General features: G+C 64.7%; 52 protein-coding genes (2 of these 52 cut by a window edge). 32 read left to right on the top strand and 20 right to left on the bottom strand.

Annotated features, from left to right (window positions below):
- The 5 genes from GEV01_RS18045 to GEV01_RS18025 form a co-directional block, all read left to right on the top strand.
- Positions 1-1,462 carry the 3' portion of a TonB-dependent receptor gene (locus tag GEV01_RS18045; protein ID WP_152806849.1) on the top strand. 1,307 nt of this gene lie to the left of the window's left edge, so 1,462 of the gene's 2,769 nt are visible here — the last part of the coding sequence; its start codon lies beyond the left edge, outside the window; its stop codon occupies positions 1,460-1,462.
- A gap of 108 nt (positions 1,463-1,570) precedes the next feature.
- A complete protein-coding gene (locus GEV01_RS18040) occupies positions 1,571-2,893 on the top strand; it encodes a cyanophycinase (RefSeq protein WP_152806847.1) in 1,323 nt (440 codons plus the stop codon).
- 81 nt (positions 2,894-2,974) lie between these two features.
- Entirely contained in the window at positions 2,975-4,216 is a 1,242-nt protein-coding gene (locus GEV01_RS18035; RefSeq protein ID WP_235914434.1) for a cyanophycinase, read from the top strand.
- Positions 4,217-4,885: 669 nt separating this feature from the next.
- Positions 4,886-6,328, top strand: a complete 1,443-nt coding sequence (locus GEV01_RS18030) for an IgA Peptidase M64 (RefSeq protein WP_152806842.1) — start codon at positions 4,886-4,888, stop codon at positions 6,326-6,328.
- Between the two features lie 106 nt (positions 6,329-6,434).
- Positions 6,435-6,917, top strand: a complete 483-nt coding sequence (locus GEV01_RS18025; RefSeq protein WP_152806840.1) for a hypothetical protein — start codon at positions 6,435-6,437, stop codon at positions 6,915-6,917.
- A gap of 57 nt (positions 6,918-6,974) precedes the next feature.
- Here the strand turns inward: GEV01_RS18025 and parC are convergent, their stop codons facing one another.
- The 3 genes from parC to GEV01_RS31155 form a co-directional block, all read right to left on the bottom strand.
- Positions 6,975-9,509 carry a DNA topoisomerase IV subunit A gene (parC, locus tag GEV01_RS18020; protein ID WP_235914408.1) on the bottom strand — a complete coding sequence of 845 codons (2,535 nt, stop codon included), beginning with the start codon at positions 9,507-9,509 and terminating at the stop codon, positions 6,975-6,977.
- A gap of 13 nt (positions 9,510-9,522) precedes the next feature.
- Positions 9,523-11,520: a DNA topoisomerase IV subunit B gene (locus tag GEV01_RS18015; protein ID WP_152806838.1), complete on the bottom strand. Its 1,998-nt coding sequence runs from the start codon at positions 11,518-11,520 to the stop codon at positions 9,523-9,525.
- A gap of 201 nt (positions 11,521-11,721) precedes the next feature.
- Complete coding sequence (locus GEV01_RS31155; protein WP_235914407.1) at positions 11,722-11,883, bottom strand: hypothetical protein; 162 nt, start codon at positions 11,881-11,883, stop codon at positions 11,722-11,724.
- On the opposite strand from GEV01_RS31155, the gene GEV01_RS31150 reads away from it, so the two are divergent.
- From GEV01_RS31150 to GEV01_RS18000, 3 genes are read left to right on the top strand one after another with little or no spacing between them, the layout of a single operon-like run.
- Positions 11,861-12,046, top strand: a complete 186-nt coding sequence (locus tag GEV01_RS31150) for a hypothetical protein (RefSeq protein ID WP_235914406.1) — start codon at positions 11,861-11,863, stop codon at positions 12,044-12,046. The two genes, GEV01_RS31155 and GEV01_RS31150, sit on opposite strands and share 23 nt — an antisense overlap.
- Positions 12,043-12,621 (top strand): AAA family ATPase, encoded by a 579-nt coding sequence (locus GEV01_RS18005; RefSeq protein ID WP_152806834.1) that lies wholly within the window; start codon positions 12,043-12,045, stop codon positions 12,619-12,621. Before GEV01_RS31150 ends, GEV01_RS18005 begins: the two co-directional genes overlap by 4 nt.
- A gap of 32 nt (positions 12,622-12,653) precedes the next feature.
- Positions 12,654-13,415, top strand: coding sequence for a TorF family putative porin (locus tag GEV01_RS18000; protein WP_152806832.1), 762 nt, complete (start codon positions 12,654-12,656; stop codon positions 13,413-13,415).
- Between the two features lie 55 nt (positions 13,416-13,470).
- On the opposite strand, the gene GEV01_RS17995 is transcribed toward GEV01_RS18000, so the two are convergent.
- Entirely contained in the window at positions 13,471-14,046 is a 576-nt protein-coding gene (locus tag GEV01_RS17995; protein WP_152806830.1) for a hypothetical protein, read from the bottom strand.
- Positions 14,047-14,340: 294 nt separating this feature from the next.
- On the opposite strand from GEV01_RS17995, the gene GEV01_RS17990 reads away from it, so the two are divergent.
- Genes GEV01_RS17990 through kdpE form a run of 6 tightly spaced genes read left to right on the top strand, consistent with a single transcriptional unit; the run spans position 14,341 to position 22,492 of the window.
- On the top strand, positions 14,341-14,430 hold the full coding sequence (locus tag GEV01_RS17990) for a potassium-transporting ATPase subunit F (protein ID WP_008452183.1): 90 nt from the start codon (positions 14,341-14,343) through the stop codon (positions 14,428-14,430).
- The gene (gene kdpA / locus GEV01_RS17985; RefSeq protein ID WP_152806828.1) at positions 14,430-16,247 is read left to right on the top strand and encodes a potassium-transporting ATPase subunit KdpA; all 1,818 of its coding nucleotides are present in this window, start codon (positions 14,430-14,432) and stop codon (positions 16,245-16,247) included. The genes GEV01_RS17990 and kdpA overlap by 1 nt, the downstream gene beginning before the upstream one ends.
- Positions 16,248-16,280: 33 nt before the next feature.
- Positions 16,281-18,365 (top strand): potassium-transporting ATPase subunit KdpB, encoded by a 2,085-nt coding sequence (gene kdpB, locus GEV01_RS17980; RefSeq protein WP_152807090.1) that lies wholly within the window; start codon positions 16,281-16,283, stop codon positions 18,363-18,365.
- Between the two features lie 12 nt (positions 18,366-18,377).
- Positions 18,378-18,974 (top strand): potassium-transporting ATPase subunit KdpC, encoded by a 597-nt coding sequence (kdpC, locus tag GEV01_RS17975; RefSeq protein ID WP_152806826.1) that lies wholly within the window; start codon positions 18,378-18,380, stop codon positions 18,972-18,974.
- Between the two features lie 15 nt (positions 18,975-18,989).
- Positions 18,990-21,791 carry a two-component system sensor histidine kinase KdpD gene (kdpD, locus tag GEV01_RS17970; RefSeq protein ID WP_152806824.1) on the top strand — a complete coding sequence of 934 codons (2,802 nt, stop codon included), beginning with the start codon at positions 18,990-18,992 and terminating at the stop codon, positions 21,789-21,791.
- Complete coding sequence (kdpE, locus tag GEV01_RS17965) at positions 21,788-22,492, top strand: two-component system response regulator KdpE (protein WP_152806822.1); 705 nt, start codon at positions 21,788-21,790, stop codon at positions 22,490-22,492. The genes kdpD and kdpE overlap by 4 nt, the downstream gene beginning before the upstream one ends.
- A 13-nt stretch (positions 22,493-22,505) precedes the next feature.
- Here the strand turns inward: kdpE and GEV01_RS17960 are convergent, their stop codons facing one another.
- The 4 genes from GEV01_RS17960 to GEV01_RS17945 all read right to left on the bottom strand — a co-directional run bounded on the left by GEV01_RS17960 (position 22,506) and on the right by GEV01_RS17945 (position 26,231).
- Entirely contained in the window at positions 22,506-23,429 is a 924-nt protein-coding gene (locus GEV01_RS17960; protein WP_152806820.1) for a GNAT family N-acetyltransferase, read from the bottom strand.
- Positions 23,430-23,591: 162 nt separating this feature from the next.
- Positions 23,592-24,761, bottom strand: coding sequence for a vWA domain-containing protein (locus GEV01_RS17955; protein ID WP_152806818.1), 1,170 nt, complete (start codon positions 24,759-24,761; stop codon positions 23,592-23,594).
- A 1-nt stretch (position 24,762) separates the two neighbouring features.
- Positions 24,763-25,377, bottom strand: a complete 615-nt coding sequence (locus GEV01_RS17950; RefSeq protein ID WP_152806816.1) for a GNAT family N-acetyltransferase — start codon at positions 25,375-25,377, stop codon at positions 24,763-24,765.
- Positions 25,377-26,231 carry an AAA family ATPase gene (locus tag GEV01_RS17945; RefSeq protein ID WP_008452164.1) on the bottom strand — a complete coding sequence of 285 codons (855 nt, stop codon included), beginning with the start codon at positions 26,229-26,231 and terminating at the stop codon, positions 25,377-25,379. The genes GEV01_RS17950 and GEV01_RS17945 overlap by 1 nt, the downstream gene beginning before the upstream one ends.
- Before the next feature lie 209 nt (positions 26,232-26,440).
- On the opposite strand from GEV01_RS17945, the gene GEV01_RS17940 reads away from it, so the two are divergent.
- Positions 26,441-26,782 carry a c-type cytochrome gene (locus GEV01_RS17940; protein WP_152806814.1) on the top strand — a complete coding sequence of 114 codons (342 nt, stop codon included), beginning with the start codon at positions 26,441-26,443 and terminating at the stop codon, positions 26,780-26,782.
- Between the two features lie 11 nt (positions 26,783-26,793).
- Positions 26,794-27,135 (top strand): c-type cytochrome, encoded by a 342-nt coding sequence (locus GEV01_RS17935; protein WP_008452159.1) that lies wholly within the window; start codon positions 26,794-26,796, stop codon positions 27,133-27,135.
- A 59-nt stretch (positions 27,136-27,194) separates the two neighbouring features.
- Here the strand turns inward: GEV01_RS17935 and GEV01_RS17930 are convergent, their stop codons facing one another.
- Together GEV01_RS17930 and GEV01_RS17925 are read right to left on the bottom strand one after the other, a co-directional pair.
- Positions 27,195-27,620: a DUF1841 family protein gene (locus tag GEV01_RS17930; RefSeq protein WP_152806812.1), complete on the bottom strand. Its 426-nt coding sequence runs from the start codon at positions 27,618-27,620 to the stop codon at positions 27,195-27,197.
- 56 nt (positions 27,621-27,676) lie between these two features.
- On the bottom strand, positions 27,677-28,312 hold the full coding sequence (locus tag GEV01_RS17925) for an RNA pyrophosphohydrolase (RefSeq protein ID WP_152806810.1): 636 nt from the start codon (positions 28,310-28,312) through the stop codon (positions 27,677-27,679).
- 202 nt (positions 28,313-28,514) lie between these two features.
- Here GEV01_RS17925 and GEV01_RS17920 point away from each other — a divergent pair, with 202 nt between their 5' ends.
- Together GEV01_RS17920 and GEV01_RS17915 are read left to right on the top strand one after the other, a co-directional pair.
- Complete coding sequence (locus GEV01_RS17920) at positions 28,515-30,251, top strand: proline--tRNA ligase (RefSeq protein ID WP_152806808.1); 1,737 nt, start codon at positions 28,515-28,517, stop codon at positions 30,249-30,251.
- A 2-nt stretch (positions 30,252-30,253) separates the two neighbouring features.
- Entirely contained in the window at positions 30,254-30,859 is a 606-nt protein-coding gene (locus GEV01_RS17915; RefSeq protein ID WP_328595554.1) for a lytic transglycosylase domain-containing protein, read from the top strand.
- Between the two features lie 61 nt (positions 30,860-30,920).
- Here GEV01_RS17915 and GEV01_RS17910 read toward each other — a convergent pair whose 3' ends face one another.
- Both GEV01_RS17910 and ffh read right to left on the bottom strand, forming a co-directional pair.
- On the bottom strand, positions 30,921-31,310 hold the full coding sequence (locus tag GEV01_RS17910; RefSeq protein ID WP_152806806.1) for an SWIB/MDM2 domain-containing protein: 390 nt from the start codon (positions 31,308-31,310) through the stop codon (positions 30,921-30,923).
- 202 nt (positions 31,311-31,512) lie between these two features.
- Complete coding sequence (gene ffh / locus GEV01_RS17905; RefSeq protein ID WP_008452144.1) at positions 31,513-32,880, bottom strand: signal recognition particle protein; 1,368 nt, start codon at positions 32,878-32,880, stop codon at positions 31,513-31,515.
- A gap of 82 nt (positions 32,881-32,962) precedes the next feature.
- Here ffh and GEV01_RS17900 point away from each other — a divergent pair, with 82 nt between their 5' ends.
- Positions 32,963-33,706, top strand: coding sequence for a substrate-binding periplasmic protein (locus tag GEV01_RS17900; protein ID WP_152806804.1), 744 nt, complete (start codon positions 32,963-32,965; stop codon positions 33,704-33,706).
- A gap of 30 nt (positions 33,707-33,736) precedes the next feature.
- Here GEV01_RS17900 and GEV01_RS17895 read toward each other — a convergent pair whose 3' ends face one another.
- Positions 33,737-35,932 carry a hypothetical protein gene (locus GEV01_RS17895; protein WP_152806802.1) on the bottom strand — a complete coding sequence of 732 codons (2,196 nt, stop codon included), beginning with the start codon at positions 35,930-35,932 and terminating at the stop codon, positions 33,737-33,739.
- A gap of 178 nt (positions 35,933-36,110) precedes the next feature.
- On the opposite strand from GEV01_RS17895, the gene GEV01_RS17890 reads away from it, so the two are divergent.
- The 12 genes from GEV01_RS17890 (at position 36,111) to GEV01_RS17835 (ending at position 50,163) form a co-directional block, all read left to right on the top strand.
- Positions 36,111-37,127, top strand: coding sequence for a YjgN family protein (locus GEV01_RS17890; RefSeq protein WP_152806800.1), 1,017 nt, complete (start codon positions 36,111-36,113; stop codon positions 37,125-37,127).
- Positions 37,124-38,140, top strand: a complete 1,017-nt coding sequence (locus GEV01_RS17885) for a M48 family metallopeptidase (RefSeq protein WP_152806798.1) — start codon at positions 37,124-37,126, stop codon at positions 38,138-38,140. The genes GEV01_RS17890 and GEV01_RS17885 overlap by 4 nt, the downstream gene beginning before the upstream one ends.
- Before the next feature lie 79 nt (positions 38,141-38,219).
- On the top strand, positions 38,220-39,194 hold the full coding sequence (locus tag GEV01_RS17880) for an ABC transporter substrate-binding protein (protein WP_152806796.1): 975 nt from the start codon (positions 38,220-38,222) through the stop codon (positions 39,192-39,194).
- Positions 39,195-40,016 carry an ABC transporter permease gene (locus GEV01_RS17875; protein WP_152806794.1) on the top strand — a complete coding sequence of 274 codons (822 nt, stop codon included), beginning with the start codon at positions 39,195-39,197 and terminating at the stop codon, positions 40,014-40,016. It begins immediately after the preceding gene.
- Positions 40,016-40,825, top strand: coding sequence for an ABC transporter ATP-binding protein (locus GEV01_RS17870; RefSeq protein WP_175023103.1), 810 nt, complete (start codon positions 40,016-40,018; stop codon positions 40,823-40,825). The genes GEV01_RS17875 and GEV01_RS17870 overlap by 1 nt, the downstream gene beginning before the upstream one ends.
- Before the next feature lie 22 nt (positions 40,826-40,847).
- Positions 40,848-41,654: a cytochrome C assembly family protein gene (locus GEV01_RS17865; protein ID WP_070359803.1), complete on the top strand. Its 807-nt coding sequence runs from the start codon at positions 40,848-40,850 to the stop codon at positions 41,652-41,654.
- Positions 41,651-41,920, top strand: a complete 270-nt coding sequence (locus GEV01_RS17860; RefSeq protein ID WP_152806792.1) for a PP0621 family protein — start codon at positions 41,651-41,653, stop codon at positions 41,918-41,920. Before GEV01_RS17865 ends, GEV01_RS17860 begins: the two co-directional genes overlap by 4 nt.
- An 8-nt stretch (positions 41,921-41,928) precedes the next feature.
- Positions 41,929-43,611, top strand: a complete 1,683-nt coding sequence (locus GEV01_RS17855; protein WP_328595544.1) for a sensor histidine kinase — start codon at positions 41,929-41,931, stop codon at positions 43,609-43,611.
- 12 nt (positions 43,612-43,623) lie between these two features.
- Positions 43,624-45,144: a sigma-54-dependent transcriptional regulator gene (locus GEV01_RS17850; RefSeq protein WP_152806790.1), complete on the top strand. Its 1,521-nt coding sequence runs from the start codon at positions 43,624-43,626 to the stop codon at positions 45,142-45,144.
- Positions 45,141-45,776: a 1,6-anhydro-N-acetylmuramyl-L-alanine amidase AmpD gene (gene ampD, locus GEV01_RS17845; RefSeq protein ID WP_328595543.1), complete on the top strand. Its 636-nt coding sequence runs from the start codon at positions 45,141-45,143 to the stop codon at positions 45,774-45,776. Before GEV01_RS17850 ends, ampD begins: the two co-directional genes overlap by 4 nt.
- Before the next feature lie 268 nt (positions 45,777-46,044).
- The gene (locus tag GEV01_RS17840; RefSeq protein ID WP_008452117.1) at positions 46,045-48,972 is read left to right on the top strand and encodes a ribonucleoside-diphosphate reductase subunit alpha; all 2,928 of its coding nucleotides are present in this window, start codon (positions 46,045-46,047) and stop codon (positions 48,970-48,972) included.
- 75 nt (positions 48,973-49,047) lie between these two features.
- Positions 49,048-50,163 carry a ribonucleotide-diphosphate reductase subunit beta gene (locus GEV01_RS17835; protein WP_152806788.1) on the top strand — a complete coding sequence of 372 codons (1,116 nt, stop codon included), beginning with the start codon at positions 49,048-49,050 and terminating at the stop codon, positions 50,161-50,163.
- A gap of 51 nt (positions 50,164-50,214) precedes the next feature.
- On the opposite strand, the gene GEV01_RS17830 is transcribed toward GEV01_RS17835, so the two are convergent.
- From GEV01_RS17830 to GEV01_RS30775, 4 genes are all read right to left on the bottom strand, one after another.
- Positions 50,215-50,964 carry a type II toxin-antitoxin system HipA family toxin gene (locus GEV01_RS17830; protein ID WP_235914405.1) on the bottom strand — a complete coding sequence of 250 codons (750 nt, stop codon included), beginning with the start codon at positions 50,962-50,964 and terminating at the stop codon, positions 50,215-50,217.
- Positions 50,965-51,047: 83 nt separating this feature from the next.
- On the bottom strand, positions 51,048-51,209 hold the full coding sequence (locus GEV01_RS17825) for a hypothetical protein (RefSeq protein ID WP_175023101.1): 162 nt from the start codon (positions 51,207-51,209) through the stop codon (positions 51,048-51,050).
- A 72-nt stretch (positions 51,210-51,281) separates the two neighbouring features.
- Complete coding sequence (locus GEV01_RS17820; RefSeq protein WP_152806784.1) at positions 51,282-51,548, bottom strand: hypothetical protein; 267 nt, start codon at positions 51,546-51,548, stop codon at positions 51,282-51,284.
- A gap of 768 nt (positions 51,549-52,316) precedes the next feature.
- Positions 52,317-53,279 (bottom strand): hypothetical protein, encoded by a 963-nt coding sequence (locus GEV01_RS30775; RefSeq protein ID WP_175023099.1) that lies wholly within the window; start codon positions 53,277-53,279, stop codon positions 52,317-52,319.
- A gap of 177 nt (positions 53,280-53,456) precedes the next feature.
- On the opposite strand from GEV01_RS30775, the gene GEV01_RS17810 reads away from it, so the two are divergent.
- Positions 53,457-53,987 carry a YggT family protein gene (locus GEV01_RS17810; protein ID WP_286162313.1) on the top strand — a complete coding sequence of 177 codons (531 nt, stop codon included), beginning with the start codon at positions 53,457-53,459 and terminating at the stop codon, positions 53,985-53,987.
- 79 nt (positions 53,988-54,066) lie between these two features.
- Here the strand turns inward: GEV01_RS17810 and GEV01_RS17805 are convergent, their stop codons facing one another.
- The 3 genes in view from GEV01_RS17805 to prmA are tightly spaced (at most 10 nt apart) and all read right to left on the bottom strand, a layout consistent with a single transcriptional unit that may run on beyond the window.
- A complete protein-coding gene (locus GEV01_RS17805) occupies positions 54,067-55,005 on the bottom strand; it encodes a carbohydrate kinase family protein (protein ID WP_152806780.1) in 939 nt (312 codons plus the stop codon).
- A 10-nt stretch (positions 55,006-55,015) separates the two neighbouring features.
- Positions 55,016-56,488, bottom strand: coding sequence for a DUF3426 domain-containing protein (locus tag GEV01_RS17800; protein ID WP_152806778.1), 1,473 nt, complete (start codon positions 56,486-56,488; stop codon positions 55,016-55,018).
- A gap of 8 nt (positions 56,489-56,496) precedes the next feature.
- Positions 56,497-56,504, bottom strand: the 3' end of a protein-coding gene (gene prmA, locus GEV01_RS17795; RefSeq protein ID WP_152806776.1) for a 50S ribosomal protein L11 methyltransferase. 925 nt of this gene lie beyond the right edge of the window; only the last 8 of its 933 coding nucleotides appear in the window; its start codon lies off the right edge, out of view; it ends in the stop codon at positions 56,497-56,499.

Here is a 56,504-nt window from a genome sequence, read left to right as displayed (position 1 = left end):
CAGCGCCAACGGCTTCGACTACGACATCGGCTTGAACCACAGCGTCAACACCATCAAGGACAAGGACACCCACGGCTATCTGCTGTACGACAAGCTGGTGAAGGGCATCTACGATGGCGTGATCAATCCCTTCGGCCCATCCGACGCGGCCGGCCGCGCGCTGCTCGATTCCATCCAGGTCAACGACGACGTGCGCCACGCGCGCGGCGTGATGGATTCGATCGACTTCAAGGTTTCGCACGCGGTGGGCACGCTGGCCGGCGGCGAGGCGGCACTGGCGGTGGGCGGCGAGGTGCGCCACGAGCGCACCGACTTCACGCCGTCGGCGCTGCTGCTGAGCGATAACATCAACAACGACGCGGCCCCAGATGGCGGCCGTCCGACCAGCGACAAGCGCACCGTGCAAGCGGTGTACGGCGAGCTGCTGCTGCCGTTCACCAAGCAGTGGGAAGCGCAGCTGTCGGCGCGCTACGATCACTATCAGGTGGTCGGCGGCGCCGCCAGCCCGAAAGTGGGCATCACCTACACGCCGGTCAAGACCATGCTGTTCCGAGCCTCGGCCGGCCGCGGCTTCCGCGCGCCGTCGATGTCGGACCTGTACCGCCCGACGCTGGTCAGCAGCACCGCCACGCTGCCCGATCCGGCCTACTGCGCCACGGTGGACAACAACTACGCCGACTGCGCCGACGCCTGGGAGACCCGCCGCTATTCGAACGCCAACCTGAAGCCTGAGCACAGCCGCCAGTACTCGGTGGGCATGGTGATCGAGCCGACCAAGCAGGCGTCGATGACGCTGGACTACTGGAACATCAAGCGCACGGACCTGATCAGCGAGATCGGCGACGACATCATCCTGGGCAACCTGGCCAAGTACGGCAACCTGGTGCACCGCCTGGACAACGGCCAGATCGACTACATCGAACTGCACAAGGAAAACCGCGGCGCCCAGCTGGCCTCCGGCCTGGACCTGGTGCTGGACTTCCGCGGCGTGAAGACCTGGGCCGGCAGCTTCGGCGGCCACCTGTCGGGTACTTATGTGCTCAATTCGAAGATCCAGAACGCGGTCGGCGATCCCTACGTGAGCAATCTGGGACGCTTCGTCACCGACGGCGTGGTGCCGCGCTGGCGCCACACCGTCACCTTCGACTGGGACCAGGGGCCGTACTCGGCCAGCCTGTCCAACACGTATTCGGCCGGCTATGAAGACCAGAATTCGGCGATCGACACCAACGGCGGCACGGTGGTGGCGGCCAACCGCGTGAAGGCGTATTCGTTGTGGGACATGTCGGGCGCCTGGCAGGTCAGCAAGGCTTTCAAGCTGCGCGCCGGGGTGCAGAACCTGTTCAACACCGCGCCGCCGTACTCGAATCAGGCCGCATTCTTCATCTCCGGCTATGATCCAACCTACACCGATCCGCGCGGCCGCCGCTTCTACGCCAGCGCCAATTACGCCTTCAAGTAATGTAACGTAATGATGGTTTAAGCCGTATTCAGTAATAGATTGGTATCATCTGCATTATCGACGGCGCCGGGCGAGAGCCCAGGCGCCGGTTTTCATCGGAAGGGCAACATGAAATTAACAGGTTTTACGCTGCGGCGTCTCGTCATGCTATGGCTGCTGGTATTCGTCGGCGGCGGCGTGTGCGCGGCGCAGGTGGCGGTTTCCACGCCGGCCGGCAAGACCCCGCAGGTGCTGGTCAAGTCCAGCAAGCCGGCCAAGGCGGTGCCGCCGCCCAAGCCGGTGCTGGCGCCGCCGGCGGGCAACCTGGTCATCATCGGCGGCGGTCTGCGCGCCGACAACGCCGAAGTCTGGCAGCGCATCGTCATGCTGGCCGGCGGCAAGGGCGCGCGCATCGGCGTGTTCGGCTCGGCCTCGATCAATCCCGAGAAATCGGCCCAGAACACGGTCAACAAGCTCAATCAGTACGGCGCCCAGGCTTTCTTCATTCCGCTGGGCGTGACGCTGCCCAATAGCGACTACCGCAAGGCGGCCGAGGATCCTGAAGTGGTGGCGGCCATCCATTCGGCCACCGGCATCTACTTCACCGGCGGCGACCAGGCGCGCATCACCAAGGCGCTGGTGCGCCCGGACGGCAAGCACACGGCGGCGCTGGACGCGGTGTGGGACGTGTACCGCGACGGCGGCGTGGTGGCCGGCAGCAGCGCCGGCGCGGCCATCATGAGCACCACCATGTTCTACGACGCCAAGCCGACGCTGGACATGCTCAAGCAGGGCGTCAACGACGGCCACGAGATCGCCTCGGGCCTGGGCTTCATCGGCGACGACGTGTTCGTCGACCAGCACCTGCTGGTGCGCGGCCGCTTCGCCCGCATGATCCCGGTGATGCTGAAGAAGGGCTACCAGATCGGCCTGGGCATCGACGAGAACAGTGCGATGGTGGTCAACGCCAAGCGCGACGTGGAGATCATCGGCTACAGCGGCGCGCTGCTGCTGGACCTGTCGGCGGCGATCACGGACCGCGGCATCAAGGGCTTCAACATCAGCAACGCCACCATCAGTTATCTGGACCGGGGCGACAAGTTCAACCTGGTGACGCGCGAGTTCACGCCGTCGGCGGACAAGGCGGACAACAAGCTCGATCCCAACCAGCCCGATACCCGCGAGCCGGTGTTCACCAACGACATCCTGGGGAACAACGCGGTGCTGGACCTGATGGTCAACCTGATCGACAACGCGCAGCAGGAAGCCATCGGCATCGCCTTCGGCAATCCGCGCGACGCCTATCCGGACCTGGGCTTCGAGTTCCGCTTCAGTAAAACGATCAACAGCGTCGGCTACAGTTCGACCGAGGTGGAGGCGTATTCGGTGCTCAAGCTGCGCATGGATATCCGCCCGATACAGCTGCAGCAGCCGCTGTACCGCTACCGCTAGCGGCCACGCGAAATCGGGTATATTGGATGGGATGGTGCCTCGGGCGCCATCCCATTTTTCATTGCGGGAGCGATTATGCGGATGTCAATCTTGAAGCACTGCCTACAGGCGGCGCTGATGCTGGCGGTGCCGCTGGGCGGGGCGCTGGCGGCGCAGGGCGCCTCGCCCGCGCCGGCGTCGGGACCCAAGGGGTCGCTGGTCATCATCGGCGGTAATCTGCGGGCCGACAATGCCGATGTCTGGCAGCGCATCGTGCTGCTGGCGGGCGGGCCGGGGGCGCGGGTGGCGGTGCTGCCGTCGGCCGCCGCCGATCCTGCGCCGGTGGGCGAGGCCATTGTCGCCCGGCTCAATCAGTATGGCGCGGACGCCTTCCTGGTGCCGCTGGCCGTCAAGCTGGCCGACAGCGATTTCCGCAAGGTGGCCGACGATCCGGAGCTGGCGGCGGCGGTGCGCGGCGCCGGCGGCGTGTTCTTCGTCGGTGGCGACCAGGCGCGCATCACGCAGGCGCTGGTGCGCGAGGACGGCAGCCGCAGCGCGGTGCTGGACGCGGTGTGGGATCTGTACCGCAACGGCGGCGTGGTGGCGGGCAGCAGCGCCGGCGCGGCCATCATGAGCAGCACCATGTTCTATGCGCCGAATACGGTGTTCGCCACCCTGCGCGGCGGCGTGACCGAGGGCAGGGAGATCGCGCCGGGACTGGGCTTTATCGGCGACGACGTGTTCGTCGACCAGCACCTGCTGGTGCGCGGCCGCTTCGCGCGCATGATACCGGCCATGCTCAAGAAGGGCTACAAGTTCGGGCTGGGCATCGATGAGAATACGGCGATGGTGGTCGATAGCCGGCGCCGGGTGGAGATCGTCGGCCACAAGGGCGCGCTGCTGATCGACCTGTCGCGTGCGACTACCGATCCTGCCAGCGGCGGCTTCAATGTCTCCAATGCTGTCATCAGCTATCTGGACCGGGGCGACAAGTACGATCTGGGCACGCATACCTTCACGCCGTCGGAGGCCAAGGCGTCCGGCAAGTTGAGGGCGCATGCGGCGGTGCTGCGCGATCCGGTGTTTTCGGCCGATATCCTGGGCAAGAACGCGGTGGTGGAGCTGATGGAGAATTTGATGAACAACCGCCGCAGCGAAGCGATAGGCATCGCCACCAGCGGGCGCAACACGGCGCTGCCGGAGCTGGGCTTCCAGTTCACCTTCAGCAAAACGCGCGACAGCGTCGGCTACGCATCGGCCGCGCCGCAGAGCTATTCGATACTAAACATGCGGCTCGATATCCGCCCGCTCGATATTGGCCAGTCGCTGACGCAGAAAAATTAGGTTCGCCGCCCCGGGAGTTGGGCATTCCTTTTAGCCACAGAGTCTAATTCGGTCGAAACCGCGCCACTTCCGTCTAATGGCGTCTAGAATCGGCGGGGCGGCGAATTCTTTAGACTGAAATCGACTCTGCAAAGCAACCTTGGGACCGAATTAGACTCTCCGCCAAGACGGTTTAGACCAATTCGGATGCATCAACCTCTTTGATTGCGCGCCTTCGCTGTTGTTCGGTAAAGGGGCCCCGGTTGAAGTCCTTTGAAATGGGTCTAAAAGTTAGACGCCGGAACAGGACTATGGTTCGTTTTAGACTTTTCGCCTTTAAAACGGGATCAAATTAGACTTTGCTCCCGGATTCATGGGCCGTTTTAGACTACGCTTGCAAATAGTAGACTGAATTAGCCTCATTCAGCTCCAATTGGACCGAATTAGACTAAGTTGCGCTTTTGAATACCCAAGCCCTTGGGTGGTGTAGCCATGGGATACATCGAAACAATTCGATTGGGATCTTCCTCCTACGCTTGGTTTGGGCAGTGGCTGTAAAAACAGGATAAACAAGTAAAATCCAGCGGGAAAAGGAGGTGTTTGCAGTGCTGGAAGTGCACAGCTCACTCCCATCACCCTGTCCTGCCGGGATTACAATGGCGGTCTTCGTAACTTGATCACAGGATGACCATGAGCCGCCTTTTATCCTTTGCGTTGGCCGCCTTCACGGCCTTCACGGCCGTCGCCGCGCTGCCGGCGTTGGCCGCGCAACCCGCCACCGTCCGTCTCGACTATCTCCACAGCGGCAACGCGCTCAATGAAAGCTATGCGATGGAGCGCGTGGTGATCGAGCCGCTGCCTTGGCCGGGCGATATGCGCGCCACCATCGATAACACCAATCGCGGCAACAACATGGTCGAGGTGGTGGACGCCAAGACCGGCGAGCTGCTGTACTCGCGCGGCTTCTCCACCATCTTCGCCGAATGGCGCAGCACCGACGAGGCGACGCGCGCCAATCGCGGCTTCCAGGAATCGGTGCGCTTTCCCAAGCCGGACCGCCCGGTGCGCGTGCGCATCCTGAAGCGCGACGACCGCAACGCCTTCTCGGTGGCCTGGACCGCCGACATCGATACCGACGCGATGGACGTGGTGCGCAAACAGACGCCTCCTGCGTCGATGGCCGCTGCGCCCAAGCCTATCGCCATCCGCGCCAACGGCCCGTCGCCGGACAAGGTCGACCTTCTGATCCTGGGCGACGGCTACACCAAGGCCGACATGGCCAAGTTCGAGGCGACCGCGCGCAAGCTGGCCGACCATCTGTTCGACACCTCGCCGTTCAAGGAGCGCGCCAAGGACTTCAACGTCTGGGCGCTGGCCTTGCCGACCGAGGAATCGGGCGTGTCGCGTCCTTCGACCGGCGTGCATCACGCGTCGCCGCTGGGCACGCGCTACGACATCTTCGGCAGCGAGCGTTACGTGCTCACCACCGACAACCGCGCGCTGCGCGAGCTGGCGCAGTACGCGCCGTATGAGTTCATCGAGATCCTGGTGAACAACGAGACCTACGGCGGCGGCGGCATCTTCGGCCAGTTCAGCACCGCAGCGGCCAACAACGACTGGGCCAACTACCTGTTCGTGCACGAATTCGGCCACCACTTCGCCGGCCTGGCCGACGAGTACTACACCTCGCCGGTGGCTTATCAGTCGAACGGCACGCGCCAGGAGCCGTGGGAGCCGAATGCGACGGCGCTGCGCGATCCGGCCAATCTGAAATGGAAGAAGTTCGTCAAGGCCGGCACGCCGCTGCCGACGCCGTGGCAGAAGGAGACCTATGAAACCGCGTCGCGCGCCTACCAGAAGGAGCGCGCCGCGCTGCGTGCGGCCAACCGGCCGGAGTCGGAGATGAGCGCCTTGTTCCGCAAGGACTTCGATTCGACCGCCGCGCTGTTCTCCAAGGATCCGCACTTCCACACGGTGGGCGCGTTCGAGGGCGCGAACTATGAGGCCAGCGGCTACTATCGCCCGCAGATGCAGTGCATTATGTTCGACCGCAGCGAGAAGTTCTGTGCTGTGTGTGCGGACGCCATCGGCGCCATCATCGATCTGTACTCGCGCCCGGGGGCGGGCAGGTAATTTCGTTTAAGTACGGTACCGTACAGAGTGCTTCCTCTCATCGGCTTATTCTGAATACGTGGCAAGAACAAGAACGCATCCAAATAAAACTTTGAGAGGAAACACCATGAACAAGATTATCGCTACCCTGATCGCCGGCCTGTTTGCAACTGCCGCTTACGCACAAACCACTCCGGTTCAGACCCCGGCCGTCGTCAAGGCTGAACATGAAGCCAACAAGGACGTGGCCAAGGCGCAGCAGAACGAAATGAAGGCCGACGTCAAAGCCGACAAGAAAGCCGACAAGGCTGTCGCCAAAGCCAACAAGACCCATGACACCGCTGCCGCCCACGTCGAAGTGGAAAAAGCCAAAGCCAACGAAAAAGTAGCCAAGGCCGATCCTGAAGACAAAGCCAAGGCGGAAGCCAAGGGTGACAAGGCAGTCGCCAAGGCTGAAGAAAAGGCTGGCAAAAAAGCCGTGAAGGCCGACGCCAAGGCGATCAAGGAAACCGTTGACGCGACCGCCGACAAAGCCATCGCCGCCAACAAGACCGATGCCGTCAAAGCCAAATCGGCAGCCGACATCAAAGCAGCCGCCGCCAAGAACTAACCGGTAGCGCATAAAAAAACCGCCGGCATGCCGGCGGTTTTTTTACGTCTGCGTGGTTTAGACGATAGGCGTCAGCGCATTTGGCTTGATCTTGGTCGCCAGTTCCTTGCCCTTGCGGGCGCGCTTGCCGAAGTGGACCGCCAGCGCCGATGCCGACAGGCGTTCTTCCTGCGGCTTGCCGCCACGGCCGATGCCGGAGACGATCACGCCTTTCTGGCTGATCGGCTTGGCCGATACCAGCGTCTCCTTGTCGGCCAGCTCCATCAGGATCACGCCGCGGCCGCCGTTGGTCAGCACCTTCATCTCGTCCATGCCGAACACCAGCACCCGCGCGCCCGACGACAGCACGGCTACCGCGCTGGCGCTTTCCGGCACCACGGCCGGCGGCAGCGGTACGTCGCCTTCCTCCAGCGTGACGAAGGCCTTGCCGCCCTTGATGCGGCTGACCATGTCGCCAGCCTTGGCGACGAAGCCGAAACCGGCGCTGGTGGCCAGCATCAGCTGCGTCGTGCCCGTGCCGGCGAAGTAATTCAGGATGCGCGCACCCGAAGCCAGGTCGATCAGCGTGGTGATCGGCACACCGTCGCCGCGTGCGTTAGGCAGCGCAGCCACAGGCACCGAATACACTTTGCCGTTGCTGCCGAAGGCCAGCAGGTTGTCCACCGTGCGGCATTCGAAGGCGCCGTACAGCGTGTCGCCGGCCTTGAAGGTGAACTGCGTGGCGTCGTGGCCGATGCCGGTGCGGGCGCGTATCCAGCCTTTTTCCGAAATGATGACGGTGACAGGTTCGTCCACCACCTTCTGTTCGACCACGGCTTTCTGCGCTTCTTCGATCAGGGTGCGGCGGGCGTCGCCATAGGTCTTGGCGTCGGCGTCGATTTCCTTGATGATGGCGCGCTTCATCGACGATGGGTTGTCGAGCAGGTCTTGCAGCAGGCCTTTTTCCTTGCGCAGCTCGGCCAGTTCCTGCTGGATCTTGATCGCTTCCAGGCGGGCCAGTTGGCGCAGGCGGATTTCCAGGATGTCTTCGGCCTGGATTTCCGACAGGCGGAAGCGCTCCATCAGCGCCGCTTTCGGTTCGTCCGAGTTGCGGATGATGTGGATCACTTCATCGATGTTCAGCAGGATGGTTTCGCGGCCTTCCAGGATGTGGATGCGCGCGTCGACCTTGCCCAGCTTGTACTGCGTGCGGCGGGTGACGGTGGCGAAGCGGAATTCGATCCACTCCTGCAGGATGTCGGTCAGGCCCTTCTGGCGCGGACGGCCATCGCCGCCTATCATCACCAGGTTGATCGAGGCCGACGATTCGAGCGAGGTATGCGCCAGCAGCAGCAGCATGAATTCGGTCTGGTCCTGGTTCTTCGATTTCGGTTCGAACACCAGGCGCACCGGCGCGGCGCGGCCCGATTCGTCGCGTATCGTATCCAGCGAATTCAGGATCAGCGATTTGAGCGCCAACTGTTCAGGCGACAGCGCCTTCTTGCCCATCTTGATCTTCGGATTGGTCAGCTCTTCGATCTCTTCGAGCACCTTCTGCGACGAGGTACCCGGCGGCAGTTCGGTGACGACCGCCTGCCACTGGCCGCGCGCCAGCTCTTCGATCTTCCAGCGCGCGCGCACTTTCATGCTGCCACGGCCGGTCGCGTACATGTCGCTGATCTGCGATGGCGGGGTGATGATCTGACCGCCGCCCGGGAAGTCCGGGCCGGGGATCATCGCCATCAATTCGCTGTGGCTGATCTTCGGATTGCGGATCATGGCGACGGCGGCCTGCGCCACTTCGCCCAGGTTGTGCGACGGGATTTCCGTCGCCAGGCCGACCGCGATACCGGAGGCGCCGTTCAGCAGCACCATCGGCAGGCGGGCCGGCAGCAGGCATGGTTCTTCGGTCGAGCCGTCGTAGTTGGCCTGGAATTCCACGGTGCCGAGGTTGATCTCGTCCAGCAGCACTTTGGCGATCGGCGTTAATCGGGCTTCGGTGTATCGCATCGCAGCGGCGCCGTCGCCGTCGCGTGAGCCGAAGTTACCCTGGCCGTCGACCAGCGGATAGCGCAGCGAGAAGTCCTGCGCCATGCGGACCATGGCGTCGTACACCGACTGGTCGCCGTGCGGGTGCAGCTTACCCAGCACGTCGCCGACCACGGTCGCGGACTTGCGCGGCTTGGCGGTGCTGTTCAGGCCCATTTCGTTCATCGCGTACAGGATGCGGCGCTGTACCGGTTTCTGGCCGTCGCACACGTCCGGCAGCGCGCGGCCCTTGACCACCGAGATGGCGTAGTCGAGGTAAGCGCGTTCGGCGAAGGTGGACAGGGTCAGCGTATCGCCGCCGTCGCCGTCATCGCCGCCGCCCAGTGGGCCGTCGTTGCCGCCGTTGCCGCCACCGTTGCCGCCGTTGCCGTCATTGCCGCCGTTGTCGCTGCCGCCAGCGCCGCCGTCCAGCGAATTGCCGGTTTCGCCGCCGCTTGCGGCCACGTCACCGGCTTCGTCGCCGGCCGCTTGCGCAGGCGCAGGCGAGGGCGCAGGTGCTGAAGGTTGAGCCACCGCTGCCGTTTCCGGCGCCGGTTCGTCAAAGAGATTTGCTTGATGAGTCATAGTCGGTCAGTAATTAGATATCTGCTTCGGCTTCGTTGCCGTGTTCTTCGATCCAGGCGCGGCGCGCGGCCGCTTCGCCTTTGCCCATCAGCATATTGAAGCGCGCCGAGGACTCGCCGTGCGCGTAGGCGCCCAGCGACACCGGCAGCAGCCGGCGGGTGTCCGGGTTCATCGTGGTTTCCCACAGCTGTTCGGCGTTCATCTCGCCCAGGCCTTTGAAGCGCGAGATCGACCATGCGCCTTCCTTCAAGCCGTCCTTGCGCAGCTTGTCCTCGATCGCCACCAGTTCGCCGGCGTCGAGCGCGTACAGCTTCTGGATCGGCTTCTTGCCGCGCGCAGGCGCGTCGACGCGGAACAGCGGCGGGCGGGCGATGCAGATGTTCCCGTTGGCGATCAGGCCAGGGAAGTGCTTGAAGAACAGCGTCAATAACAAGACCTGGATGTGCGAGCCGTCGACGTCCGCATCGGAGAGGATGCAGATTTTGCCGTAACGCAGACCGCTCAGGTCCGGCATGGTGTCGGCGTTGTGCGGGTCGACGCCGATCGCCACCGAGATGTCGTGGATCTCGTTGTTGGCGAACAGGCGGTCACGGTCGGTTTCCCACGAGTTGAGCACCTTGCCGCGCAGCGGCAGGATGGCCTGGAATTCCTTGTCGCGGCCCATCTTGGCCGAACCGCCCGCCGAGTCGCCCTCGACCAGGAACAATTCGGTGCGGGTGACGTCGGTCGATTCGCAGTCGGTCAGCTTGCCCGGCAAAACGGCGACGCCGGACGATTTCTTCTTCTCGACCTTTTGCAGCGAACGCAGACGCGATTGCGCCTGCTTGATGACCAATTCGGCCAGCTTCTTGCCGTAGTCGACGTGGTGGTTCAGCCACAGCTCCAGCGCCGGCTTCGAGTAGGTCGAGACCAGGCGCACGGCGTCGCGGGAGTTCAGGCGTTCCTTGATCTGGCCCTGGAACTGCGGGTCCAGCACTTTGGCCGACAGCACGAAGGAAGCGCGCGCGAACACGTCTTCCGGCAGCAGCTTGACGCCTTTCGGCAGCAGCGAGTGCATCTCGACGAAGTTCTTCACCGCGCCATACAGGCCGTCGCGCAGGCCCGATTCGTGAGTGCCGCCGTTGGGCGTGGGGATCAGGTTGACGTAGGATTCGCGCACGATGGCGCCTTGTTCGGTCCACGCCACCACCCACGCCGCGCCTTCGCCCTCGGCGAAGCCTTCGGCGTCCGGGCCGGCGAACTGCGCGCCTTCGAACAGCGGGATCAAAGTTTCGCCGTCGGTCGATTGCGCCAGCGCCTCGGTCAGGTAGCCGCGCAGGCCGTCGTTGTACTGCCAGGTCTGCGATTCGCCGGTCTTGGCGTTGGCCAGCGTGACGGTGACGCCCGGCAGCAGCACGGCCTTGGAGCGCAACAGGCGCTGCAACTCGGTCTGCGAGATGGCGGGGGAGTCGAAATATTTGGCGTCCGGCCAGGCGGTGACGCGGGTGCCGGACTTCTTGCCGTCGCGCGGGGCGACCACGGAGGACAGCGGCTCGACCACGTCGCCGTGCTCGAAGGCCAGCTTGTGCAGGCCGGTGCCGTCGGGCTCCTTGCGCCAGACGGTGATCTCCAGGCGCTTGGACAGCGCGTTGGTGACGGACACGCCGACGCCGTGCAGGCCGCCGGAGAAGGCGTAGGCGCCGCCCGAACCCTTGTCGAACTTGCCGCCCGCGTGCAGGCGGGTGAAGACGATTTCCACCGTCGGCACGCCTTCTTCAGGGTGCAGGCCGACCGGGATGCCGCGGCCGTCGTCTTCGACGGTGATGCTGCCGTCGGCGTTCTGCGTGACGATAATGTTTTTGCAATGTCCGCCCAGCGCCTCGTCCGAGGCATTGTCGATCACCTCCTGGATGATGTGCAGCGGATTCTCGGTGCGGGTGTACATGCCAGGGCGTTGCTTGACGGGCTCCAGGCCCTTGAGGACGCGGATGGATGATTCGCTGTAGTCGGAAACTGGTTTTTTAGTGGCCATACGTGATCAAGCTTGTAATTTCGATACTGGGTTTATGTACAGTTTTATGCGGACGTTTGCGTATTCTATCCTCAACCGGGCGTAATCGCGGCAAAAAAACGGCGCGGGCCAATTTATACACGATGTTTACAGACCGGGCCTGCCTTTTTAGACCGTTTTTACGGCGCCGTCGATAAGCTGTTTTGTATCGCAACGATCAATTCAGGGGTTCGATATGCACGCATTCTTCCACACCAGGTCCGCCCAGAGCCAGCACAGGGCCCGTCCGCCGCGTCCGCGCGCCTGCCTGATGCAGCTCACCGTCGACAGCCATGCCGTCACCGCGCTGCGGGCGCTGGTGATGCGCACCTGCGGAGATGCCATGGAGTTCATGCGGGTCGAGGCCTGCGACCACGGCGCCCGCGTCAGGGTGTGGCTGTGCGTGTCCCGCGCGCTGGCGGTGCAGGTGATGGAGGCGGTGATGCGGGCCTTGCCGGGCGCGGAATTCGGCCGATTGACGCCGCTGGCGGTGCGGGGGGCGGCATGATCGTCGCCATCGCCAACCAGAGCGGCGGCGCCGGCAAGACCATCGTCGCCAATAACCTGGCGCTGCTGCGGGCCCGGGCCGGACGCAAGGTGATGCTGGTCGATACCGATCCGAAGGCCGCCGCCAGCAGCTGGTGCAGCGAGCTGGCCGCCGCCGGCGTGCGGCCCCGCGTGGCTTCTCGCGCCATCACCGGCCGCTCGCTGGTGGAGGATCTGGAGCAGCTGCGCAACCGCTACAACGATATCGTCATCGACACCGAGGGCCGCGACACCGCCGAGAGCCGCGCCGCGCTGATCGCCGCCCGGCTGGTGGTGGTGCCGGTGACGCCCCTGCAGGTCGATCTGTCGACCCAATACCAGCTGATCGCCCGCCTGAATGCGGCGCGCATGTTCAATCCCGGCCTGCGCGTGCTGTTTGTGCTGGTCGGCGGCGCCGACGAGCCCACCGACGAGGAGCGCGCCGCCGTGCGCGCCTATGTGTCGCGGGTGATGTCGGCCACGCTGGCCAACACCGTCGTCCACGGACAGGCGCCGGCCGACATGGACGCCTTGTACCGCGAAGTTTTTACCGCTTGATTTGACTTAACCACCGTAAGAAAGACCGTAACATGAAAAAAATAATACTCGCCGCAGCTATCGTCGCTGCTTTCACTGGCACGCAGGCTTGTGCCGAGGATGCCGCGCCGGCCGCCAAGCCGGATAACGAAACCAGCTTCAATGCGGCGCTGGTCAGCGATTACCGCTATCGCGGCATTTCGCAGACGCGCTTGAAGCCCGCATTGCAGGGCGGCTTCGATTATGTGAACAATCCGACCGGCCTGTATGTCAGCACCTGGCTGTCGACCATCAAGTGGACCAAAGATGCTGGCGGCAGCGGCGATGTGGAGGTGGATATCTATGCCGGCAAGCGCGGGCAGGTCACGGCCGACGTGGCCTACGATGTGGGCGTACTGACCTATGTGTATCCCTCGAACGGCCTGGCGCATGTCAGCGGTTTCGCCAACGCCAATACCACCGAGGTGTATGGCCAGCTGGGTTACGGCCCGGCTTATATCAAGTATTCGCACGCCGTGACGAATCTGTTTGGTTTTGTCGACAGCAAGAACAGCGGCTATGTGGATATCGGCGCCAACATCGAGGCGGGCGAGGGTTTCACGGTCAACCTGCATGCGGGCCATCAGAACGTCAAGCATAACGGCGCTTCCAGCTATAGCGACTGGAAGATCGGTGCGACCAGGGACTTCGGTGTGGTGACTGGCGCGCTGGCCGTCATCGGCACCAACGCCAGCAAGGCGGCCTACGCGTCGCCGGCCAACGGCAAGTTCCTCGGCAAGACCGCGCTGCAGCTGACCGTCAGTAAAGTGTTCTGATCGAGTTTGAACCGGTGAGGGAAGGGGGCGGCGCCTGGCGCGCGCCCCCTTTTTTTTAGCTATACGCCCTGACGGCGCGGCCGCGGAATACTTCGCTGTAGAGATGGCGTACTTCCGGGGCGCACAGCACGTAGGCTGTCTTGCGGCTATCCAGTTCCAGTTCGCTGTGGTGGGAGTGGTAGGTGCCGCGCTGGTCGAGTTCCAGCGTGTCGGCCAGGCGCGCGCCGGGGATTTGCGCGACGAACACCAGCAGGCATCCCGTTTGATGGGGCGTCAGCGGCTCGCTGCCGTGGGCCACCGTCACCAGCACGCGGGCGCAGGGATTGGCTTCCTGCGCCTGCCGCAGCCGGGCCAGGAAGGCTGCGTAGTGGCCTCGTTCGATTTCCGCCGGGCGCACCAGCGCGACGATGACGGCGGCCCGCGCCAGCGCGTCGTCGTCGGCGTCATCGGCGTTGGCGTCGCGGCGGGAGGCGTCGATCACCAGGTCATCGTAGAGTTGGGGATCGTAGGCGCCGGGGTTGGGGCTGACCAGCAGCACGCGGCTGCCTGCCGCCACGCGCAGCATCGCCAGGTCTTCGGCCAGATCGGAGACGGCGCCGTTGCCGTCCATGCCTGTAAGTGCGACGATCATATGGTTTCTTCGTGTAGTTGAGACGGAACCAGCGTATGCCTGCCCCCGTAAAAATGTTCTAAATAGTCGGCCCCTCCCTGTAAACAAAGCATAAATGCCAGCCATTTTTACGCTTTGTTTACACCCCACGCCCAAGTCTTTACACCATCTTTAGACCCCAATCGCTAACCTTCTCAGTATCAAAACAAGACCTGTGAGGGGTGTGATGGACATAGTATTTATCGGTGCATTGGTGGTCTTTTTTGCCGTGAGCGTGGCGTTCGCCATCGGTTGCGACAAGCTGGGAGGCCAGCCATGAACCTCTTCTACCTGATCGGCGCCGTGGCGTCGGGCGGCCTGCTGGTGTATCTGGTGGCGGCCCTGTTGAAAGCGGAGGATCTGTGATGACCATGCAATCGACCATACTGCTGCTGGCCTTCCTGGCCGCGCTGCTGGCGCTGGCCTGGCCGCTGGGCGCTCTGCTCGCGCGCGTCGGCAACGGCGGCGCCGTGCCTTATCTGGGCTGGCTCGGCAAGCTCGAAACCCTGCTGTACCGCGCCGCCGGCATCGCCGGCAAGGACGGCGCTCCGCAAGGCCAGTCGTGGAAGGCCTACGCCATCGCGCTGCTGCTGTTTAACGGCCTGGGCGCGCTGGCGACCTACGGCCTGCAACGCGTGCAAGCCTTCCTGCCTCTTAACCCGCAGGCGATGGCCAACGTCAGTCCCGACTCGGCCTTCAACACCGCCGTCAGCTTCGTCGCCAACACCAACTGGCAGGGCTACAGCGGCGAGCAGACCATGAGCTACCTGACCCAGATGCTGGTGCTGACCTGCCAGAACTTCTTCTCGGCCGCCACCGGCATCGCCGTGGCCTATGCGCTGATACGCGGCTTCTCGTCGCGCTCCACCAAATCGATCGGCAATTTCTGGGCCGACGTCACGCGTTCGACGCTGTACGTGCTGCTGCCGCTGTCGCTGGTGCTGGCCGTGGCGCTGACCGGCCAGGGCGTGATCCAGAACTTCTCCGCCTACAAGGACGTGCAGCTGCTCGACGCCGTGACTTACACGCAGCCGAAGATGGGCGCCGACGGCCAGCCGCTGAAGGACGCCAAGGGCGAGCCGCTGACCGAAACGCTGACCGCCACCACGCAGACCATCGCCATGGGGCCGGTGGCGTCGCAGGAAGCGATCAAGATGCTGGGCACGAACGGCGGCGGCTTCTTCAACGCCAACTCGGCCCACCCTTACGAGAACCCGACCGCGCTGTCCAACTTCCTGGAGATGCTGGCGATCTTCGTGATCCCGGCCGGCCTGTGCTTCGCCTTCGGCCGCATGGTCGGCGACCGCCGCCAGGGCTGGGCGGTGCTGGGCGCGATGACGCTGCTGTTCGTGGTCTGCACCGTCGCCGTGATGGGCGCCGAGCAGCAGGCCCACCCGGCGCTGCAGGCGCTGCATGTCGACCAGACCATGAGCGCGCTGCAATCGGGCGGCAATATGGAAGGCAAGGAGACCCGCTTCGGCATCAGCGCCTCGACGCTGTTCGCCGCCGTCACCACCGCCGCCTCCTGCGGCGCGGTCAACGCCATGCACGATTCCTTCATGCCGCTGGGCGGCATGATCCCGATGCTGCTGATCCAGTTCGGCGAAGTGATCTTCGGCGGCGTCGGCTCCGGCCTGTACGGCATGCTGGTCTTCGCCATCATGGCGGTGTTCATCGCCGGCCTGATGATAGGCCGCACGCCGGAATACCTGGGCAAGAAGATCCAGGCCTATGAAATGAAGATGACCTCCATCGCCATCCTGGTCACGCCGACGCTGGTGCTGGCCGGTACCGGCATCGCCGTCATGTGCGATGCCGGCAAGGCGGGCATCGCCAATCCCGGCGCGCACGGCTTCTCGGAGATCCTGTACGCCTTCAGCTCCGCCGCCAACAACAACGGCAGCGCGTTCGCCGGCCTGTCCGCCAATACGCCGTTCTATAACAGCATGCTGGCGATCGCCATGTGGTTCGGCCGCTTCGCCATGATCGTGCCTATCCTGGCGATCGCCGGTTCGCTGGCCGGCAAGCAGCGGCTGGAGGCCAATGCCGGCACCATGCCCACCCACGGCCCGATGTTCATCGGCCTGCTGGTCGGCGTGGTCGCCCTGGTCGGTGTGCTCAATTACGTTCCGGCGCTGGCGCTCGGCCCTGTGGTCGAACACCTGCAGCTGTTTGCCCAATAAGGAATCACCATGTCACAAGCTACGCAAAAAGAGATGACCTTGTTTACCAATCCGCCCGCCAAAAAGCTCGCCATGTTCGACAACGAGCTGCTGATGCCGGCGATCGCCGATTCGTTCCGCAAACTGAGCCCGCGCACGCAGTTGCGCAGCCCGGTGATGTTCGTGGTCTACGTCGGCAGCATCATCACCACGGGGCTGTACGTGCAGTCGCTGTTCGGCGCCGGCGAGGCGCGGCCGGGCTTCATCCTGGCCACCGCCGTCTGGCTGTGGTTCACGGTGTTGTTCGCCAATTTCGCCGAGGCGATGGCCGAGGGCCGCAGCAAGGCGCAGGCGGCATCGCTGCGCAGCCTGAAGCAAAGCGTCATCGCCAAGAAGCTGGCCAGCCCCAAACACGGCACCACCTGGCTGCCGCAGCCGGCGCTCGATCTGCGCAAGGGTAACTACATCCTGGTCGAAGCGGGCGATGTGATCCCCATCGACGGCGAGGTGATCGAAGGCGTGGCCTCGGTCGACGAAAGCGCCATCACCGGCGAATCGGCGCCGGTGATACGCGAGTCGGGCGGCGATTTTTCGTCCGTTACCGGCGGCACCCGCGTGCTGTCGGACTGGCTGGTGGTCAAGGTGACGGCCAATCCGGGCGAGACCTTCCTCGACCGCATGATCTCGATGGTGGAGGGCGCCAAGCGCCAGAAGACTCCCAACGAAATCGCGCTGACCATCCTGCTGGTGGCGCTGACCATCGTGTTCCTGATCGTCACCGTGACCTTGCTGCCGTTCTCGCTGTTCTCGGTGGCGGCGGCCGGCAGCGGAACGCCGATCACCATCACGGTGCTGATCGCGCTGCTGGTGTGCCTGATCCCGACCACCATCGGCGGCCTGCTGTCGGCCATTGGCGTGGCAGGCATGAGCCGCATGATGCAGGCCAATGTGATCGCCACCTCCGGCCGCGCGGTGGAAGCGGCCGGCGACGTCGACGTGCTGCTGCTCGATAAAACCGGCACCATCACGCTGGGCAACCGCCAGGCCTCGGCCTTCTTCGCCGCCCCCGGCGTCAGCGAACAGCAGCTGGCCGATGTGGCGCAACTGGCCTCGCTGGCCGACGAAACGCCGGAAGGCCGCAGCATCGTGGTGCTGGCCAAGCAGAAGTTCAACATCCGCGAGCGCGAGATGGCGTCGCTGCAGGCGGTGTTCGTGCCGTTCACTGCGCAGACCCGCATGAGCGGTGTCGATCTCGGCGAACGCCATGTACGCAAGGGCGCGGCCGACACCGTGCGCCAGTACGTCGAGTCGCTGGGCCAGCCGTATCCGGCGGAGGTGGCGCGCGCCGTCGACGACGTATCGCGCCGCGGCAGCACGCCGCTGGTGGTGGTCGACGCCGGCCGCGTGATGGGCGTGGTGGAGCTGAAGGACATCGTCAAGGGCGGCATCAAGGAACGCTTCGCCGAATTGCGCCGCATGGGCATCAAGACCGTGATGATCACCGGCGACAACAAGCTGACCGCCGCCGCCATCGCCGCCGAAGCGGGCGTGGACGACTTCCTGGCCGAAGCCACGCCGGAGGACAAGCTTAAACTGATCCGCAGCTACCAGTCCGAAGGCCGGCTGGTGGCCATGACCGGCGACGGCACCAACGACGCCCCCGCGCTGGCCCAGGCCGATGTCGCCGTGGCGATGAACTCCGGCACCCAGGCCGCCAAGGAGGCCGGCAATATGGTCGACCTGGATTCGAATCCGACCAAGCTGCTGGAGATCGTCGAAATCGGCAAGCAGATGCTGATGACGCGCGGCTCGCTGACCACGTTCTCGATCTCGAACGACATCGCCAAGTACTTCGCCATCATCCCCGCGGCCTTCGTCGGCACCTATCCGCAGCTGAAGGCGCTGGACATCATGCACCTGGCCAGCCCGTCGTCGGCCATCATGTCGGCGGTGATCTTCAACGCGCTGATCATCATCGCGCTGATCCCGCTGGCGTTGAAGGGCGTGCAGTACCGCGCCATCGGCGCCACCGCTCTGCTGCGCCGCAACCTGCTGGTGTACGGCATCGGCGGCATCATCCTGCCGTTCATCGGCATCAAGGCGATCGACCTGCTGCTGTCGGCGCTCAACCTGGTTTAAGAAGGAAGCATCATGACCTCATCCATCTCCCCCCTGCGTCCCGCCCTCGTGCTGTTCGCCGCCCTGACGCTGGTCTGCGGCGTGGTCTATCCGCTGGCCGTCAGCGGCATCGGCGCCGCAGTCTTCCCGGCGCAGGCGGCCGGCAGCATCGTCGAAGCCGGCGGCAGGGCGGTCGGCTCGTCGCTGATCGGCCAGGCCTTCTCGTCGCCGCAGTACTTCTGGAGCCGGCCGTCGGCCACCGGGCCGATGCCCAACAACGGCGCCGGTTCCAGCGGCTCCAACCTGGGCCCGAACAACCCGGCGCTGGCCGACGCCGTCAAGGCGCGCATCGAAGCGCTCAAGGCGGCCGACCCGGCCAACAGCGCGCCGGTGCCGGTCGACCTGGTGACGGCGTCCGGCAGCGGACTCGATCCCGAGATCAGCGTGGCCGCCGCGCGCTACCAGGCCGGCCGCATCGCCGCCGCCCGCCACATGCCGGCCGAACAGGTGCTGGCGCTGGTCGACGGCCAGCAGCTGAAGCAGTACTTCGGCTTCTTCGGCGAGCCGCGCGTCAACGTGCTGGCGCTCAATCTGGCGCTGGACCAGGCACGCCCGGCGCCGAAGCAGTAGAATCGCCGGATGTCCATGTTCCCCAACGATAGCCTGCGTCCCGACCGTCCCGATCCGGATGCGCTGCTGGCCCAGGTGCAGGCGCAGGAGCGCCGCGCCGCGCGCGGCAAGCTGCGCATCTACTTCGGCGCCTCGGCCGGCGTCGGCAAGACCTACGCCATGCTGGCCGCCGCCCGCAAGCTGCAGGCCGATGGCCAGCCGGTGCTGGTCGGCGTGGTCGAAACCCATGGCCGCAGCGAGACCGCGGCCATGCTGGCGGGACTGGACGTGCTGCCGCCCCGGGCGGTCGACTACCGCGGCAAGCGCCTCGCCGAGTTCGACCTCGATGGCGCGCTGGAGCGGCGGCCGCCGCTGATCCTGGTGGACGAGCTGGCGCATTCCAACGCGCCCGGCTCGCGCCACCCCAAGCGCTGGCAGGATGTCGAGGAACTGCTCGACGCCGGCATCGACGTGCTCACCACCGTCAATGTGCAGCACCTGGAAAGCCTGAACGACGTGGTCGGCGGCATCACCGGCATCCGCGTCGGCGAGACCGTGCCGGACACCGTGTTCGACCAGGCCGACGAAGTGGTGCTGGTCGACGTGCCGGCCGACGAGCTGCTGGCACGCCTCAAGAGCGGCAAGGTGTACCAGGAACAGCAGGCCGAACGCGCATCGAAGAATTTTTTCCGCAAGGGGAACCTGATCGCGCTGCGCGAGCTGGCGCTGCGCCGCACCGCCGACCGCATCGAGGACGACGTGCGCGCCTACCGCGTCGAGCAGTCGATAGCCGACATCTGGAAGACCGGCGCCGCGCTGCTGGCCTGCGTCGGCCCGCGCGCCGGCGGCGAGCACACGGTGCGCAGCACGGCGCGGCTGGCCAGCCAGCTGGGCACCGGCTGGCATGCGATCTACATCGAGACGCCGGCGCTGCAACGGCTGCCGGCCGCCCAGCGCGAGCAAATCCTCAAGACATTGAAGCTGGCCGAAGACCTGGGCGCGACCACCGCCGTGCTGCCGGGCCACGACATCGCGCTGGCGGCGGCGGACTACGCGCGCAGCCACAACCTGTCCAAGATCGTGCTGGGCCGCGCCCATCCGACCTGGCCGTGGCTCCAGCCACACGGCAAGCGGCTGGCGCGCTACGCGCCCGACATCGACCTGGTGGAAATCGGTGTGCCCAGCAAGGAGACGCCGCCGGCCGCGCGCGCCGCCGGCGCCGACCTCCGCGCGGACGGCGTCCCGGGGGGCGGCCCCAATGGCGCCCCGGACGGTGGCCCGGACGACGAGCAGAGCGCCGCAGTGCTGCGCCGGCGCCTGATCGGCTACGCGGCGGCCAGCGTGGCCAGCGTGGCCACCGCGCTGCTGGCCACGCCCTTGCTGGCCTGGCTGGACCTGGCCAACATCGCCATGCTGTTCCTGCTGGTGGTGGTGCTGGTGGCGGTGCGCTTCGGGCGCGGGCCGTCGGTGGTGGCCACCTGCGTCAGCGTGGCCTGCTTCGACTTCTTCTTCGTGCCGCCGCGCTTCACCTTCGCCGTCTCGGATTTCCAGTACCTGATCACCTTCGTGGTCATGCTGGCGGTGGGCCTGATCACCGGCCACCTGACGTCCGACCTGCGCTTCCAGGCGCGCGTGGCCTCGCACCGCGAGAAGCGTTCGCGCGCGCTGTACGAGTTCGCCCGCGAACTGTCGGGCGCCCTGCAGACCGAGCAGATTTTCGACACCACCCAGCGCTGCATCCAGCAGGCCTTCCGCGCCCGCGCCACGCTGCTGGTGCCGGACGACGACGGCCGCCTGCAACTGCCGCCGCTGAGCGCCGCCGACATCGCCAGCCGCGCCCACCTGTCGGTGCTCGACACCGGCATCGCCCAATGGGCGTTCGACCGCGCCGAGAGCGCCGGCCTGGGCACAGGCACGCTGCCGGCCAGCCGCATCTTCTACCTGCCGCTGGTGGCGCCGATGCGCACCCGCGGCGTGCTGGCGATCGAACCGCAGCACCGGCGCTGGATACTGATCCCGGAACAGCGCCAGCAGCTCGACACCTTCGCCGCGCTGGCCGCCATCGCACTGGAGCGGGTGCACTACATCGAGGTGGCGCAGAACGCGCTGGTCAACATGGAATCGGAACGGCTGCGCAACTCGCTGCTGGCGGCGCTGTCGCACGATTTGCGCACGCCATTGACCTCGCTGGTCGGCCTGTCGGAAACGCTGGCCGGCTCGCGGCCGCCGCTGGCGCCGGCCCAGCTGGAGACGGCGGCGCTGCTGCACGACGAAGCGCTGCGCATGAGCGCCCTGGTGTCCAACCTGCTCGACATGGCGCGCATCCAGAGCGGCGAAGTCAAGTTCAACCTGCAGTGGCAGGCGCTGGAAGAGGTGGTCGGCAGCGCGCTGCGCGCCAGCGGCTCGCTGCTGCAGGGCCACGTGGTGCGCACCCGGCTGCCGCCCGGGCTGCCCCTGCTCAGCTACGACGCCGTGCTGATCGAGCGGGTGCTGTGCAATCTGCTGGAGAACGCCGCCAAGTACACGCCGGCCGGCGCGCGCATCGAGATCGCCGCCGAACTGCGCGGCGCGTGGATCGACATCATCGTCTATGATGACGGACCCGGCCTGCCGCACGGGCGCGAGGAAGCCGTGTTTGAAAAATTCACCCGTGGCGAGCGCGAGTCGGCCAAGCCGGGCGTGGGACTGGGGCTGGCGATCTGCCGCGCCATCGTCGAAGCGCACGGCGGCCGCATCCACGCGGCGGCGTCGCCGCTGGGCGGCGCCGCCTTCGTCATCACACTGCCGCTGGGCACACCGCCGGCCATGCCGGAACTGGAAATCGAAGGAAGCTTATGACCACGCCCGATAGTGCGCCCACCGCCCTGCTGGTGGAAGACGAACCGCAGATCCGCCGCTTCGTGCGCAGCGCGCTGGAGGAGGAGGGCTGGCAGGTGCACGAAGCGGCCACCTTGCAGCGCGGCCTGATCGACGCCGGCACCCGCAAGCCGGACCTGGTGGTGCTCGACCTCGGCCTGCCGGACGGCGACGGCGTCGACTTCATGACCGACCTGCGCAAGTGGTCCAGCGTGCCGGTGATCGTGCTGTCGGCGCGCGTCAACGAGGCCGACAAGATCCGCGCGCTGGACGCCGGCGCCGACGATTACCTGACCAAGCCGTTCGGCGTGGGCGAGCTGCTGGCGCGGGTGCGCGCCACCTTGCGGCGCCAGCGCCAGCCGGCCGCCGACAACTCCGGCCTGATCCAGTTCGGCGACGTTGCCGTCGACCTGCAGAACCGCCGCGTCACGCGCGCCGGCGAGCATGTGCACCTGACGCCGACCGAGTACCGGCTGCTGGCGGTCTTGGTGGCCAACGCCGGCCGCGTGATGAGCAACCCGCAACTGCTGCGCGCCGTGTGGGGGCCGTCGCAATCGGAGAACGGCCACTACCTGCGCATCTACATGGGCCACCTGCGCCACAAGCTGGAGGCCGACCCCACCCAGCCGCGCTACCTGCTGACCGAAACGGCGGTCGGCTACCGGCTGCAGCTGCCGGCGTGAGCGGCCTGCGCGCCTAGTCGCGCGCCAGGATCTGGTAGCCCTGGTCGCTGCGGGCGATCAGCGCGAAGCCGCGCCGGCTCAGCATCTGCATCATCGCCGAACCGTCGCGGCAGGCCGACAGCAGGCGCCGGTGCTTGTAGTGCGCGCAAAAAAAATCGACCATCTGGCTGCCCACGCCGCGTCCGCGGCAGCTGTCCTCGACCACCATCGCGTGCAGCTCGCGCTCCATGCTCTTCTGCCCATCCACGCCGAGTATCATCATGTAGCTGACCACGCGGCCGTCGATCTCGCACACCCAGAACTCGATCGGCACCGTGCTCTGGCCGCCGCTCCACAGGTCGCGCAGCGCGGCGCCGTCGACGATGCCGGCGGTGAAGGTGGCCGTCAGCGCAGCCTGGCGCACATTGTCGGTGACGGACTGGTCGAAGCCGCCGCTCTCGCCGCCCGAAGTGGTCAGGCGGATGATGGCCTCGACATCCTCGGGCACCGCGCGCCGGATCGCCGAATCGATCAGGCGCCGGTGGCGCTCGCGGCGCGCGGTGTCGCGGATCTTGCGCGCATGGCGGCGCAGCGCATCGACCTGGCTGCGCAGATACAGCACCAGCAGCGCGACCAGGCCGTACAGCGCCGCGCTTTGCAGCAGGTCATAGAGCAGCAGATAGGGGTTTTCGTGGCGCGTGCGCATCAGCGTGTAGTCGACCACCCGCGCCACGCTCGACAGCATGACGAACAGCAGCGCCGCGCGCCGCCCGAGGAACCAGGCCGCCAGCGCGGTCGGCGCCACCAGGAAGGGGGAAAAGGAAATGCCGGCGCCGGTGTCGATATCGAGCAGGAAGATCAGCGCTTCCAGCGTCAGCAAGCCGGCCAGCGTCAGCCGGGCGCTGGCGTTGCGCAGCAGGCGGCGCAGGCGGAGTTGGAGTTTTCTTGTGCGTAGCATGGGTACGTGCGGTCTCTTTTGTGGGCGGGTTCGGGGCCGACAGGATAAAGAAAAGACAGGCTATACGTCGTACGATACGATGACAAGTTAATATTTGTTTAAAATTGTATATGGATAATCTTTACATTGTTTTACTCCGGCAACACTTGTGTTTGCCGGGTTTTATTTGCTCAGTGTGCGCATGGCCCGTTCCAGGCCGTCCATGGTCAGCGGGAACATGCGGTGGTTCATCAGCTGGCGGATGATGGAGATCGACTGCCGGTACTGCCACACGCCCTCCGGCTCGGGATTGAGCCAGGCGAACTTGGGGAAGGCGCTGGTGAAGCGCGCCAGCCACGCGCTGCCGGCTTCCTCGTTGTTGTATTCGACCGAGCCGCCCGGCTGCAGCACCTCGTAAGGGCTCATGGTGGCGTCGCCGACGAAGATCAGCTTGGTGTCCGGCGGGTACTTGCGCAGAATGTCCCAGGTCGGGAAGCGTTCCGACTGGCGGCGGCGGTTGTTCTTCCACATATAGTCGTACACGCAGTTGTGGAAGTAGAAGAACTCCATGTTCTTGAACTCGGTCTTGGCGGCCGAGAACAGTTCCTCGGTGCGCTCGATATGGTCGTCCATGGTGCCGCCGACGTCGAACAGCATCAGCACCTTGATGTTGTTTTTTCGCTCGGGCTGCATCTTGATGTCGAGGTAGCCGGCGTTGTTGGCGGTGGCGCGGATGGTGGCGTCCAGCGCCAATTCTTCCTCGGCGCCCTGGCGCGCGAACTTGCGCAGGCGGCGCAGCGCCACCTTGATGTTGCGGGTGCCGATCTCGCGTTCGCCGTCGTAATCCTTGTAGGCGCGCACTTCCCACACCTTGACCGCGGTGCGGTTGCCGCCCTTGCCGCCGATGCGCACGCCCTCGGGGTTGGTGCCGCCGTTGCCGAACGGCGAGGTGCCGCCCGTGCCTATCCACTTGCTGCCGCCCTCATGGCGCTCCTTCTGCTCCTTCAGCAGTTCGGCCAGCCGGTCCATCAGCTTGTCGTAGCCGAATTTTTCCAGCTGGGCGCGCTGCTCGTCGCTCAGCTCGCGCTGCATGCGCTTGACCAGCCAGTCCAGCGGGATCGCGCTATTGCCCTCGAAGGCGGCGTTGATGCCCTTGAAGTACTGGGCGAAGGCGCGGTCGAACTTGTCGTAGTGGGCCTCGTCCTTGACCAGCGTCAGGCGCGACAGGTAATAGAAGTCGTCCATCGACGCCGTGCTGACCTGGCGCTGCATGGCTTCGAGCAGGGTCAGGAACTCCTTGATCGTCACCGGGATCTTGGCGTCCTTGAGGGTAAAGAAGAAATCGATCAGCATGTCAGCGCGTCCCGTGCAGGGCCAGCTTGTAGCGCAGCTGCGCCTTGATCTCCGGCCATTCGCCGGCGGCGATGCTGTACATGACGGTGTCGCGCACGGTGCCGTCGCGGCGCAGCGCGTGGTGGCGCAGCACGCCATCCTTCTTCGCGCCCAGGCGCTCGATGGCGGCCTGCGAGGCGAAGTTGAAATTGTCGGTGCGCAGGCCGAGCAGCGCCGCGCCCAGCGTCTCGAAGGCGTGGGTCATCAGCAGCAGCTTGCAGGTGGTGTTGACGTGGCTGCGCTGGTGGCGCTTGCCATACCAGGTATAACCGATCTCCAGCCGGGCGATGGTGGGCACGATGTCGTGGTAGCTGGTGGTGCCGAGCACCGTGCCGCTGGCGGCGTCGACCACGGCGAAGGCCAGCCGGCCGGGGCGCATTTCCAGCGCGGTGGCGATGTAGGCGTCGACCTGTTCCGGCTCGGGCACCGAGGTCACGCGCAGCGTCCACAGCGCGCCGTCGCCGGCGGCCGCGCGCAAGCCGTCGGCGTGCTGCGGGCCCAGCGGTTCGAGGCGGACGCCGTGCAGTTCCAGCGTGACGGGCACGATAGGGGCGGCGGGATGGGCGAGCTGGTTCATCAGCGGTTGGTCCTCGACATCATCACCAGGCGCTCGAACAGGTGCACGTCCTGCTCGTTCTTCAGCAGCGCGCCGTGCAGCGGCGGCACCACGGCCTTGGCGTCCTTGCTGCGCAGCGCTTCGGGCGGCAAGTCCTCGGCCATCAGCAGCTTGAGCCAGTCGAGGAATTCCGAGGTCGACGGCTTCTTCTTCAGGCCCGGCACGTCGCGCACCTCGTAGAAGGTTTGCAGCGCCTGCGCCAGCAATTCCTTCTTCAGGTTCGGGTAGTGCACGGCGACGATCTGTTCCATCGTGTCGCGGTCGGGGAATTTAATGTAGTGGAAGAAGCAGCGGCGCAGGAAGGCGTCCGGCAGTTCCTTCTCGTTGTTGGAGGTGATGATGACCAGCGGACGGTGCTTGGCCTGCACCATTTCGCGCGTCTCGTAGACGTAGAATTCCATGCGGTCCAGCTCGCGCAGCAGGTCGTTGGGGAACTCGATGTCGGCCTTGTCGATCTCGTCGATCAGCAGCACCACCGGCTCCGGCGCGGTGAAGGCTTGCCACAGCACGCCCTTGACGATGTAGTTGTGGATGTCGCGCACGCGCTCGTCGCCGAGCTGGGAGTCGCGCAAACGCGACACTGCATCGTATTCGTACAAGCCTTGTTGCGCCTTGGTGGTGGACTTGATGTGCCACTGCATCAGCGGCATGTTGAGCGCGGCGGCCACTTCCTCGGCCAGCATGGTCTTGCCCGTGCCGGGCTCGCCCTTGATCAGCAGCGGCCGTTGCAGCGTCAAAGCCGCATTCACGGCCAGTTTCAGGTCATGGGTCGCGACATACTGGTCGGAGCCTTCAAAGCGGGGTGTGGCGTGCATATGGTGCAATCTCGAAAAGATGGGGATAAGCGCCAGTATAGGGGAGAACGCTAGAGGAGGTGCTCGGGTCGGCGGGCTGGACAGTGTGTTGTTCTGGCAATGATTGTGTGTAGCCTTGGCTATATTCTTGAGTTAGAATCGCAGGCTGATAGTGCAAAAGTCAAGTTTTGCATCCGCGGTAGTATCCGATTACTTACCTAGCAAACGCCATGAAAAAAATCACCGCACTCCTCGTGCTCGCAGGCATCGCGCAAATCGCCCCGGCGGCGGACGTCGTGGGCAATGCCCAGAACGCCAAAGCCAAGATTGAAATGTGTATCGGTTGTCACGGGATCCCCGGCTACAAAGCCACCTTCCCGGAAGTGTTCCAGGTGCCGATGATCGGCGGCCAATCTGCCAAGTACATCGAGAGTGCGCTGAAGGCGTATCAAAAAGGCGATCGCAAGCATCCGTCGATGAAGGGTATCGCCAGCAGCCTGTCGGACCAGGATATCGCCGATGTCGCCGCGTTCTACGCGCAGCAGACCGTCACCGCCACCGCCGCGAAATGAGGACAGCCCCCATGAAAAAACTGATGACCGCGTTGTGCTTCGCCGCCGTATCGAGCTCCGCCCTGGCAGGCGGCAATGTCGACGCCGGCAAGGCGCTGGCCGACAAGTACAGCTGCTTCGCTTGCCACGGCAAGGATTTCAACACCCCGATCGATCCGAGCTATCCTAAGCTGGCGGGCCAGCACAAGGATTACCTGGAACACGCCTTGACCGCCTACAAGCGCGGCGACGGCGCCAACGGCCGCAACAATGCGATCATGACCGGCCAGGTCAAACCGCTGAGCAACCAGGACATCAAGGATCTGGCGGCCTACCTGCACAGCCTGCCAGGCACGCTGGCGGTACACCGCTAAGCCGCAGTGTAGTTAATAAGAAGCCACGTATCGCGTGGCTTTTTTATTTTCGCCGCCGTCTACAGGCGGCGCTTGATCGCTTCGATGTAGGCGTCGCCGTCCGGCGGCGTGCCGTTGCGCTGGGCGGTCCAGATCATCTCGCCCAGGCATTCCATGATTTCATGCTGCGCCGCGTGCGCGTCGTCGAGCTTGAGCGTGAGCGCGGTGGCGGCGTCGCGGATGCCGCGCGGCTGGTCGATCGAGATTTGCTCGTCGATCGACAGGTGCATCGACAGGTGCAAAAACGGATTGGCCTGGGCGCCGTCGACCGAGTAGTCGCGCGCCAGCGCGCTGTCGACATCGCTCAGCACGTCGTGGTATTCGGGATGGTGGCGCACCCAGTCGGCCGCCATGGCTTCAAGCGGAGTCAGGATTTCATTGGCGCGCTGCTTGCGGAAGGTCTCGCAAAAGAAGCGGCGCACGTCGTCGGAAGATGGATTAAACATGGCGCCATTGTACCCGGCGCATAAAAAACGGGACAGTCAGACTGTCCCGTGTTGGATTACCCGCTTTTCTTTTGCGGCTCGGGCGGCGCCTCCGCTGCGGCCGAGGCCGCCGGCGCTTCCGTGCCGCAGGTCGAGCCCGGCGGTTCCGGATTCGGCCGCGGCGGATGCGGCTGGCGCAGATAGCGCGAACCGTGGTGCCGGCGGTCGTGGCCGTTGGCCGGCCAGGTCAGGAAGCGCGACAGCTCCTGCAAGGCGCGCTGGTAAACCTCGCGCTTGAACTCAATCACCACGTCCAGCGGCACCCAGTAATCATGCCAGCGCCAGGCGTCGAATTCCGGATGGTCGGTCAGGCGCAGGTTGACGTCGTTATCGCGCGCGCACATCCGCAGCAGGAACCAAATCTGCTTCTGGCCACGGTAATGGCCGCGAATTTCGCGCTTGATGAAGTGGTCGGGCACCTCGTAGCGCAGCCAATCGCGCGTGCGGCCGACGATTTTGACGTGCTCTGCCCGTAATCCGATCTCTTCTTCCAGCTCCCGATACATCGCCTGTTCCGGCGTTTCTCCGTACTTGATGCCGCCTTGCGGAAATTGCCAAGAGTGCTCGCGCACCCGCTTGCCCCACCACACCTCGTTCTGGGCGTTTAGCAGGATGATGCCGACGTTGGGCCGAAACCCTTCACGATCGAGCATTTTGCACCTCAAACTTTCTGCGACCTAGCTCCCTGCTTATATTTTTGCCCACAAAACCGCGCTCCGGCTGGGTTTTCGGGGTACGAAAACGGCCGGAGAGGCATCAATTGAACGCATTTGTATAAAGTATGGACGCATCAGCCAGCTAATCCTTTAAAATTAGGTTGATTATAACTCTCTCTTTTTAAAAAGAATTCACCGTATGCGCGCCTCACGATTTTTTATTTCCACGCTTAAAGAAGCGCCTTCCGACGCCGAGATCGTCAGCCATCAGTTGATGATGCGCGCCGGCATGATCAAACGCCTCGGTTCGGGCATTTATACCTACATGCCGATGGGGCTGCGTGTCATCCGCAAAGTCGAGGCCATCGTCCGCGAAGAGATGAACAAGGCCGCCGCCATTGAGCTGCTGATGCCTTTGGTGCAGCCGGCCGAGCTCTGGCAGGAGACCGGACGCTGGGACAAGATGGGCGCGGAGCTGATGCGCGTGAAGGATAGACACGGCCGCGATTTCGCGATCCAGCCGACTTCGGAAGAAGTGATCACCGATGTAGTGCGCTCGGAAATTAAATCCTACCGGCAGCTTCCGTTGAATTTTTACCACATTCAGACCAAGTTCCGCGACGAGCGCCGTCCGCGTTTCGGCCTGATGCGCGGCCGCGAGTTCACCATGAAGGACGCTTACTCCTTCGACCGCGACCTGGCCGGCATGCAAGCCTCGTACAAAATCATGTTTGACGCCTATGTCGCCATCTTCACCCGCTTCGGCCTGAAGTTCCGCGCGGTGGCGGCCGACAACGGCGCCATCGGCGGCACCGGTTCGCACGAATTCCACGTCATCGCCAGCACCGGCGAGGACGCCATCGTGTATTGCGACACCTCGGACTACGCCGCCAATATGGAAGCGGCCGAGGCGCTGCCGCTGGCGGCAAGCCGTCCGGCCGCGAGCCAGGCGCTGACCAAGACCTCGACCCCGAACGCCACCAAGTGCGAAGCGGTGGCCGAGCTGCTCAAGCTGGACTTGTCGCAAACCGTGAAAACCATCGCGCTGACGGTGGAAACCGAGACCGACGGCAAAGTAGCTAAACAGTATTTCATGTTGCTGCTGCGCGGCGACCATGAGCTGAACGAAGTCAAAGTCGGCAAGGTCGCCGGCCTGGCCGCGCACCGCTTCTCGACCGAAGCCGAGATCCTGGAAGTGTATGGCTGCGTGCCTGGCTACCTGGGCCCGATCGGCACCAAGGCGCCGGTCACCGTGGTGGCCGACCGCACGGTCGCCAACATGGCGGACTTCGTCTGCGGCGCCAACGACGCCGGCTTCCACTACACCGGCGCCAACTGGGGCCGCGACATGGCCGAGCCGACCATCGTGGCCGACCTGCGCAACGTGGTGGCGGGCGACGCCTCGCCGGACGGCAAGGGCGTGCTGGCGATCGAGCGCGGCATCGAAGTGGGCCACGTATTCCAGCTGGGCACCGCGTACTCCGAATCGATGAAGGCCACCTTCCTCGACGAGAACGGCAAGCCTGCGCCATTGCAGATGGGCTGCTACGGCATCGGCGTGACCCGCATCCTGGGCGCGGCGATCGAGCAGAACTTCGACGACAAGGGCATCATCTGGCCGACCTCGCTGGCGCCGTTCGAACTGGTGCTGTGCCCGATGGGCATGGACCGCAGCGAAGCGGTCAAGGAAGCGACCGAGAAGCTGTACGCCGACGCGCAAGCGGCCGGCATCGACGTCATCCTCGACGACCGTGGCCTGCGTCCGGGCGGCATGTTCGCCGACTGGGAGCTGATCGGCGTGCCGCACCGCGTGGTGATCGGCGACCGTGGCCTGAAGGAAGGCAACCTGGAATACCAGGGCCGCCGCGACACCGAAGCGACCGCCGTGCCGGTGGCCGACATCGTCAGCTTCATCAAAGGCAAAATGGCGGCGTGATCGTGAAACGCTCGCTGGCCGGGTGTGCGGTGGTGCTGGCGCTGGCCGGCGCCATCGGCACGGCCCACGCCGGCAACCAGAAGGAAGAAGCGCTGGCCGATTCGGTTCGGCTGGCGCTGGCCAATGCCATCAAGGATGCGACCCCGCCGCAGCCGACATTCCGCACCGACTCCGAACGTTTGCGCTACCAGGGCTGGCTGGCGCAGGTGTCGGCGCGCCTGAAGCGCAAGCTGCCCGACGAGCAGACCCGCAACGAGTTCCTCGCCACCGTCTGGTACGAAGCGCGCCGCGCCGGCCTGGAGCCGGGCATGGTGCTGGGGCTGATCCAGGTGGAATCGGCGTATCGCAAATACGCGGTGTCTATCGTGGGCGCGCGCGGCTATATGCAGGTGATGCCGTTCTGGACCAATGTGATCGGCGACCGCAACCGCAGTGCGCTGTTCAATATGCAGACCAATCTGCGCTACGGCTGCGCCATCCTGCGCATGTATATCGACATGGAGTCGGGCAATCTCTACCTGGCGCTGGGCCGCTACAACGGCAGCCGCGGCAAGCCGGAATATCCGAACGCCGTGCTGTCGGCCTGGAACAACTGGAAGGTGCAATAAAAAATGCCGTCAACGCGTTGGCGGTGACGGCATCCCGGCGCGGCTGTACTGGCCGCTGCGCTTATTTCAGGTGGTCGGAAATGAGCTTGGTCATTTCGAACATGGATACTTGGGCTTTGCCGCCGAATACAGCTTTCAGCTTGTCGTCGGCATTGATCATGCGGCGGTTGGCCGGATCTTGCAGGTCGAGCTTCTTGATGTAATCCCAGACTTTTTTGGTGACTTCGGTGCGAGGCAGCGGGGTCGCGCCAACTACGGCGGCCAGCGTGGCCGATGGCGTCATCGCTTTCATGAAGGCGGCGTTCGGTTTGCGCGGTGCGGCCGGTGCGGCTGCTTTTTTCACTGCTGGCTTGGCTGCTGCTTTTGCGGGTGCTGCCTTTTTTGCGGCTGCCGGTTTCGCGGCGGCTTTCTTAGCTGGTGCTGCTGCTGGGGTTTTTTTGGCTGTTGCCATCTTCGAGCCTCCTTAACGAACACATGGAAAATTGCGCAATTGATCGCACCGGCTAATATTGGTGGTGATTTACCGAGTATGCAAGTGTTTTTCGCGTTTTTTCCCGGAAACACCACGTAAACACGGGCTTTCGCGGGGCAGCGCACCGTGGCGGCGCGCTTTTCCCTCTGTGACGCAGGCTTTTCCCGGCGGGGCTGCCTCGTTAGCGCATGCCCGGCATCATGCCCTTCATCGAGCGCATCATCTTCATCATGCCGCCGCCGGAGAGCTTTTTCATCATGGTCTGCATCTGCTCGAACTGGGTCAGCATGCGGTTCACTTCCTGCACCTGCACGCCGGCGCCGGCCGCGATGCGGCGCTTGCGGGTGGCCTTGATCAGCTCCGGCTTGGCGCGTTCCTGCGGCGTCATCGAGTCGATGATGCCGACCATGCGCCGCACCTGCTTGTCGGCCTGGTCCATGTTGGCGCCGCCGGCGGCTTGCTGGAACTGCGCCGGCAGCTTGTCCACCAGGCTGGCCATGCCGCCCATCTTCTTCATCTGGCCCAGCTGGGCCTTGAAGTCGTTCATGTCGAATTTGCCACCGGACTTGACCTTGGCCGCCAGTTCGGCCGCAGCCTTGCTGTCGACGCCTTTGCGCGCCTCTTCCACCAGCGCCATGATGTCGCCCATGCCCAGCACGCGGTTGGCCATGCGCTGCGGATCGAACGCTTCCAGGCCGTCCAGCTTTTCCGACACGCCGGCAAACTTGATCGGCTTGCCGGTGATGTGGCGCACCGACAGCGCGGCGCCGCCGCGCGAATCGCCGTCCAGCTTGGTCAGCACGATGCCGGTCAGCGGCAGCGCATCGTTGAAGGCCTTGGCGGTGTTGATCGCATCCTGGCCCAGCATGGCGTCGACCACGAACAGGGTTTCGATCGGCTTGACCGCCGCGTGCACGGCGGCGATCTCTTTCATCATCTCTTCATCGATGCCCAGACGGCCGGCGGTGTCGATGATCAGCACGTCGTGGTAGTGCTTCTTGGCCCAGTCCAGCGCGGCCAGCGCGATGTCGACCGGCTTGTCCTGCGCGGTGGACGGGAAGAAGTCGGCGCCGACCTGGGCCGTCACCGATTGCAGCTGGGCGATCGCGGCGGGACGGTAGACGTCGGCCGACACGGTCAGCACTTTCTTTTTCTTTTCTTCCTTCAGGTACTTGGCCAGCTTGCCGACGGTGGTGGTTTTACCCACACCCTGCAGACCGGCCATCAGGATGATGGCGGGCGGCTGCTGGGCAAAGCTCAGCTGCGCCGCTTCCGGGCCGAGGTCGGCGCCCATGATGGCGGCCAGCTCGCGCTGCACCACGCCGACCAGGGCCTGGCCCGGCGTCAGCGAGGAAATCACTTCTTCGCCCAGGGCCTTTTCCTTGACCTTGGCGATGAATTCGCGCACGGCGGGCAGGGCGACGTCGGCCTCCAGCAGCGCCAGGCGCACTTCGCGCAGCATTTCGGCGGTGTTGGCTTCGGTCAGGCGGGCCTCGCCGCGCATGGTTTTAACGACCTTGGCAAGGCGTTGGGTAAGATTGTCTAGCATGATGAACCCGGAATGAACAGTGGCCGTCATTTTACCCCATCGGGCAGGCCGCCGGCGCGGAGAGCCTGTTATCATTTCGCGCATGAACAGAGTGCGTATCTTCCTGGCGGCCCTGCCGGCGCTGGCCGGCCCGGCCGGGGCGGCCAATGTCGCCATGGCCTTTGGCGACAATCTGCCGCCGTTTATCATGGCGAAGGAGGACGCCGGCATCGAGGTCGAGCTGGTGCGCGAGGCGCTGGCCTATCGCGGCCATGTGCTGCAGGCGCGCTACCTGCCGATGGGCCGGATTCCGGTCAGCTTCAAGGCGCGCACGGTGGACGCCATCATGATGGACGTCGGCGAAGACATGACGCCGCAAGGCGGCTACTACGGCAACCCGCCGGTCATCTACGACAATGTGTTCTACACGCTCAAGCGCAGCAAGCTGGCGATCCGCAGGCCGGAGGATTTGCAGGGCCATACGGTGATCGCCTTCGTCGGCGCGGCCGCGCGCTACCCGGTGTGGCTGCAGCCGCTGACGCGCGGCACCGGCTATGTCGAGAGCAACCACCAGGAGGCGCAGCCGCTGCTGCTGGCGCTGGGCCGCTATGAAATCGTGCTGAGCGACCGCAGCATCTTCCAGTACTACACCCGCCTGCAGCGCCAGCGCGATCCCGGCTTCGTGATGCCGCCGGTGGACGAGCACAGCTTCATCCGCGCCGACGCCGGCGACTACCGGCCGGTGTTCCGCAGCGCCGCCATCCGCGACGACTTCAACGCCGGCCTGGCGCATCTGCACAAAAGCGGCCGCTACCGCGCCATCTACGACAAATACCTGAAGGACTGAGCCGCAGGCGCCATGCCTGCGGCGGCGCCGTTACGGCAGCACCAGGCGCAGCAGGGCGCCGCCGGCCGCGACCGCGAAACTGTGCGGCCCGGTCGGCACGATGCTGGTCGGACGGTCCAGCCGCGCCGGCAGCGCGCCCAGCACCGTGCCCTGGGCCGGCAGGCCGGCCACGCCCGCCACCACGCTGCGGCTGCCGTCGGCCGCGGTGCGCCAGATCACGCCCTGCGCCGGATCGGCGCTGTAGACATAGCCGTCCGGCGCCGCCAGCACGCTGCGCGGAATCGCCGCGACGGTGCTGGCCACGCCCTGCGGCGTGATCTTGCGGTAGGCCGCCGCCGCGCCGGTGGCGTCGCGGTCGGTCGCATACAGATTGCCGTCGGCGTCGACACCGTTGAGCTGCGGCCAGGCGAAGCGGGCCGCCGCGCCGGCGCCGTCGACGCTGGCCGGCGGCGCCAGGCCGGAGTCGTCGATGGTGCCGGCCAGCAGTTGCAGCTTGCCGGCCACGAGGCGGTAGACCGCGCCCTGCGCCGTCGGCGACAGCGTCCGGCCCAGCAGCGTGACATACAAGCTGCCGTCGCGCGCCAGCGCCAGTCCGCCGGCGCGGGCCGGGAACGGCGTGCTGGCGGTGGCCAGCGTGCTGACCGCGCCGGACGGCGTGGTCTTGCGGATGACGAGGCGGCCGGACATATACGGCGCCGGGTTGGGATCGTCGGCGCCCTCGAGCGAATACACATTGCCGTCGCCGTCGGCGGCCAGGCCGCCCGGCTGGTAGTAGCGCGCCGCGCCGCCCTGGCCGTTGATGCTGCGGTCTTCGGTATCGTCGTTCCAGCCGGCCAGCGGTGCCAGCTTGCCGCCGCCGATGCGGTTGACGATGCTCTGGTAGGACAGCAGCAGGCTGCCGTCGGCCGCCACGCGCAACTGGCCGGGCAGGTCGTTATTCTGGCGCAGGTAGTTGCCCTGGGAGTTGCCGCGATAGACGGTGCCGATGGCGCCGCCGCTGATCTTGCGCACGCGGTAGCCGCTGCCGCCGGCGAACTGGTCGTAGTCGATCAGCAGCAGATTGTCGTCGGCGTCCAGCACCAGGCTGTCGGGCTGGGTGACGCCGGCGGTGGCGAGCGGGGCGTCGGCATAGGCCCGGTCGTTGATGGCGATGACCGTGCTGACGACGCCGGCCGGCGTGCGCCGGAAGATGGCGGTGCGCGCCAGGGAGGCATAGGGATCGGTGGAGTAGTAATAGATGTTGGCATGGCGGTCCACCATATAAGCGGTGGACGCCGACGGCCCCGGCAGCGTCAGGCCGGCCACGTCCTGCACGCTACCGTCCGCGCCCAGCTTGCCCAGCGCGGTGGCGGCCGCCACGTAGACGGTACCGTTGTCGTCGCAGAAGATGCGGCGCGCGGCGGCGTAGGCTTTCGGCAGCGTGGCGACGGTGGCGATGCCGCCATCCCTGGTCAGCGTGCGCAGATAGCTGGCCTGGGCGCCGCTATCGAGCAGGTACAGCTTGCCGTTGCCGCAGGCCGCCAGCGCGCTGACGCTTTCCACCCGCGCGCGGCTGCGGTCGCCGTCGGCATGGCCGTTGACGGCGGCCGTCAGCGTGCTCACGCTGCCGTCCTTGGCCAGCAGGCGCACCGCGCCGGGAGCGCCGGGGCGGCTGTCGGCCACGTAGGTGTTGCCGTCGCGGTCGACCGCCATGTCGGCGACCAGGTCGAAGCGGGCATCGGTGCCCTGGCCGTCGAGCATGAAGTGGCCGCCGATGGTGCCGGCCGTCAGCGTCAGGCCGGCCAGCGCAGGATCGGGAGCCAGGCTCAGCGTCAGGCTCTGGCTCAGGTTGCCGGAGGTGGCGGTGATCGTCACCTGGCTGGCGGCGTTGATGCGCGCCGGCGGCAGGTAGTTGACGCTGTTGCCGCTGGCGGCGGACAGGCTGCCGGCGCTGCCCGGCGCCAGCGTCCAGCTGACGGTGCCGGCGCCGTTGAGCGTCGCGCTCAGCGCAACCGGCACGCCGGCGACGACCTGGGCCGGCGGGGCGCCCAGGGTCAGCGTGGTCGCGCCCGGCGTCACCGGCGTGGTCGGATCGGTGCCCGGCGTGCTGGGCGTACTTGGCGTGGCTGGATTGGGCGGCGGATTGGCGGCGGTCGGCGACGGCGAGGAGCCGCCGCCGCAGGCGGTCAGCGTGAAAACCAGCGCCGCGGCGGCGCAGTGGGCGGAGGTGCGGAAGGCAGAATTCAAGCGTGGCTTTCGGAAAATCGGATTAATCATTTATATAATATTGTCAGCTTATTATCTCACGCTGATATCAAAGGGAAATGCGCGCATTGTCACTGGCCGCAAGCAAAATTCAGTTTCCCGTTGACAACGTTGTTTTATATTGGCATCGTTGATGCTTTGCTAATATCAGGAGCAGCGCATGGAACAAGAACAACGCGTGCGGTTTCACGCCACCGGCGGCGAGTACTTCCGCATCTGGATCGTCAACCTGCTGCTGACCATCGTCACGCTGGGCATCTATTCGGCCTGGGCCAAGGTGCGCCGCAACCAGTACTTCTATTCCAGCACCGAGCTGGCCGGCAGCAGCTTCGAATACCACGGCAACCCGGTCGCCATCCTCAAGGGCCGCATCGTCGCCGCCGTGATCTTCGGCATCTACCTGGCCGCGGCTGCGTGGGCGCCGCTGGCGGCGGTGGCGGTGGCGCTGGGCATGGGCGCGGCCTCGCCGTGGTTCATCTGGAAGAGCTTGCAGTTCCGCCTGCATAACACCAGCTATCGCGGCATCCGTTTCCGCTTCGTCGGCGACGTGCACGACGCCTACACCAACTACCTGGTGCGTCCGCTGCTGAACGGCGTCACCTTCGGCCTGGCCACGCCCTTCATCCACCAGCGCGCCAAGGCCTGGCAGCACAACGAAAGCCGCTACGGCAAGGCGCGCTTCTCCTTCGACGGCAGCGTCGCCGATTTTTATAAACTGTATGGCGGCTTGCTGCTGATCGGCGGCGCCGGCCTGGTGCTGCTGTTCCAGCTGATGATCAAGAACGCGCCGGCACCGGCCAGCAGCGCCCAGGCGGCCGGCGAAACCAGCTTGTTCCTGCTGGCTTTCTATGGCTGGGCCTTCGTGGTCTATCCGCTGTTCATCAACATGCTGCAAAAGCTGATCTGGAACCACACCAGCCTGGAACAGCATCGCTTCCATTCGGACATGCGCTGGGGCCGGCTGGCCTTCATCACCTTCACCAACTACCTGGCCGTGATCTGCACGCTGGGCCTGTTCCTGCCGTTCGCGCGCGTGCGGGCGATGCGCTACCGCCTGGAGTCGATGTCGCTGCTGGTGGACGGCAGCCTGGACGACATCACCGCCGTGCAGGACGGCGAAGTCGGCGCGACCGGCGAAGGCATGGCCGAGTTCATGGATTACGACCTGTCGCTATGAGCGAAGCACAGCAGCCCGCGCCGCCGGTGGCCGCGCGCTATTTCGACGGCCAGACCTCGCGCCTGCACCGCGTCACGCTGACGGTGGCCGGCGGCGTCGCCCGCCTGGACGGCGAGGCCGAGCGCGTAGCGCCGCTGGCCGAGCTGCGTGTATCCGAGCGCAGCCGCCACGCGGTGCGCAAGGTGACGTTCGCCGACGGCGCCTATCTGGAAATCGACGACCTGGCCGGTTTCGAGCAGCTGCTGCGGCAAACCGGCCACCGCGACAGTCCGGTGGTGCTGTTGCAGCACAGCTGGCGCGGCGTGCTGGCCGCGGCCGTGGCCACGGTGGCGCTGCTGGCGCTGGGCTATCTGTATTTCCTGCCGGCCGCCGCCGGCTGGATCGCCGACGCCCTGCCGTTGTCGGCCGAACGCCAGCTGGGGCAGGGCGTGCTGGCCGCGCTGGACCGCCAGATGTTCGCGCCGTCGACGCTAGCGCCGGCCCGCCAGGAACAATTGCGGCGCCGCTTTGCCGCGCTGGTTGCGCCGCCGTCGGACGGCCCGGCGCCTGCCTGGCAACTGCTGTTCCGCAGCAGCCGCGTCGGCCCGAACGCCTTCGCGCTGCCGTCCGGCGACATCGTTATGACCGACCAGATGGTCGCGCTGCTGCAGGACGACGACGCCGTGATGGGCGTGCTGGCGCACGAGCTGGGCCATTTGCAGCGGCGCCATATGACGCGCCGCATCATCCAGAGTTCGGCCGTGACGGCCACCACCTCGCTGGTGTTCGGCGACATCTCCGCCGTGCTGAGCACGCTGCCGGCGCTGGCGCTGGACATGAAGTACTCGCGCGACGCCGAGCAGGAAGCCGACGATTACGCGGCGGCCATGCTGCGCCACAACGGCATCGCGCTCGACCATCTGGCGGCGGTGTTCGCCAAGCTCGACAAGCTGGACGGCGGCAAGCTGCCGCCGTATTTCTCCAGCCATCCGCCGAGCGCCGAACGGCAGGCCCGGCTGCGCACTCGGCCATGATTGAACGATAGGCAAGCGCTCTCCAGCTTGGTATGATCTGCACTGAAAAAAGTGGTATCACACTCGACAGGAGAGACGGATGAAATTGAACGCTATCGCCAAGACCTTGACCATCGCCGCCATGCTGGCCGCCGGCGCCACGCAGGCGCAGGAAGTGGTCCGCCTGGGCAATCTGAAGTTCGCCCACTACGGCGCCGTCTCTTACATCAAGGAGATCGCGCCCAAGTGCGGCATCAAGGTCGAGGAGCGGGTGTTCGCCAAGGGGCTGGACGTCATGCAGGGCATCATCGCCGGCGAGCTCGACGTCGGCACCACCGCGTCGGAAGCGGCGATCTCCGGCCGCGCCAGCGGTGCGCCGATTTTCGTCGTCGCCGGTTTCGCCAAGGGCGGCGCGCGCCTGGTCGGCCGCAGCGAGCTGAAGATGAAAAGCGTCAAGGATTTGAAGGGCAAGAAAGTCGGCGTCACGCGCGGCGGCATCCAGGAAGTGCTGCTGCTGGCCGAGCTGCAGCAGGCTGGCCTGAGCGCCTCCGACCAGCCGGGCAAGGACGTGCAGCTGATCTACCTGGCCTACGCCGATTTGAACCAGGCGCTGCTGGGCAAGAACATCGACGCCATGATGAACTCCGAGCCGCAATCCTCGCAATCGATCAACAAGGGTTACGGCAACGAGATCCTCAAGCCTTACGATACCCCGATCGGCGAGCCGATCCGCACCATGGTGATGACCGAGAAGTTCTACAAGGAGAAGCGTCCGCTGGCCGAGAAGTTCATGCGCTGCTTCGTCGAAGCCACCAAGACCTTCATCGAGCAACCGGCCGTGGCCGAGAAGTATGTGCGCGAGACCGTGTTCAAGGGCCAGATCACCAAGGACGATTTCGATGACGCCATCGGCAATTCGCCGTATTCCTACGACATCACGCCCGAGCACATCCAGATCACCACCGACGTCATGTTCAAGACCGGCGTCGGCCGCATGAGCAAACCGCCGGCCGCCAAGGAATGGGTCAAGACCGATCTGCTGGACGGCGCCAAGAAAAGCCTGGGCGTCAAGTAAATGGTCAAGTTCAAGCTGAAGGAGGTAGGCGTCGGCCTGATCGTGCCGGCGCTGGTGATCGGCGTCTGGCAGCTGGTGTCGATGAAGGGCTGGGTCAATCCGCAGATGCTGCCGTCGCCGCTGGCGGTGCTGGAACGCTGGATCGCCTATCTGTTGCCGATCCAGCCGTACAGCCCGGAGCAGGGCGGCTGGCTGTTGTGGGCCGTGTCCGGCGAGCTGATCGTCGACGCCCTCGGCAGCCTGTACCGCGTGGTGGTTGGTTTCGCCATCGGCGCCGCGCTGGCGCTGCCGCTGGGCCTGGTGATGGGCGCCAGCCAGACCGTGTACGCCTGGCTCAATCCGCTGATGCAGCTGCTGCGGCCGATTCCGCCCATCGCCTACATCCCGCTGTCCATCCTGTGGTTCGGCCTGGGCAATCCGCCGGCCATCTTTTTGATCGTGCTGGGCGCCTTCTTCCCGGTGCTGATGAACACCATCGCCGGCGTGCGCCAGGTCGACAGCATCTACCTGCGCGCCGCGCGCAACCTGGGCGCCAGCGGCAGCACCATGTTCCTGCGCGTGATCCTGCCGGCCGCCGTGCCCTACATCCTGTCGGGCGTGCGGATCGGCATCGGCACCGCCTTCATCGTGGTGATCGTGTCCGAGATGATCGCCGTGAACAACGGCCTGGGCTTCCGCATCCTGGAGGCGCGCGAGTACTTCTGGTCGGACAAGATCATGGCCGGCATGATCACCATCGGCCTGATCGGTTTGATCATCGACACCGCCGTCAACAAACTGAACAACCATCTGCTGCGCTGGCACCGCGGCCTGGAGAACTGATGATGAGTGTTGCAAACCCGCCCCACATCGTCGTCGCTAACGTCAGCAAGGTGTTCCAGACCGCCGAGCGCCAGCTGGTGGCGCTCAAGGATATCGACCTGGAGATCCCGCAGGGCCAGTTCGTCTGCCTGCTGGGGCCTTCGGGCTGCGGCAAGTCGACGCTGCTGAACGCCATCGCCGGTTTCGCGCCGCCGAGCGCCGGCCGCATCGTCGCCGACGGCAGGGAAGTGACGGCGCCCGGCCCCGAGCGCGGCATGGTGTTCCAGGAATACGCGCTGTTCCCGTGGATGACGGTGGCCGACAACGTCGCCTTCGGCCTGGAGATCAAGGGCATGGCCAAGGCCGAGATCAACGCCATCGTCGACAAGCTGCTGGCCATGCTGTCGCTGACCGACTTCCGCAACCGCTTTCCGAAAGACCTGTCCGGCGGTATGCGCCAGCGGGTCGCCATCGCCCGCGTGCTGGCGCTCGATTCGCCGATCATGCTGATGGACGAGCCGTTCGGCGCGCTCGATGCGCTGACCCGCCGCAACCTGCAGGACGAGCTGCTGCGCATCTGGGCCGAGCTGAAGAAGACCATCATCTTCGTCACGCACAGCATCGAAGAGGCGATCTATCTGGCCGACCGCATCGTCGTCATGACCTACCGCCCCGGCACCGTCAAGCGTGACCTGATGGTGGAACTGCCGCGCCTGCGCGATCCGGCCTCCGCCGAGTTCAACGCCCTGAAGCGCGAACTGGGCCAACTGGTGATGGAAGAGCAGCAACGCCATCACAACGACGAGCTGCGCATGGCAGCCATCGACTGAGCGATGGTGTAAACTGAGGGACATGCAGACTCCTTTACTCTTCGCAGCCATCGCGCTGTATCTTATATGTGCCGCGCTGCCGTCGCGCCGGGCCGGGCTGATTTCCGCCCTGACGGCGGCCGCCTGGGTGCTGCACGGCGCCGGCCTGTGGTCGGAAGTGGCCGGCGGCGCCGGCACCATCCGCATCGGCTTTGCCGCCATGCTGTCGTCGGCGCTGTGGGTGTCGGTGGCCGCGTACTGGATAGAAAACCAGAATTTCAGCCTGGACGGCATGCGCCGCCTGGTCATGCCGAACGCCGCGCTGGCGGCGGCGCTGCAGGCCGGCTTCCCCGGCAATGTGATTCCGCTGGAGGGCAAGTCGCCGCTGTTCGGCTGGCATATCGCCATCGCCACGCTGGCCTACAGCACGCTGACGGTGGCCGCCTTCCATGCGGTGCTGATGGCCTTGCAGGAAAAGCGCCTGCACGCCGGCACCGACGCCAGGAGCTTCATGTCCAGCGCGCTGGACCGGCTGCCGGCGCTGCTGACGATGGAGAAGCTGCTGTTCCGCATGATAGGCTTCGGCTTCGCCCTGCTGAGTTTGACGGTGCTGTCGGGGATCGTGTTCTCGGAACAGCTGTTCGGCCAGGCGCTCAAATGGGACCACAAATCGGTGTTCACCATGATGTCGTGGCTGTTGTTTGCCTCGTTGCTGGCGGGCCGCCGCTTCCGTGGCTGGCGCGGCAAGACCGCGCTGAGCTTCACGCTGGCCGGTTTCGCTACCTTGTTGCTGGCCTATGTCGGCAGCCGTTTTGTGTTCGAAGTGGTTTTGCATAAGGGTTGGGCATGAGCCGTATTATCTTTTGGCTGGCGTTGGTTTTCCTGGTGATCTTCGCCATCCGTAGCAAGATCCGCGAGGCGCAGAAGCGTCAGCAGCAGCAATTCCGCCAGCCGCCGCAGCCGGACGGCGCGCGTCCCGCCGCCAAATCGGTGGCCGACGCTGAAACCATGTTGCAGTGCGCCCATTGCGGCATCTTCTATCCGGCATCGGAATCCGTGCAGGCGCGCGGCCGCGACTATTGCAGCGCGGCCCACGCCACGCTGCCGGCTGCCTAGGCCCCGGCGTGATCGCGCGCCTGCAGGCTTTATCGGCTGAATCGCGCGCAACCTTCTGGCGCTCGCTGCAAACGCTGAACGCCACGCGGGTGGTGATCGCGCTGGTGCTGCTGGTCTACCTGAGCTTCGACAACCACGGTCTGCGCGCTTCCGGGCCGTATCTCTACCTGCAGATCTGCCTGATTTACCTCGGCCTGGCGATCGTCTTCGCGCTGACGGCGGTGTATTGGCAGCGCCGCTTCCTGCTGCAACTGCTGTCGCAGATCGCCTGCGACCTGGCCGTGATCTCGCTGCTGTACCTGGCCGGCGGCGGCTTGCGCAGCGGCCTGGCCATCCTCTATCTGTTCCCGCTGGCCGGTTCGGCCATCCTGGCGCCGCTGATGCTGTCGCTGTTCTGCGCCTCGCTGGTGGCGCTGTTCATGCTGGCCGAAAGCACCTGGCAGGTGTTCATGATGGAGGGCGAACAGCCTTATTTGCAGGCCGGCTTGTACGGCGCCGCCTTCTTCGCCGCCGTGTTCGTGGTCAACCGCATGGCCGCCAAGCTGATCGGCCAGGAAGAGCTGGCGATACGGCGCGGCGTCGAGATCACCGTGCAGCAGGCGGTGAACCGGCTGGTGATGGCCAACGTCGGCGACGGCATCCTGGTGATCGACGCCGATGGCCAGGTCTTCGCCGGCAATCCGGCGGCGCAGCAGATGCTGGGCATGATAGGCCCCGAGATGAAGTTCCGGCTGTCGGCCGCCGCCGCGCTGGCGCCGCTGGCGCAAGCCTATGCCGAATGGCGCGACGACGCCACGCGCAGCACCGCCTATGTCACCATCAAGCCCTATGCCGAGGCGGCGCTGCAGGACGTGACGGCCGCGTGGAGCGCGCGCCGCGACCTGGCCGCGCACTTGAAGGTGCGCTTCGCGGCGGTCAACACGGACGGCCTGGGCACGGACCGCAGCGTGATCTTTTTGCAGGACGTGACCGGCATCGAAAACCAGGCGCAGCAACTGAAGCTGGCGTCGATGGGACGACTCACCGCCAGCATCGCGCACGAGGTGCGCAATCCGCTGTCGGCCATCGGCCACGCCACCTCGCTGCTGGGCGAGGACCTGGACAGCACCGTGCACCTGCGGCTGCTGAAGATCGTCGGCGACAATGTGGCGCGGGTCAACCGCATGGTCGAGGATATCTTGCAGCTGTCGCGCAAGGTGCAGCCGCACAGCGAGCCGCTGGCGCTGGAAGTCTTCCTGGCCGAGCTGAAGGCGGAGTTCGTCGAAACCCACGGCCTGCCGCCGGACATCATCGGCACCTCGGCGCCGGCCGGCACGCTGGTGCGCTTCGATGCGCTGCACCTGCGCGAGGTGGTGCTCAACCTGCTCAACAACGCGGTGCGCTACGCCAGCGGCGGGCCGGAATCGATCCGCATGGACCTGTTGAGCGACAAGGCGCGGCGCATGGAGCTGCATGTGCAGGACGACGGCCCCGGCATCTCGCCCGAGGTGCGGGCCCACCTGTTTGAGCCGTTTTACACCACATCCAGCAAAGGGACGGGGCTGGGACTGTATCTGGCGCGCGAATTGTGTTTGAATAACGAAGCGCGGCTGGACTATGAATATCGTTTCGACATCAAGGACAGCCCCGATGGGACGCCCCGCTCCAGCGGGCGGTTTGTAATCACCTTCGCCCATCCGGCGCAAAAGTAGAGAGGCTGCTTGATGAGTGCTAGAGGTTCCCAACGCGCGCCTCGCGTGCTGGTCGTCGACGATGAAGCCGACCTGCGCGAGCTGCTGGAACTGACCCTGCTGAAAATGGGGCTGGACGTCGACAGCGCCGCCACGCTGGCGCAGGCGCGCGGCCTGCTGGCGCAACCGGAGCGCGAATACCAGCTGGTGCTGACCGATATGCGCCTGCCGGACGGCCTGGGGCTGGAGCTGGTGCGCGAAGTCAGCGCCGCCTACAAGAACACGCCGATCGCGGTGGTGACGGCTTTCGGCAGCGCCGACAACGCCGTCATCGCGCTCAAAGCCGGCGCCTTCGATTACATTTCCAAGCCGGTGGCGCTGGACCAGCTGCGGGTGATGGTGCAGTCGGCGCTGCGGCTGAACGCCGAACCGCCGGCCGGCGAGGCGCCCGATGCCGCGCAGGCGGCCAGCCGTTTGAAGGGCGAGTCGGCCGTGATCCAGGCGCTGCGCGCGCAGATCGCGCGGCTGGCGCGCTCGATGGCGCCTATCGCCATCAACGGCGAATCGGGCAGCGGCAAGGAGCTGGCGGCGCGCGAGATCCACGCGCTCAGTTCCCGTGCAGGCAAACCTTTCATCGCCGTCAACTGCGGCGCGATCCCCGAGGCGCTGATGGAGGCGGAGTTCTTCGGCTACCGCAAGGGCGCGTTCACCGGCGCGGCCGATGAGCGGGACGGTTTCTTCCAGGCGGCCAACGGCGGCACGCTGATGCTCGACGAAGTGGCGGACCTGCCGCTGGCGATGCAGGTCAAGCTGCTGCGCGCGATCCAGGAGCGGCGCGTGCGCAAGATCGGCGCCACGGCCGAAGAGCCGGTCGACGTGCGTATTATTAGCGCGACCCACAAGAACCTGGCGCAGTGCGTGGAGCAGGGCAGCTTCCGGCAGGATCTGTTCTACCGCCTGAATGTGATCGAATTGAGCCTGCCGCCGCTGCGCGAGCGGCTCGACGACCTGGCCGTGCTGACCGGCGCCATCCTGGAACGGCTGGGCACTTTCGAACACAAGGTGCGGCTGGGCGAGGGCGTGCTCGATGCGCTGCGCGGCTACTCCTTCCCCGGCAATGTGCGCGAGCTGGAAAATATCCTGGAGCGGGCGCTGGCCTTCGCCAACGACGGCGTGATCGAGGTGGCGGACCTGGCGCTGAAAGGCGCGCGCATGGTCGAAGCAGTCGTGCCGCTGCCGATGCCGGCGGCGCCGCACCCCGCCGCCAGCGAGGCCGCCGCGCCGGACCTGGCCCCGGCGCCTTCGCCGACGCCGGCCGATCAGGGGCCGGCCGCCGCAGTCGCCGCCGCCGCAGGCTTGCCGCCGCTGCCCCATCTCGACGCGCTGCCCAGCAGCCTGCCCGACTACCTGAACCAGATCGAGCGCGACATCATCCTGCGCGCATTGGCGCAGACGCAGTTCAACCGCACCCAGGCCGCCCATCTGCTGGGCATCAGCTTCCGCCAGCTGCGCTACCAGATGCAGAAGCTGAACATCCAGGAGCCGGAGGCGTGAGCGCGCCGCCGCTGGGCGCCGACGGCTGGTGGCCCGAGGCGATCCGCTACGACACCCCGTACGCCGACGACCGTCCCGACCCCGCCGACATCACGCTGCTGGTGGTGCACAACATCTCCCTGCCGGGCGGCCGATTCGGCGGTCCGCACGTGTCCGACCTGTTCACCGGCCGCTTGGACTATAATACTGACCCCTCGTTCGCGGACCTGCGAGGGCTGAAGGTGTCGAGCCACTTTTTCATCCGCCGCGACGGCCGCGTGATGCAGTATGTTTCTGCTAACGACAGGGCCTGGCATGCGGGTCTGTCGGTTTTTCGCGGACGCGAAAAGTGCAACGACTATTCGGTCGGCGTGGAGCTGGAAGGCACCGACGACAGCGGCTTCGAGCCGGCGCAGTACCAGGCGCTGGCCGTGCTGACGCTGGCGCTGCAGTCGCGCTATCCGCTGACCGATGTGCAGGGCCATGAACACATCGCGCCGGGCCGGAAAACCGACCCGGGACCGTTGTTTGATTGGGAATTTTATCGAAAAAGCTGGCAGGCACTGCTTAATCAAAAGGCACTGGATGAGCCCGCGTTAGTGGGTGCTAGCGCCGGATTGCGCTTCGCAAAAGGCCTCCTGCAAAGTCAATAGAAAAATTGCCTGAAACGGCAAAATTTCCACTTGTCTTACGATTATCTGACCACTACAATCAGTGTATCGATTCACACCAATCACTAGATATAGTAGTTCTCATGACACTGGTTCTTAAACTATTTGCAAGCCGCCAAGGCCAGTTCACCACCCATTTTATTGCAGTTTAACCGGCCAGGCAGGTTTGGCAGGTCGCTTCATTTTGGCCTTTTTTTATACAACATTACGTCGCGCAGCACTGACTGCACGCTGTTATCGGGGAGCTTAAATGCAATCTACTCAAGACATCACCATCAATCCAGCGCTGGTACCAGCAGCCGCTGCGAGCACCGCCAGCAGCCCGGTCACGGCCGCCAGCGACCTCGGTGACTACCGCATCATCCGCCGTAACGGCGCGGTCGTCGCGTTTGAACCGTCGAAAATCGCGATCGCCGTCACCAAGGCCTTCCTGGCCGTGAACGGCGGCCAGGGCGCAGCCTCGGCCCGCATCCGCGAATTGGTAGAGCAGCTGACCGCCAGCGTCGTCACCGCACTGGTGCGCCGCCAGCCATCGGGCGGCACCTTCCATATCGAAGACGTGCAAGACCAGGTTGAACTGGCGCTGATGCGCTCCGGCGAACACGATGTCGCCCGCGCCTACGTGCTGTATCGCGCCAAGCACATGGAAGAGCGCCGTCTGGCCAAGGAAGCCCAGGGCGCCACCGCCGCCATCGAAGCACCGCAAATCCACGTGCTGGAAAACGGCGAGCGCAAGCCGCTGGAAATGAACCGCGTCACCGGCCTGATTAACGCCGCCTGCATCGGCCTGGAAAAGCACGTCGACGCCGACGCCATCCTGGCTGAAACGCTGAAGAACCTGTACGACGGCGTACCGGTCGAAGAACTGCACAAATCCGCCATCCTGGCCGCCCGCGCGCTGATGGAAAAAGATCCGGCCTACTCGCAAGTGACGGCCCGCATCCTGCTGCACACGATCCGTAAGGAAGTCTTCGGCAAGGAAGTCGCGCAAGCCGCCGCCGCCGCCGAATACGTGACCTACTTCCCGCAATACATCGCCAAGGGTATCGCCAACGAACTGCTGGACACCAAGCTGGCCGAGTTCGACCTGGCCCGCCTGGCCAAGGCGCTGGTCGCCGACCGCGATCTGCAGTTCGGCTACATCGGCCTGCAAACCCTGTACGACCGCTACTTCCTGCACGTGCGCGACGTCCGCATCGAGATGCCGCAAGCGTTCTACATGCGCGTCGCCATGGGCCTGGCCCTGAACGAATCCGACCGCGAAGCGCGCGCCATCGAGTTCTACAACCTGCTGTCGACCTTCGACTTCATGTCGTCGACCCCGACCCTGTTCAACTCGGGCACCCTGCGTTCGCAGCTGTCGTCGTGCTACCTGACCACCGTGTCGGACGACCTGGAAGGCATCTACGACGCCATCAAGGAAAACGCCCTGCTGGCCAAGTTCGCCGGCGGCCTGGGTAACGACTGGACCCCTGTGCGCGCACTGGGCGCCCACATCAAGGGCACCAACGGCAAATCGCAAGGCGTGGTGCCGTTCCTGAAAGTGGTCAACGACACCGCCGTCGCGGTCAACCAGGGCGGCAAGCGCAAGGGCGCGGTCTGCGCCTACCTGGAAACCTGGCACATGGACATCGAAGAGTTCTTGGACCTGCGTAAAAACACCGGCGACGACCGCCGCCGCACCCACGACATGAACACCGCCAACTGGATCCCGGACATGTTCATGAAGCGCGTGATGGAAAAAGGCGAGTGGACCCTGTTCTCGCCATCCGACACCCCTGACCTGCACGACCTGGTCGGCAAGGCCTTCGAAAAAGCCTACCTGGGCTACGAAGCCAAGGCCGCCGCCGGCGAAATCCGCGTGTTCAAGAAGATCGCCGCGCTGGACCTGTGGCGCAAGATGCTGTCGATGCTGTTCGAAACCGGCCACCCATGGATCACCTTCAAAGACCCATGCAACATCCGTTCGCCGCAGTCGCACGTCGGCATGGTCCACAGCTCCAACCTGTGCACCGAGATCACGCTGAACACAGGCCCTGACGAAATCGCCGTCTGCAACCTGGGTTCGGTCAACATGCCAGCCCATATGAAAGAGGGCAAGCTGGATCACGTCAAGCTGAAAAAGACCATCCGCACCGCCATGCGCATGCTGGACAATGTGATCGACATCAATTACTACGCCGTCGACAAAGCGCGCAACGCCAATATGCGTCATCGTCCGGTGGGTCTGGGTGTGATGGGCTTCCAGGACTGCCTGCACATGATGCGTATTCCGTTCTCGTCGAACGAAGCCGTGTCCTTCGCCGACACCTCGATGGAAGCGGTGTGCTACTACGCCTACCTGGCTTCGACCGAACTGGCTGAAGAACGTGGCCATTACCAGTCGTACAAAGGCTCGCTGTGGGATCGTGGCATCCTGCCGCAGGACTCGATCAAGCTGCTGGCCGATGAACGCGGCGGCTACCTGGAGCAGGATACCTCGGCTGCCATGGACTGGACTCCGGTGCGCGACCGCATCAAGAAGTTCGGCATGCGTAACTCGAACTGCGTGGCGATCGCTCCAACCGCGACCATTTCGAATATCATTGGCGTGTCGGCTTGCATCGAACCGACCTTCCAGAACCTGTACGTGAAGTCCAACCTGTCGGGCGAGTTCACCGAGATCAACGCCTACCTGGTGCGCGACCTGAAGGCGCGCGACCTGTGGGACGAGGTGATGATCTCCGACCTGAAGTACTTCGACGGCTCGCTGGCCAAGATCGACCGCATCCCGCAAGACCTGCGTGACATTTATGCAACCGCGTTCGAAGTGTCGCCGACCTGGCTGGTGGAAGCAGCATCCCGCCGCCAGAAGTGGATCGACCAGGCACAGTCGCTGAACATCTACATGGCTGGCGCATCGGGCAAGAAGCTGGACGAGACGTACAAGCTGGCATGGCTGCGTGGCCTGAAAACCACCTACTATCTGCGCACCACCTCCGCTACCCATACGGAGAAGTCGACCTCCAAGACCGGCGCGCTGAACGCGGTGGCGGTGGACGGCGGCATGTCGGCCAGCGCGATCGCGGCTGCGACGCCAGCTGCGGTGGCTCCGGTGGCCGCAGCCGAGGAAGACGGCGCCGCCTGTTACCTGCGTCCTGGCGACGACGGTTTCGAGGAATGCGAAGCCTGCCAGTAATCTAAAGTGTCGTTCCCGCCAGCGCGGGAACGACTGTACTAATATATACACATAGAATTCAGAGGGAAAACCATCATGTCGCTGTCCTGGGACGAAGAGGCCGCATCGGCCGCACCGCAAGCTGTCAATCAAGCCGCACTGGCCACCGGCGAAGCCAATGCCGAGCAAGTCGCGCGCCGCGTCAATGCCGACGACAAGCGCATCATCAACGGCAAAACCGACGTCAACCAGCTGGTGCCGTTCAAGTACAAGTGGGCATGGGACAAATACCTGGCCGGCTGCGCCAACCACTGGATGCCGCAGGAAGTGAACATGCAGCGCGATATCGAGCTGTGGAAGAATCCGAACGGCCTGACCGACGACGAGCGTCGCCTGGTCAAGCGCAACCTGGGCTTCTTCGTCACCGCCGACTCGCTGGCCGCCAACAACATCGTGCTGGGCACCTACCGCCACATCACCGCGCCTGAGTGCCGCCAGTACCTGCTGCGCCAGGCCTTCGAAGAGGCGATCCACACCCACGCCTACCAGTACATCGTCGAGTCGCTGGGCCTGGACGAGGCGGAGATCTTCAACGCCTACAACGAAGTGAAGTCGATCCGCGACAAGGACGAGTTCCTGATCCCGTTCATCAACACCCTGACCGACCCGGCCTTCACCACCGGCACCGTGCACAGCGACCAGCAACTGCTGAAGTCCCTGATCGTGTTCGCCTGCCTGATGGAAGGCCTGTTCTTCTACGTCGGCTTCACCCAGATCCTGGCGCTGGGCCGCCAGAACAAGATGATGGGCGCCGCTGAACAGTACCAGTACATCCTGCGCGACGAATCGATGCATTGCAACTTCGGCATCGACTTGATCAACACGATCAAGATGGAAAACCCGCTGCTGTGGACTCCAGCCTTCAAGGAAGAGATCAAGCAGCTGTTCCTGAAGGCCGTGGACCTGGAGTACGCCTACGCCGAAGACACCATGCCGCGCGGCGTGCTGGGTCTGAACGCCACCATGTTCAAGGGCTACCTGCGCTTCATCGCCAACCGCCGTGCGACGCAGATCGGCCTGGAGACGCTGTTCGACCAGGAAGAGAACCCGTTCCCATGGATGAGCGAGATGATCGACTTGAAGAAAGAGCGTAACTTCTTCGAGACCCGCGTCATCGAATACCAGACCGGCGGCGCGCTGAACTGGGATTAATCTGTAGCGTACCAAAGCAAAAAGCCTGGCGGTTGCCAGGCTTTTTTCATTTCAGGCGGTCGCGATTGGCGTGGATGGCGCCAGGCCGGGCGACTGGCTCTCTCCCATGACCGCCATCTGATGTTCGCCTCCGGGGCCGGGATTGAAGCTCAGGTCATAGCATGGCGATAGCTGCCAGTGCCAGTCGCGGCTCATCCGGTATGAGACATTCTTGGCGTGGTCGTCCCGGTTATTGAACAGCACATTGAAGACGCAGCGCTGGAACGCGGCGTCGACCTGCCGCTGATCGCCGGTCATCAAACGCGTGGCGCGCAGGAAGGTGCTGTAGTCGACCGACGGCAGGCGGAAGTCGACATGCAGCAGGGCGGCTAGCGTATGGACCGGCACGCGCACGTCATCTTCGCGGTCGAAGCGCCGGGCGCCAAAGGCCGCCAGTCGCCGGTCCAGATCGAAATGGCGCGTCGCTGGCATCTCCAACCCACAGCTCCGCGCCAGTTCGGCATACACATGTTCGATCGCGCAGACTTCCTTATGCTCGTTCTGCGCGGGGAACTTGACCAGCCACGGTTCGCCGCCGGCAGCATCGTCCAGCGTGCTGACTTGACCGCTGGCTGGATCGAAGCGCACCAGTACCTTGGGCCGGGAGCCATGTGGCGATCCTCCCAGCAGGACCAGTTGCTTGAGGATGGCGCTGTCCTCGCCCTGCAAAAGAGTTTGCGCCGCTCTCGCCAGGTCAAGCAGGCGCAGGTCCTCCGGTGATAGCTGTAGCGGATCGGGTGGTTCATAACTGAGCGCACCCATGCCGCGGTCGCCGACGAACGCCAGCCTGTCGAGCGGAGAGATGCCGCTCTGCGTCCACCTCAATTTTCGAAATAGTTTATTCGTTAGGTGTATGAACGAGTCGTCGGGAAGACTCTGCGCGGAGCGCGCTTGCGGTTTGCCCGCTCCGCTTTTTCCATGGCGGCGATCGACGCGATCTTGAGACGGAAAAGTTCGCCCAGGTCGTCCGCCAGTCCGAGCGCGGCGACGATCTGGATGAAGGACATCAGCGAGGCTTGTCCCACTTTGTGGCCCGCGCCACGACGCTCATAGCGCGACAGCGATTGTCCGCCGCTAGCTCATAGCGTAAACACACCGCCCACACTGGCCGACTTCATCGACGCGAAGCGCAGCAGTGTCAGTCTGCCGCGGCTCGTCGCGACGAACTGCGCGCGCTGATGAAGCGCGTCGCGACCGCGCAGGCGCCGCCGCAAAAACGGCGACGCGGAACGCGCCGCATCACGCGGCGACACGCTCGATGTTCGCGCGCGCGATGCACACGCACCGCCGCGATCCACATCGCAGCGCATCAGCGCCGGCGCGCACCGCAGTATTCTGCTTGCCATTCGCCGCACTCTGTCTCATAATCGCGACGAATTTAAAACAGTGAGTAGCGGCGGCGCGCAAGCGATGCGCAAGCGCTCTCGAATTCGGAAGTGGGCGGCGCGGATTTTTCCGCCGGCGATGACGGCATCGCAGAAACCCAGACGGCACAAGGCGCGCTTTCAAGCGCACTTTTTTCGCGCGACGCCGCGAACGTTTTTTCGAACTCGATTGAGCGCGCACATCGCGGCGCGACGACGCAAGCGGGCATGCCGAATCGGCGTGCGTATGTGAGTTGACGAGCTTAACGCGAAAAAAAGCGCATGAATATCTATCGTGCTGGTTGCGCACCGACAAGGTTTTCGTGTACTTTACGAGATTGAAAATGCGTGTTTTGAAGTGTGCATAAATTTGACGTCGCACACGCCGCAGAAATGATCGCGATACGGGATACAGATTCACACAGATATGCACAAGACCACACTGTTTTTGTTCAACCGTCTTGCCTGATTAGGTTCGGGCTGGGCGGTTTTTTGTTTGAAAACGAAAACCGTGAATGGCTGCGACGTAGGTCCATGGAGCTGAGTACACGCCCGACCACCCGCAAAACGTCGCAACAAGATTTGTACCTGAACGCCGAGCCGGCCACGGTCGGCGCGCAGGTCGATGGCTGAAGTGCTGCACTCGTGAGGGGTTGCAGCAGTTCAGCTGGTGCCGAATTCATTAGCGCAAACCGTTGTTCGTTTGCGCCGATGAATAATTCGCCTGGCCTAATTCCGGGCCGGACGGGTTTAAATCTTGTAATGAATTTTTCCCATCCCCGATGAAGGAGAACTAAAAATGGCAACAGCCGCAAAGAAACCAGCAGCAAAGAAACCGGCCGCGAAAGCCGCCGCCCCAGCGAAAAAGCCTGTCGCAGCGAAAGCCGCCGCCAAGCCAGCAGCGAAAGCTGCCGCTAAACCAGCCGCTAAACCAGCCGTGAAAAAAGCAGCTGCCAAGCCAGTCGCTAAAAAAGCCGCCGCTAAACCAGCAGCCAAGCCAGCAGCAAAAGCAGCAGCCAAGCCAGCAGTGAAAAAAGCCGCTGCCAAGCCAGTCGCTAAAAAAGCTGTCGCTAAACCAGCAGCCAAGCCAGCAGCTAAAAAAGCAGCAGCCAAGCCAGCCGCTAAACCAGCAGCGAAAAAAGTAGCCGCTAAACCAGCAGCTAAAAAAGTCGTCGCCAAGGCAGCAGCCAAGCCAGCAGCCAAAAAAGCCGCAGCTAAACCAGCAGCTAAAAAAGCAGCAGCCAAGCCCGCAGCGAAAAAAGTAGCCGCTAAACCAGCAGCGAAAAAAGTCGTCGCCAAGGCAGCAGCCAAGCCAGCAGCTAAAAAAGCCGCCGCTAAACCAGCAGCGAAAAAAGTAGCCGCCAAGCCAGCAGCTAAAAAGGTCGCCGCCAAACCGGCAGCCAAGCCAGCCGCTAAAGCAGCAGCCAAGCCAGCAGCCAAAAAAGCTGTCGCCAAAAAACCAGCGGTAAAAGCAGCAGCCAAACCGGCTGCAAAGGCAGCGGCTAAGCCAGCAGCAAAAAAGCCAGTTAAGGCAGCCGCTAAGCCGGTTGCCAAGAAGCCAGTCGCTAAGAAGGTCGCCGCTAAACCGGCAGCCGCTCCAGCCGCTGCTTCGGCTGCACCAGCAGCGGCAGCCGCCGCTCCTGCTGCCAAGCCAGCTGTGAAAAAAGCTGCCCCGAAAAAGGCTGCTGCACCGAAGAAGGAAGCTGTCGCCAAGCCAGCCGCTCCAGCACCGGCCGCCGCTCCTGCAGCAAAAACCGTGTTGGCACCGGCCGCAGCATGGCCGTTCCCAACCAGCACCCGTCCTAGCTAATTAAATAGCTTCGATGCCTGCTGAGGCAATGGGCCGCTGTGTGAGACAATCACACAGCGGCTTTTTTTTGGAGGGAACTCGTGCTTAGTATTCTCGTGTTGATTGTCGACGCCATCGCCACCCTGTTGGGCGGGGCGTTGTTGTTGCGTTTCTGGATGCAGGCGATCCGCGTCCGCCCACCGGCATCGGTGGCCCAATTTACGTTCCAGCTGTCGGACTGGCTGGTGCGCCCGCTGCGCCGCATCGTGCCCGGTGTGGGCGGCTATGACTGGGCCAGCCTGATCGGCGCGTTCCTGATCGTGCTGCTGGCCACGTCGGTGATGTACCTGGCAGGCTGGACCACGCCGCTGGTGCTGCTGATGGCCTTCCAGCGTTTCCTGCAGTGGATTTTGTACGGCTTCATGGCCTTGCTGGTGATCGAGGCGATCTTCAGCTGGGTGAACCCGCATGCGCCGCTGGCGCCGTTCGTGCGCGCGCTCAACGAGCCGCTGCTGCGGCCCATCCGCCGCGTGGTGCCGCTGGTCGGCAACCTGGACCTGTCGCTGCTGGTGGCGCTGATCGTGCTGCAGATCGCGCTGCTGGTGCTGGGCATGCTGTTTAGCGGACGCTAAACCGCCCCGGACGAAAAAAAGCCCCCATCGGCTTGAGCACGCTCAGGCCGATGGGGGCTTTTTCTTTGGGACTAGCTGATCAGTAACGGTAGCCGAAGGCGGCTTCGAAGCGGTCGGCGATCTCGGCGGCGGTCGGCTTGTGGTTTTGCGCGCCCTTGCTGGCGATCTTGATCGCACCCAGCAGGCTGGCCAGGCGGCCGGTGGTTTCCCACTTCCAGCCGTTGGTGATGCCGAACAGCAGGCCGGCGCGGTAGGCGTCGCCGCAGCCGGTCGGGTCCACTGCCTCGGCCACCGGCACGGCAGGGATCTCGATGCGCTGGCCGCCGGTGTGGATCTCCGAACCGTTTTCGCCGCGCGTGATGATCAGCGCTTGCAGGCGGCTGGCGATTTCCGGCACGGTCAGGCCGGTGCGGTCCATCAGCAGTTCGATTTCGTAGTCGTTGGTGGTGACGTAGGTGGCTTTGTCGATGAACTCGATCAGCTCCTCGCCGTTGAACATCGGCAGTTGCTGGCCCGGGTCGAAGATGAACGGGATCTGCAGCTTGGCCAGGTCGGCGGCGTGCTTCTTCATGCCCAGGTGGCCGTCCGGCGAGATGATGGCGAGGGCGGCAGGGCCGGCCTTGGCGACTTCGTTCTCGTGCGCGTAGGACATGGCGCCCGGGTGGAAGGCGTTGATCTGGTTGTTGTCTTCGTCGGCGGTGACGAAGCACTGGGCGTTGTAGGCTTCCGGCTTGATCAGGATGTTGTCTGTGGACAGGCCGAGCTTGCGGAAGCGCTCCATGTAGGCGGCGTTGTCCTGGCCCATGACGCCGACGATGCGCGGATGGCCGCCCAGCAGTTGCAGGTTGTAGGCGATGTTGGGGGCGCAGCCGCCGAACTCGGTGCGCATGGTCGGCGCCAGGAAGGAGACGTTCACCTTGTGCAGCTGGTCGGCCAGCAGCAGGCTGTCGAAGCGGCCGGGGAATTGCAGGATGGTGTCAATTGCGATCGAGCCGCAAATCAGGGAGGTCTGGGTCATGGTGTGGTCTTTATGGATAGAAGACTGCGATGTGATAGCCGGATGCTTTCAGCTGGCTCAGTTCAAAGTATAGTTTGACAGATTGTTCGGTGTGCGGGGCGAAGCCTTTGTCCAGCGCGACGTCGGCGCCCAGGTATTCGCGCGGGGTGAACACGCGGCGCAGCACGGCCTTGTCGTTGGCGTCGTCCAGCACCAGTTCGATGTGCGGCCAGGCTTGCGCGGTGGCGCTCTGGTTGCGCAGCTGGGTGGTGAAGGAGAAGCCGGTGTCGCTCAGGGTTTGCAGCTCGCCCTGTTCGATGCTGAGGTCGTCGATCTGCGCCGGCAGTTCGATCTTGCAGCCGAGCGCGTTGCAGGCGGCCGTCAGCGCCGGCTTGAGCGGCGGCAGCGCGGCGGCGATCTGGTTGCGGAAGGTGGTCAGGCCCTGGGCTGCCAGCGTCGTCAGCAGCAGCAGGGAGCCCAGGCTCATGGCGATGGTCGCGGCCTTGCCGTACTTCTGGCGGCGCCGTTCGCGCTTGATGAAGCCGGGCTCTTCGGCTTCGGTGTCGGGGCTGTCGGTGTCGGTGCCGCTGCCGGCGTCGGTGTCGGCCGCGTCGGCCAGCAGGTGGGCGTGGGCGCGCGCGGACTGCGCCTCGGCCAGGCCGGCGGACGACAGCTGCACCAGCGCTTCTTCGTCGATCTCTTCCAGCTCGTTGAAGCGCGCGGCTTCGCTTGGCACGGCGGTGGTGTCGGCGGGCGGTGCGTCGTCCAGTGTCGGCTCAAGGCGTTCGGTTGGCAGGACGGAGGTGAAGGCGTCGGGCGCCGGGGCGGTGTCGGCGGCCGGCTCGGTGTTGTCTTGCTCCAGGACGGCCAGTTCGGCAGCCAGCGCGGCTTCCAGTTCTTCGTCCGACATGGCTTCGATGCTGAGCGCGTCTTCGAGCGGTTCGTCGTCCGTCCACTGCGTGTCGACAGCGGGCTCGGCGGTCGGCTCAATCGTCGGTTCGGGCTCAATGGCCGATTCGGACTCGGCCTCCACGTCGAGGTCGAGGTCCAGCGCTGCTTCCACGGCGGGCGGCAGCGTGGCCGCTTCGGTCGGCAGCGCGATGGTGTCGGCCGGCTCGGCGTCCAGCGGCGCTGCGGCTTCGACAGCGGGCGCATCGGCGGCCTCGGGAGGCTCTGCAGCTTCGGCGGGTTCGACCGCGTCCAGCGCGGTATCGAGTTCCAGCGTGTAGATGGGTTCGGCCTCGTCGCCGCTCAGCGCTTCGGCGGCGCGGGTATCCAGCGCGGCCATCTTCTCGTCGAAGGCGACCGGTTCGGGCAGCGGGGAGGGGAGTTGGACAGGTACCGGCGCCGTTGCCGGTGCGGCGAGCGGCTCCAGCAGGGCCGCGTTGCCGTCAAAAACTTCATTACAGGAGCCACAGCGCACTATGCCCCCACGTAATTTCAACTGGTCATGGGCGACCCGAAATATCGTGTTGCAGTGGGGGCATTTTGTGGCGAGCGCCATTGCTGTGGTTAGCGCG

Origin of the sequence: Rugamonas rivuli (assembly GCF_009380165.1) — a bacterium.
Taxonomy (GTDB): domain Bacteria; phylum Pseudomonadota; class Gammaproteobacteria; order Burkholderiales; family Burkholderiaceae_D; genus Rugamonas; species Rugamonas rivuli.
The sequence above is the reverse complement of the archived record's forward strand: the minus strand, read 5'-3'. Positions and strand labels throughout refer to the sequence as shown.

Excerpts from the sequence above, each read along its gene's own strand:
- GEV01_RS17880 (WP_152806796.1), top strand. The coding sequence starts at position 38,220 with ATGAAATTGAACGCTATCGCCAAGACCTTGACCATCGCCGCCATGCTG.
- kdpB (WP_152807090.1), top strand. The coding sequence starts at position 16,281 with ATGACCTTGTTTACCAATCCGCCCGCCAAAAAGCTCGCCATGTTCGAC.
- GEV01_RS18040 (WP_152806847.1), top strand. The coding sequence starts at position 1,571 with ATGAAATTAACAGGTTTTACGCTGCGGCGTCTCGTCATGCTATGGCTG.
- kdpA (WP_152806828.1), top strand. The coding sequence starts at position 14,430 with ATGACCATGCAATCGACCATACTGCTGCTGGCCTTCCTGGCCGCGCTG.
- GEV01_RS18015 (WP_152806838.1), bottom strand. The coding sequence starts at position 11,520 with ATGGCCACTAAAAAACCAGTTTCCGACTACAGCGAATCATCCATCCGC.
- GEV01_RS17840 (WP_008452117.1), top strand. The coding sequence starts at position 46,045 with ATGCAATCTACTCAAGACATCACCATCAATCCAGCGCTGGTACCAGCA.
- GEV01_RS17890 (WP_152806800.1), top strand. The coding sequence starts at position 36,111 with ATGGAACAAGAACAACGCGTGCGGTTTCACGCCACCGGCGGCGAGTAC.
- GEV01_RS31155 (WP_235914407.1), bottom strand. The coding sequence starts at position 11,883 with ATGGCATCTCCGCAGGTGCGCATCACCAGCGCCCGCAGCGCGGTGACG.
- GEV01_RS17805 (WP_152806780.1), bottom strand. The coding sequence starts at position 55,005 with ATGACCCAGACCTCCCTGATTTGCGGCTCGATCGCAATTGACACCATC.
- GEV01_RS17860 (WP_152806792.1), top strand. The coding sequence starts at position 41,651 with ATGAGCCGTATTATCTTTTGGCTGGCGTTGGTTTTCCTGGTGATCTTC.
- GEV01_RS17850 (WP_152806790.1), top strand. The coding sequence starts at position 43,624 with ATGAGTGCTAGAGGTTCCCAACGCGCGCCTCGCGTGCTGGTCGTCGAC.
- GEV01_RS17910 (WP_152806806.1), bottom strand. The coding sequence starts at position 31,310 with ATGGCAACAGCCAAAAAAACCCCAGCAGCAGCACCAGCTAAGAAAGCC.
- GEV01_RS17960 (WP_152806820.1), bottom strand. The coding sequence starts at position 23,429 with ATGCTACGCACAAGAAAACTCCAACTCCGCCTGCGCCGCCTGCTGCGC.
- GEV01_RS17925 (WP_152806810.1), bottom strand. The coding sequence starts at position 28,312 with ATGCTCGATCGTGAAGGGTTTCGGCCCAACGTCGGCATCATCCTGCTA.
- kdpE (WP_152806822.1), top strand. The coding sequence starts at position 21,788 with ATGACCACGCCCGATAGTGCGCCCACCGCCCTGCTGGTGGAAGACGAA.
- GEV01_RS18035 (WP_235914434.1), top strand. The coding sequence starts at position 2,975 with ATGTCAATCTTGAAGCACTGCCTACAGGCGGCGCTGATGCTGGCGGTG.
- kdpD (WP_152806824.1), top strand. The coding sequence starts at position 18,990 with ATGTTCCCCAACGATAGCCTGCGTCCCGACCGTCCCGATCCGGATGCG.
- GEV01_RS17870 (WP_175023103.1), top strand. The coding sequence starts at position 40,016 with ATGATGAGTGTTGCAAACCCGCCCCACATCGTCGTCGCTAACGTCAGC.
- GEV01_RS17940 (WP_152806814.1), top strand. The coding sequence starts at position 26,441 with ATGAAAAAAATCACCGCACTCCTCGTGCTCGCAGGCATCGCGCAAATC.
- GEV01_RS17820 (WP_152806784.1), bottom strand. The coding sequence starts at position 51,548 with ATGGCAAGCAGAATACTGCGGTGCGCGCCGGCGCTGATGCGCTGCGAT.
- kdpC (WP_152806826.1), top strand. The coding sequence starts at position 18,378 with ATGACCTCATCCATCTCCCCCCTGCGTCCCGCCCTCGTGCTGTTCGCC.
- GEV01_RS17990 (WP_008452183.1), top strand. The coding sequence starts at position 14,341 with ATGAACCTCTTCTACCTGATCGGCGCCGTGGCGTCGGGCGGCCTGCTG.
- GEV01_RS17865 (WP_070359803.1), top strand. The coding sequence starts at position 40,848 with ATGCAGACTCCTTTACTCTTCGCAGCCATCGCGCTGTATCTTATATGT.
- GEV01_RS31150 (WP_235914406.1), top strand. The coding sequence starts at position 11,861 with ATGCGCACCTGCGGAGATGCCATGGAGTTCATGCGGGTCGAGGCCTGC.
- GEV01_RS17950 (WP_152806816.1), bottom strand. The coding sequence starts at position 25,377 with ATGAACCAGCTCGCCCATCCCGCCGCCCCTATCGTGCCCGTCACGCTG.
- GEV01_RS17995 (WP_152806830.1), bottom strand. The coding sequence starts at position 14,046 with ATGATCGTCGCACTTACAGGCATGGACGGCAACGGCGCCGTCTCCGAT.
- GEV01_RS17800 (WP_152806778.1), bottom strand. The coding sequence starts at position 56,488 with ATGGCGCTCGCCACAAAATGCCCCCACTGCAACACGATATTTCGGGTC.
- GEV01_RS18005 (WP_152806834.1), top strand. The coding sequence starts at position 12,043 with ATGATCGTCGCCATCGCCAACCAGAGCGGCGGCGCCGGCAAGACCATC.
- GEV01_RS17825 (WP_175023101.1), bottom strand. The coding sequence starts at position 51,209 with ATGTCCTTCATCCAGATCGTCGCCGCGCTCGGACTGGCGGACGACCTG.
- GEV01_RS18030 (WP_152806842.1), top strand. The coding sequence starts at position 4,886 with ATGAGCCGCCTTTTATCCTTTGCGTTGGCCGCCTTCACGGCCTTCACG.
- GEV01_RS17875 (WP_152806794.1), top strand. The coding sequence starts at position 39,195 with ATGGTCAAGTTCAAGCTGAAGGAGGTAGGCGTCGGCCTGATCGTGCCG.
- GEV01_RS17900 (WP_152806804.1), top strand. The coding sequence starts at position 32,963 with ATGAACAGAGTGCGTATCTTCCTGGCGGCCCTGCCGGCGCTGGCCGGC.
- parC (WP_235914408.1), bottom strand. The coding sequence starts at position 9,509 with ATGACTCATCAAGCAAATCTCTTTGACGAACCGGCGCCGGAAACGGCA.
- GEV01_RS17955 (WP_152806818.1), bottom strand. The coding sequence starts at position 24,761 with ATGCTGATCGATTTCTTCTTTACCCTCAAGGACGCCAAGATCCCGGTG.
- GEV01_RS17830 (WP_235914405.1), bottom strand. The coding sequence starts at position 50,964 with ATGGGTGCGCTCAGTTATGAACCACCCGATCCGCTACAGCTATCACCG.
- GEV01_RS17945 (WP_008452164.1), bottom strand. The coding sequence starts at position 26,231 with ATGCACGCCACACCCCGCTTTGAAGGCTCCGACCAGTATGTCGCGACC.
- GEV01_RS18000 (WP_152806832.1), top strand. The coding sequence starts at position 12,654 with ATGAAAAAAATAATACTCGCCGCAGCTATCGTCGCTGCTTTCACTGGC.
- GEV01_RS17920 (WP_152806808.1), top strand. The coding sequence starts at position 28,515 with ATGCGCGCCTCACGATTTTTTATTTCCACGCTTAAAGAAGCGCCTTCC.
- GEV01_RS18025 (WP_152806840.1), top strand. The coding sequence starts at position 6,435 with ATGAACAAGATTATCGCTACCCTGATCGCCGGCCTGTTTGCAACTGCC.
- GEV01_RS17835 (WP_152806788.1), top strand. The coding sequence starts at position 49,048 with ATGTCGCTGTCCTGGGACGAAGAGGCCGCATCGGCCGCACCGCAAGCT.
- GEV01_RS17885 (WP_152806798.1), top strand. The coding sequence starts at position 37,124 with ATGAGCGAAGCACAGCAGCCCGCGCCGCCGGTGGCCGCGCGCTATTTC.
- GEV01_RS17935 (WP_008452159.1), top strand. The coding sequence starts at position 26,794 with ATGAAAAAACTGATGACCGCGTTGTGCTTCGCCGCCGTATCGAGCTCC.
- ffh (WP_008452144.1), bottom strand. The coding sequence starts at position 32,880 with ATGCTAGACAATCTTACCCAACGCCTTGCCAAGGTCGTTAAAACCATG.
- GEV01_RS17930 (WP_152806812.1), bottom strand. The coding sequence starts at position 27,620 with ATGTTTAATCCATCTTCCGACGACGTGCGCCGCTTCTTTTGCGAGACC.